The sequence below is a fragment of the Asaia sp. HumB genome (genome assembly GCF_030263835.1).
Taxonomy (GTDB): Bacteria; Pseudomonadota; Alphaproteobacteria; order Acetobacterales; family Acetobacteraceae; genus Asaia; species Asaia bogorensis.
Genome location: NZ_JARPML010000002.1, coordinates 1,225,172 through 1,282,842 on the forward strand (window position 1 = coordinate 1,225,172; position 57,671 = coordinate 1,282,842).

General features: G+C 57.8%; 47 protein-coding genes (1 of these 47 cut by a window edge). 28 read left to right on the forward strand and 19 right to left on the reverse strand.

Features of this window, described 5'->3' with window-relative positions; translation table 11 throughout:
- The first annotated feature begins 3 nt into the window (after nt 1–3).
- Both P5689_RS15615 and P5689_RS06605 read left to right on the forward strand, forming a co-directional pair.
- Nucleotides 4–306, forward strand: coding sequence for a plasmid mobilization protein (locus tag P5689_RS15615; RefSeq protein ID WP_336718316.1), 303 nt, complete (start codon nt 4–6; stop codon nt 304–306).
- Nucleotides 303–2,195, forward strand: a complete 1,893-nt coding sequence (locus P5689_RS06605; RefSeq protein WP_285532564.1) for a relaxase/mobilization nuclease domain-containing protein — start codon at nt 303–305, stop codon at nt 2,193–2,195. The genes P5689_RS15615 and P5689_RS06605 overlap by 4 nt, the downstream gene beginning before the upstream one ends.
- Nucleotides 2,196–2,239: 44 nt before the next feature.
- Here P5689_RS06605 and P5689_RS06610 read toward each other — a convergent pair whose 3' ends face one another.
- From P5689_RS06610 to P5689_RS06620, 3 genes are all read right to left on the reverse strand, one after another.
- Entirely contained in the window at nt 2,240–3,100 is an 861-nt protein-coding gene (locus tag P5689_RS06610; RefSeq protein ID WP_285532565.1) for a hypothetical protein, read from the reverse strand.
- The gene (locus tag P5689_RS06615) at nt 3,097–3,489 is read right to left on the reverse strand and encodes a hypothetical protein (protein WP_285532566.1); all 393 of its coding nucleotides are present in this window, start codon (nt 3,487–3,489) and stop codon (nt 3,097–3,099) included. The genes P5689_RS06610 and P5689_RS06615 overlap by 4 nt, the downstream gene beginning before the upstream one ends.
- Nucleotides 3,490–3,598: 109 nt before the next feature.
- Nucleotides 3,599–4,231, reverse strand: coding sequence for a hypothetical protein (locus tag P5689_RS06620; RefSeq protein WP_285532568.1), 633 nt, complete (start codon nt 4,229–4,231; stop codon nt 3,599–3,601).
- 199 nt (nt 4,232–4,430) lie between these two features.
- Between P5689_RS06620 and P5689_RS06625 the strand changes: the two genes are divergently transcribed.
- From P5689_RS06625 to P5689_RS06645, 5 genes are all read left to right on the forward strand, one after another.
- On the forward strand, nt 4,431–4,991 hold the full coding sequence (locus P5689_RS06625) for a recombinase family protein (RefSeq protein WP_285532569.1): 561 nt from the start codon (nt 4,431–4,433) through the stop codon (nt 4,989–4,991).
- A gap of 143 nt (nt 4,992–5,134) precedes the next feature.
- The gene (locus P5689_RS06630; RefSeq protein ID WP_285532570.1) at nt 5,135–6,085 is read left to right on the forward strand and encodes a hypothetical protein; all 951 of its coding nucleotides are present in this window, start codon (nt 5,135–5,137) and stop codon (nt 6,083–6,085) included.
- A gap of 102 nt (nt 6,086–6,187) precedes the next feature.
- Nucleotides 6,188–11,089 carry a type ISP restriction/modification enzyme gene (locus P5689_RS06635; protein WP_285532571.1) on the forward strand — a complete coding sequence of 1,634 codons (4,902 nt, stop codon included), beginning with the start codon at nt 6,188–6,190 and terminating at the stop codon, nt 11,087–11,089.
- Between the two features lie 132 nt (nt 11,090–11,221).
- Entirely contained in the window at nt 11,222–11,773 is a 552-nt protein-coding gene (locus P5689_RS06640; protein WP_285532572.1) for a recombinase family protein, read from the forward strand.
- A 54-nt stretch (nt 11,774–11,827) separates the two neighbouring features.
- The gene (locus tag P5689_RS06645) at nt 11,828–12,211 is read left to right on the forward strand and encodes a DUF488 domain-containing protein (protein ID WP_285532573.1); all 384 of its coding nucleotides are present in this window, start codon (nt 11,828–11,830) and stop codon (nt 12,209–12,211) included.
- 408 nt (nt 12,212–12,619) lie between these two features.
- On the opposite strand, the gene P5689_RS06650 is transcribed toward P5689_RS06645, so the two are convergent.
- The 4 genes from P5689_RS06650 to P5689_RS06665 form a co-directional block, all read right to left on the reverse strand.
- Complete coding sequence (locus P5689_RS06650) at nt 12,620–15,013, reverse strand: hypothetical protein (RefSeq protein ID WP_023979860.1); 2,394 nt, start codon at nt 15,011–15,013, stop codon at nt 12,620–12,622.
- A 709-nt stretch (nt 15,014–15,722) separates the two neighbouring features.
- Entirely contained in the window at nt 15,723–16,244 is a 522-nt protein-coding gene (gene infC, locus P5689_RS06655) for a translation initiation factor IF-3 (protein ID WP_023979861.1), read from the reverse strand.
- A 195-nt stretch (nt 16,245–16,439) separates the two neighbouring features.
- Nucleotides 16,440–18,374, reverse strand: a complete 1,935-nt coding sequence (gene thrS, locus P5689_RS06660) for a threonine--tRNA ligase (RefSeq protein ID WP_023979862.1) — start codon at nt 18,372–18,374, stop codon at nt 16,440–16,442.
- A 39-nt stretch (nt 18,375–18,413) separates the two neighbouring features.
- The gene (locus P5689_RS06665) at nt 18,414–19,325 is read right to left on the reverse strand and encodes a glycosyltransferase family 9 protein (protein WP_285532576.1); all 912 of its coding nucleotides are present in this window, start codon (nt 19,323–19,325) and stop codon (nt 18,414–18,416) included.
- Between the two features lie 123 nt (nt 19,326–19,448).
- Here P5689_RS06665 and rbsK point away from each other — a divergent pair, with 123 nt between their 5' ends.
- The gene (gene rbsK / locus P5689_RS06670) at nt 19,449–20,405 is read left to right on the forward strand and encodes a ribokinase (RefSeq protein ID WP_023979864.1); all 957 of its coding nucleotides are present in this window, start codon (nt 19,449–19,451) and stop codon (nt 20,403–20,405) included.
- A gap of 36 nt (nt 20,406–20,441) precedes the next feature.
- On the opposite strand, the gene P5689_RS06675 is transcribed toward rbsK, so the two are convergent.
- Nucleotides 20,442–21,350 (reverse strand): tetratricopeptide repeat protein, encoded by a 909-nt coding sequence (locus P5689_RS06675; protein WP_023979865.1) that lies wholly within the window; start codon nt 21,348–21,350, stop codon nt 20,442–20,444.
- Between the two features lie 55 nt (nt 21,351–21,405).
- Between P5689_RS06675 and P5689_RS06680 the strand changes: the two genes are divergently transcribed.
- Nucleotides 21,406–22,254 carry an SDR family oxidoreductase gene (locus P5689_RS06680; RefSeq protein ID WP_023979866.1) on the forward strand — a complete coding sequence of 283 codons (849 nt, stop codon included), beginning with the start codon at nt 21,406–21,408 and terminating at the stop codon, nt 22,252–22,254.
- A gap of 174 nt (nt 22,255–22,428) precedes the next feature.
- On the forward strand, nt 22,429–23,565 hold the full coding sequence (locus tag P5689_RS06685) for a hypothetical protein (RefSeq protein WP_235075543.1): 1,137 nt from the start codon (nt 22,429–22,431) through the stop codon (nt 23,563–23,565).
- Nucleotides 23,566–23,609: 44 nt separating this feature from the next.
- On the opposite strand, the gene P5689_RS06690 is transcribed toward P5689_RS06685, so the two are convergent.
- Genes P5689_RS06690 through P5689_RS06700 form a run of 3 tightly spaced genes read right to left on the reverse strand, consistent with a single transcriptional unit; the run spans nt 23,610 to nt 27,809 of the window.
- Nucleotides 23,610–25,109, reverse strand: coding sequence for an efflux transporter outer membrane subunit (locus P5689_RS06690; protein WP_023979868.1), 1,500 nt, complete (start codon nt 25,107–25,109; stop codon nt 23,610–23,612).
- A gap of 5 nt (nt 25,110–25,114) precedes the next feature.
- Entirely contained in the window at nt 25,115–26,191 is a 1,077-nt protein-coding gene (locus P5689_RS06695; protein WP_023979869.1) for an HlyD family secretion protein, read from the reverse strand.
- 13 nt (nt 26,192–26,204) lie between these two features.
- Nucleotides 26,205–27,809 carry an MFS transporter gene (locus P5689_RS06700; RefSeq protein WP_023979870.1) on the reverse strand — a complete coding sequence of 535 codons (1,605 nt, stop codon included), beginning with the start codon at nt 27,807–27,809 and terminating at the stop codon, nt 26,205–26,207.
- A gap of 141 nt (nt 27,810–27,950) precedes the next feature.
- Between P5689_RS06700 and P5689_RS06705 the strand changes: the two genes are divergently transcribed.
- From P5689_RS06705 to P5689_RS06745, 9 genes are all read left to right on the forward strand, one after another.
- Entirely contained in the window at nt 27,951–28,934 is a 984-nt protein-coding gene (locus P5689_RS06705) for a LysR family transcriptional regulator (RefSeq protein WP_023979871.1), read from the forward strand.
- Between the two features lie 160 nt (nt 28,935–29,094).
- Entirely contained in the window at nt 29,095–29,478 is a 384-nt protein-coding gene (locus P5689_RS06710) for a glycerol dehydrogenase (RefSeq protein ID WP_285532578.1), read from the forward strand.
- Complete coding sequence (locus P5689_RS06715; protein WP_285532580.1) at nt 29,478–31,679, forward strand: pyrroloquinoline quinone-dependent dehydrogenase; 2,202 nt, start codon at nt 29,478–29,480, stop codon at nt 31,677–31,679. Before P5689_RS06710 ends, P5689_RS06715 begins: the two co-directional genes overlap by 1 nt.
- A 233-nt stretch (nt 31,680–31,912) precedes the next feature.
- The gene (locus P5689_RS06720; RefSeq protein WP_285532582.1) at nt 31,913–33,094 is read left to right on the forward strand and encodes a glycosyltransferase family 4 protein; all 1,182 of its coding nucleotides are present in this window, start codon (nt 31,913–31,915) and stop codon (nt 33,092–33,094) included.
- Entirely contained in the window at nt 33,091–33,279 is a 189-nt protein-coding gene (locus P5689_RS06725) for a hypothetical protein (RefSeq protein ID WP_285532584.1), read from the forward strand. Before P5689_RS06720 ends, P5689_RS06725 begins: the two co-directional genes overlap by 4 nt.
- A 12-nt stretch (nt 33,280–33,291) precedes the next feature.
- Nucleotides 33,292–33,585, forward strand: a complete 294-nt coding sequence (locus P5689_RS06730) for a putative quinol monooxygenase (RefSeq protein WP_062165463.1) — start codon at nt 33,292–33,294, stop codon at nt 33,583–33,585.
- A 105-nt stretch (nt 33,586–33,690) separates the two neighbouring features.
- Entirely contained in the window at nt 33,691–34,242 is a 552-nt protein-coding gene (gene dcd, locus P5689_RS06735; protein WP_023979878.1) for a dCTP deaminase, read from the forward strand.
- Nucleotides 34,243–34,532: 290 nt separating this feature from the next.
- Nucleotides 34,533–35,174 (forward strand): gluconate 2-dehydrogenase subunit 3 family protein, encoded by a 642-nt coding sequence (locus P5689_RS06740; RefSeq protein ID WP_285532586.1) that lies wholly within the window; start codon nt 34,533–34,535, stop codon nt 35,172–35,174.
- Nucleotides 35,171–36,694: a GMC family oxidoreductase gene (locus P5689_RS06745; protein ID WP_285532588.1), complete on the forward strand. Its 1,524-nt coding sequence runs from the start codon at nt 35,171–35,173 to the stop codon at nt 36,692–36,694. Before P5689_RS06740 ends, P5689_RS06745 begins: the two co-directional genes overlap by 4 nt.
- A 118-nt stretch (nt 36,695–36,812) precedes the next feature.
- Here the strand turns inward: P5689_RS06745 and murA are convergent, their stop codons facing one another.
- Together murA and P5689_RS06755 are read right to left on the reverse strand one after the other, a co-directional pair.
- Nucleotides 36,813–38,075, reverse strand: coding sequence for a UDP-N-acetylglucosamine 1-carboxyvinyltransferase (gene murA / locus P5689_RS06750; RefSeq protein WP_285532589.1), 1,263 nt, complete (start codon nt 38,073–38,075; stop codon nt 36,813–36,815).
- Nucleotides 38,076–38,190: 115 nt separating this feature from the next.
- Nucleotides 38,191–38,802, reverse strand: a complete 612-nt coding sequence (locus P5689_RS06755; RefSeq protein WP_285532590.1) for a helix-turn-helix domain-containing protein — start codon at nt 38,800–38,802, stop codon at nt 38,191–38,193.
- 291 nt (nt 38,803–39,093) lie between these two features.
- On the opposite strand from P5689_RS06755, the gene P5689_RS06760 reads away from it, so the two are divergent.
- Nucleotides 39,094–39,897, forward strand: coding sequence for an OmpW family outer membrane protein (locus tag P5689_RS06760; RefSeq protein WP_285532591.1), 804 nt, complete (start codon nt 39,094–39,096; stop codon nt 39,895–39,897).
- 64 nt (nt 39,898–39,961) lie between these two features.
- Here the strand turns inward: P5689_RS06760 and P5689_RS06765 are convergent, their stop codons facing one another.
- Nucleotides 39,962–41,164, reverse strand: a complete 1,203-nt coding sequence (locus tag P5689_RS06765) for an MFS transporter (protein ID WP_285532592.1) — start codon at nt 41,162–41,164, stop codon at nt 39,962–39,964.
- A gap of 71 nt (nt 41,165–41,235) precedes the next feature.
- Entirely contained in the window at nt 41,236–42,288 is a 1,053-nt protein-coding gene (locus tag P5689_RS06770) for an alkene reductase (RefSeq protein ID WP_285532593.1), read from the reverse strand.
- Nucleotides 42,289–42,383: 95 nt separating this feature from the next.
- Here P5689_RS06770 and P5689_RS06775 point away from each other — a divergent pair, with 95 nt between their 5' ends.
- From P5689_RS06775 to P5689_RS06805, 7 genes are all read left to right on the forward strand, one after another.
- On the forward strand, nt 42,384–43,313 hold the full coding sequence (locus P5689_RS06775) for a LysR family transcriptional regulator (RefSeq protein WP_023979886.1): 930 nt from the start codon (nt 42,384–42,386) through the stop codon (nt 43,311–43,313).
- Nucleotides 43,314–43,456: 143 nt separating this feature from the next.
- The gene (locus P5689_RS06780) at nt 43,457–45,874 is read left to right on the forward strand and encodes a TonB-dependent receptor (RefSeq protein WP_023979887.1); all 2,418 of its coding nucleotides are present in this window, start codon (nt 43,457–43,459) and stop codon (nt 45,872–45,874) included.
- A 113-nt stretch (nt 45,875–45,987) separates the two neighbouring features.
- The gene (locus tag P5689_RS06785; protein ID WP_023979888.1) at nt 45,988–47,100 is read left to right on the forward strand and encodes a glycerophosphodiester phosphodiesterase family protein; all 1,113 of its coding nucleotides are present in this window, start codon (nt 45,988–45,990) and stop codon (nt 47,098–47,100) included.
- Between the two features lie 94 nt (nt 47,101–47,194).
- Entirely contained in the window at nt 47,195–47,872 is a 678-nt protein-coding gene (locus P5689_RS06790) for an HAD family hydrolase (RefSeq protein ID WP_035440870.1), read from the forward strand.
- 18 nt (nt 47,873–47,890) lie between these two features.
- A complete protein-coding gene (locus P5689_RS06795) occupies nt 47,891–48,289 on the forward strand; it encodes an NUDIX domain-containing protein (protein ID WP_031241644.1) in 399 nt (132 codons plus the stop codon).
- Nucleotides 48,290–48,365: 76 nt separating this feature from the next.
- Complete coding sequence (htpG, locus tag P5689_RS06800; RefSeq protein ID WP_285532594.1) at nt 48,366–50,234, forward strand: molecular chaperone HtpG; 1,869 nt, start codon at nt 48,366–48,368, stop codon at nt 50,232–50,234.
- Between the two features lie 290 nt (nt 50,235–50,524).
- Nucleotides 50,525–50,848: a hypothetical protein gene (locus tag P5689_RS06805; protein WP_023979893.1), complete on the forward strand. Its 324-nt coding sequence runs from the start codon at nt 50,525–50,527 to the stop codon at nt 50,846–50,848.
- 42 nt (nt 50,849–50,890) lie between these two features.
- On the opposite strand, the gene P5689_RS06810 is transcribed toward P5689_RS06805, so the two are convergent.
- From P5689_RS06810 to P5689_RS06825, 4 genes are read right to left on the reverse strand one after another with little or no spacing between them, the layout of a single operon-like run.
- Nucleotides 50,891–52,468 carry a PepSY domain-containing protein gene (locus P5689_RS06810; protein WP_023979894.1) on the reverse strand — a complete coding sequence of 526 codons (1,578 nt, stop codon included), beginning with the start codon at nt 52,466–52,468 and terminating at the stop codon, nt 50,891–50,893.
- A complete protein-coding gene (locus P5689_RS06815; protein WP_023979895.1) occupies nt 52,465–52,773 on the reverse strand; it encodes a hypothetical protein in 309 nt (102 codons plus the stop codon). Before P5689_RS06815 ends, P5689_RS06810 begins: the two co-directional genes overlap by 4 nt.
- A complete protein-coding gene (locus P5689_RS06820; protein ID WP_285532596.1) occupies nt 52,770–53,084 on the reverse strand; it encodes a hypothetical protein in 315 nt (104 codons plus the stop codon). The genes P5689_RS06815 and P5689_RS06820 overlap by 4 nt, the downstream gene beginning before the upstream one ends.
- Nucleotides 53,081–55,333, reverse strand: coding sequence for a TonB-dependent siderophore receptor (locus P5689_RS06825; protein ID WP_285532597.1), 2,253 nt, complete (start codon nt 55,331–55,333; stop codon nt 53,081–53,083). Before P5689_RS06825 ends, P5689_RS06820 begins: the two co-directional genes overlap by 4 nt.
- Nucleotides 55,334–56,597: 1,264 nt before the next feature.
- Between P5689_RS06825 and P5689_RS06830 the strand changes: the two genes are divergently transcribed.
- A protein-coding gene (locus tag P5689_RS06830) for a UDP-glucose/GDP-mannose dehydrogenase family protein (protein ID WP_023979898.1) crosses the window boundary here: on the forward strand, nt 56,598–57,671 show its 5' portion. 261 nt of this gene lie beyond the right edge of the window; only the first 1,074 of its 1,335 coding nucleotides appear in the window; its start codon is at nt 56,598–56,600; its stop codon lies off the right edge, out of view.

The window sequence follows — 57,671 nt, forward strand, 5'->3', positions numbered from 1 at the left end:
ATCATGAAGACGGAGACATTACACATCCGGGTCAGACCCGACGAAAAGGCAAGGATAAAACGCAAGGCAGGCACCCGCAGGGTTTCAGACTGGTGTCGCCGGGTTCTGCTTAATGAAATGGCAGGCGGAAGCCTTATTGCTGAAGAGCTTCTGGCTTTGCGTCAGGAGCTGTCAGCGATAGGTAACAATTTGAACCAGATTGCCCGCAGGCTGAACAATGGCGAACAGGTTCCTGTCTCCTCCCTGCCCGAGGACATCGATGACCTCAAGGTCCGCATCAATCGCGTGCTGGGGAGGGTCAGATGATACTCAAGAGCAACCCCATCCAAACGTCATCCGGTTCTGGCGCCATTTGGCATCATCTCGTCGAGAAGACCTGCGATAATGAACGCATCCATGCATGGAAAGGCAGACGTCAGGATATCGACGACTGCATTGCGGATGCCACGGCTTTCGGTCGCGTCAATGCTGTCCAGCACTTTCAGATATCATCACGCGAGAAATTGACGACCGAACAGTTTGCCGACTGCATCACGATGCTGGCGCAGGAGTTCGGATTCAAAGCGTCCGATGTCGCCCTTGCGGTCATTCACACCAAGACACGCCATGATAACGAGGCCGATAACCGCCACTGTCATATTCTGGTCCGCACAACCAATGCAGAGACAGGCAAGGTTCTAGATGTGTCACACCGCTACGAAAGACAGGAAAAAGTAGCCCGTCTGTTCGAACTGAAGCACGGACTGGAGCTGACCAAGGGACGCCACAATTTGGCTGTGTATCACGCCGTTCCAGAGGAGTACCGCGAGAGATTACAGGTGCTCTGTGAAGGCTCTCTCCCAAACTCAATCCTCTCGGACCCGCAATCCAGACGCAGTCAGAGACAGGGAGGGAAGCCGTTCGACATCAAATATCGAGTGCGTGACCTCTATGCCGGGAGCACAGACTGGCAGGCCTTCCAGAGTGCGATTTCCTCGCAAGGCTGGTCCCTGATGGCAGGAGACAGGAAACCTGGTGTGGTGCTTCTCAAAGACGAACACGGCGTCATCGTGGGCTCACTGTCCCGCCTGCTTGGTGTTCGCAAATCAGAGTTCAGCGCCTTCGTTCTTGGCCATGAAACATCTGAGCAGAGCGCGATACGTCAGGGACATAAGGAAGACATAGCCAGCCCTGGCCCGCGTGACACATCACGAGACCCAACTGGCAAGGGGGAAACCCCCGTTGACCCCTCTGATGATGAGCATGGAACACCTTCACCGGACCCATACAAACCCTCCGAGGATTCCGTCAGCACAGCCCCTGAACCAGCAAGTGGGAGAAAAATATCACAGCCTGTTTTGAGAACCGGCGCCACCGCTGGGAGTGTTGCTGGAACTGGAGCCGTACCAAACTCATCTGCGAAAACACGCGCCAGTATCACCAGGGGCATGACACAATCGGAAGCTCAGGCCGTCATCGACTTCAACGAAGCGCAGGCAGAAAAGGAACAGCAACTCCGAGACCATCTCCATGACCAGAAACGCTTTGCTGGCCTACTGACCGAGCTAGTCGAGAGCTTCCAGTCCCGCTGGTCTCATCTTCCTGCCGAACCTCATCCCGACCCAAAATCGCGTGATACAGCGTATATCAGGGCTGGCCATGAGAAGCGTCTAGCTGGATTGAGACAGGACTGGCTGGATGCAGAGGCCCGTGTCACCCTATGGACGCCATGGCACAAAGCAGAGGCCCGCAAGGCCAGAGCCGTCTTCGATGAGGCATTGAACTCGTTAGGCTATCACCGACACGATATCGGCAAGCTGGATATGAGCGACGACAGCAATTTCTTATATGCCATGAAATGGATGGCGGACTGGATTGTCCGCAGTCGCGAACACAAACACCGTGACTGGATGAACCTACCCGAGGTGAAGGACTATCTGAAGGAGAAACAGGCCCTGAAAGAGGTTCTGGCCTATCTCGGAGACACGCAGGATAACGAGGTCATGCAGATTGCCCGCATCAACCTTCTCTCTGCCAAGGCCCGTGTCACCACATTGCGTCAAAGAGCAGACAGAGGGGCGATGGAGACACGTGATGTGCAATCAGGCACAGGCGGAGGCAACAGACCACGCAACGCCTCCCATACGCCTTCTCCAACCCGTCCCACATCAGCCAGTCCCCGCCCTTCTCTGTCTGGCATCATGGGCATTGTATGAGGGGACAAGTTAGCCGAGGGGATAATTCCCCCCGGATGACAGCGTCAAAGCTCCGGCTTCAGCGATGACGCCTTGCCAAGTTTTGCATCGACGGATGCATTGAGTTGTTTCAGCAATTCGGTTGCCACCATGCGTTCGGCCCGCATGTCGTGCAGGTCGAAGCTGATATGGCCTATATTGGCCGGATTGCCTGACACGCTCTGGAGACGCACCTGCAACAGCCCTGTCTCTCCCGGCACGTCATAGGTCGAAATGTTTTCGCTTCGGGGCGAGACAGCGTGAATCACACCCTCGATTTCCTGCCCCGCCATATTGGCATAGAGCTGGCGACTGGCTTCCCCATAGGGTCCGGGAGCTGGCAGGTGCAGACCATATTTCCCGACGACTTCCTCCTGCAATGTTGCAAAGGTCGGAGCGCTGTCGGGAGCAAAGGAGACATTCCGCTCTATCTGCGTGACCACAGACCCCATCACAGGGGCAGAGAGCGTTATCTCGATGGTGTCATCGCCTTTGGAGCATTGCATCTGCCTCGGGAAGAACTGCGTCTCGACACTCGCGCCCTTGTAGGTGGTGGAGATGGCCGTGTTCACGATGTTCGGGTCACGCAGGCACCAGCTCCTGAGAATCTGCGTGGCCTTGTCCTGCGTCATACCCAGAGACAGGCCGAGGATACTGGCATTCCCCAGACGATTGCCCAGAGGCATGTAGGAGAGCGTCTGCTTCAGATGCACCCCGCCATTATCCTCGGGAGGCTGGGCTGACCTGTCTGACAGGCCGAGCAGTTTGCCACAGGCAGGGCTTATCATGCCCTGATTACGCGCCAGCATGCATTCGGTCATGGTCTGGGCCTGAGCCGTGACAGGCATCGTCAGGACGAGGAGGGCAAGAGCGTGCTTCATGGTCATTGCCTCACCCCGCTACCACCGCTGATATGCTTTATGGCAAAGCGATGGGACTGAACGATGTTGTTCCTCAGCGTGACGTCGAGGGATTTGCTCTCATTATTGGTCCGTGTGCCGATGAAACCGAGACCCACAGCCTCCTGAGCCAGGGAGAGGTTATCCTCACGGCCAGACGTATAGGCGTAGCTCCAGATGGTCGCCCCGTTCTCCTGAGAGATTTCCGAGGGCGCACCGAAACGACGCTGGACCTCATCACCAGTCGTGACACCATCATGGATGGCGCTCTCGACCTCAGAGGCGGTGAGGTTTTTCATCGACGCATCACCAGCAGACGCACAGGCGGTGAGACCTGCAAGCATGAGCAAGGAGAGCAGAGAACCGAAGGGTCTCATGAGATGTCATTCCTTATGATGTGGAGGAGCAAAAGACGGGACGTGCAGGCAGAACCCAGAAGGCAGACGACTCACGAGGCGCCGGAACTGCCGAGCCAGCCCCTGTGCGTCAGGCCGAAAGCGACTGTTGAAGCTTGGGGTTATTCGCCACGGCTTTCTGAATGACGGCGAGCGCTTCGCTCTGATTATCCCGTATCATCCGCATGCGATGCATGGCGCCGATAGCGACCAGAACCAGACACGCAAACAGACCTTTGAAAAAGGCGCCAGTACCAGCGTCGCTATATGTGAGGGGGAAGTACAAGGAGACGCCGAACACCACAGCCAGCACGGCGAGATATTTCAGGGTCAGGCGCTTGATGCCATGGAAGGTCAGCGCACGAGGTAAATCCACCGGATTGGTCCAGAACTTTTGGAGCGTCCGGTTATGCATCACGACATGACCCGTTGTGGTTTGACCATCGAGCCCCGCCCAGAGAACACGCACTTCCTGCCCCTCTCGCAAGGGATAGTTACCCCTGCCCTGCCACTCACGCCCAGAAGGCGCGATGACCCAGAAGCTCTGGTGATGGGTGGTATGGACATTGACCCGTGGTGCATCCACCTGAAGACCGCCAGGTCCGCAATCCCTGACCTGTCCTCCCGAGGTTGTGGTGTGGGTCTCGGTCCATGACCGCAAACCGCTGACCCGTCCCTGGATTCCGTGAATCCAGACCTTGCGACCGAAAATCTCGACATCCATGCCGGGTGCATCCCCTCCGATAAACAGGGGAAAAACAGACGCTCATTCAGGGAAGAACGAGGCCGTCACACACCCTGTGCAGTGCTGAACCTGCCCCCAGGATATCCCGTAAATACCTGATTCTGTTACGATAATGGGAGGATGGCGAAACCGGGTGCAGACGTACCGAAAAGCTGTCCCGCAATGACAGGACGGGAATATGGGAAAATATGGCTATGCGAGGGTAAGTACATCGCGACAACAGACAGACAATCAGGTCACGGACTTACTCCGTGAAGGCGTGAACGAGGACAGCATCGTGACCGAGACCATCTCGGGGGCGACCTCATGGAAGACGCGACCGGCGCTCAAGCGACTGGTGCGCAAGCTTCATGCAGGAGACACGCTGATTGTCGCCAAGCTGGACAGGCTGGGACGTAACGCACTGGACGTGCTGACTCTCATCGATGTGCTGAAAAAGCGAGGTGTGGCGGTGCGTATCCTCAACCTCGGCATTGATACGTCAGGCGCCGGAGGCAAGCTGTTCCTGTTGCTCCTTGCAGGCTTTGCGGAGTTCGAGCGCAACATCATCCGAGAGCGTGTGCTGTCAGGGCTGGAGACGGCGAAGGCCAGAGGAACACGTCTGGGAAGGCGTCCCTCCTTGCCCGAGGAAGACCTCGCTCAGGCCAGACGTCTCAAGGCTCAGGGGCTGTCAGCACGAGAGGTGGCGAAGCTCCTGCACGTCTCCAAGATGACAGCATGGCGCGCCATGAACTCCTGAAAACCGTATCACAAACCCTGTCCCATAATTGCATGACCGGACTCACAGCCATGCAAAAATGGACTATTCCCAAAACAGGTGTTTTTGGGACGAAATATTTCCCAAATAGTCACGAAGCAAGTTAACCAACCGAAAGAACGGCCATGATAAACTACTCCGAAAGAAGAGCGAGGAGTGCGGCTATATTCGCACAAGTCAATAATTTGACAGCCAACACATCGGGCGCAATAAAACATATAACTACTATAGTATTATTTAATTCCATCATTTACAGCGGGATATTTGTACTGGTATATGGAATAAGATTCAATATACTCAACTATATAATTCCATCTATATCAATCATACAGATGGTTTTCATATTTTCGGCGTTTTCCATATTTTCGTATACTGTAGAGTTGGTAAGTGCTTTTTCCTTAATGCCAATATTTTATTATACAATAATGTCTTGCACTATGATTCCATCTGCGAGAAGCCTCGCAATAAAAAGAGCTCTTATACGCAATAACGACAAAGCATTTATCAGTTTTTGTCTTATTTTCACGGCGGGATTTCTTCTTCTAGCCTACTTTGTCTACCCCAACGCACATGATGAACAAAAGGCAATAATGTTGTGGGGGCTTTTGCTCGGCCTTCTCGCAAATATAATATATTTTACAGTACAAACGAGACATTTTGAAAGTTATTATTTGTATTTGGGATTATTGTTAATTCCCGCCTTGGGGATGATTATATATATTCCGTCCATATCCGCATTAACTTCCATAACGATAGCTATGGTCTCTTATTCATCCAATAGTGATGACATCATTCTTACCAACAGAGAAGGATTGGAATCGATAAAAGTACTATACCCAAACGATATTGATACGGCACAATTGTGCCATTATAAAAGCGATGACGGTTTCGACTACGCTTTGGGTGATATCAAAGTCTCTTGGAATGATGGCGGTGAAAACATATTTCTCTATAGAGAGAAAAAATCAACGATTATTTCAATAAAGCTCGCGTCAAAAAACTTCCGCTTAATAAGAAATGGGAAGTTTTTACTCAACGATATCAAGTATGGCGATGACCCCCTAACCCCCTGCTGAGAAAAGAAATATCAGAAGGAAGCGCACCGATGCTACCCTGGTAGTTTTCGTTCTCTTCCTTACAGGATATGACAGCTAATCGTTCTCTGTAAGGTTTTGGCCATGTCTGCTCTCGCGAAACTACTGGATACCCTCCGCCATGCATCGGTGTCGGAGAGCGAGAAAGGCACTTATTTCGAAGAGCTGATTGTCTGCTACCTTCGAACCGAACCCAGTTATGCAGACCTTTATGATACGGTGTGGCCTTACAAGAAATGGGCCAAGGAGCAAGGGTATCCCGTAAAGGATACAGGCATTGACCTCGTGGCCAGAGAGCGTGGAACAGGGAAGCTCCATGCCATCCAGTGCAAGTTCTATGCGCCGGACCATAGGATAACCAAGAAGGACATCGATACCTTCTTCTCGGCTTCTGGCAAAAGCTGGTTCTCTCATCGCGTTATCGTAGCCACAACCAATCTTTGGAACAGCAACGCTGAAGCCACGCTTGCAGACCAACACCCACCTGTCAGCAAAATTGACCTGCTCGACCTCGAAACCAGCGTCATCGACTGGGCGCAATACGAACCTAAACAGCCCGTTGTCATTCGCAAGAAAAAGACGCCTCGCGAACATCAGGAAACTGCGGTCAAAAAGGCACTCGCCGGTTTTACCGTGCATGACCGTGGCCGTCTCATCATGGCCTGCGGAACAGGCAAGACCTTCACCAGTTTGAAGCTGGCAGAGGAACAGGTCGGTGCTGGCGGTCGCGTTCTATTCCTTGTCCCCAGCCTCTCTCTGCTTTCCCAGTCGCTGACAGAGTGGACACAGGAAAGTCAGGTGCCTCTGCATAGTTTTGCCGTTTGCTCAGACAGCGATATAGGCAAGAAAAAGGCGTCCGAGGACGACGAGATCAAGGTCAAGATCCACGAACTGCGTTATCCGGCGACGACCGACCCCGAACGTCTGGCCAGCGAATATCAAAAGCGCCACGATGCCACACACATGACAGTGGTGTTCTCAACCTATCATTCGATTGATGTCATCAGTCAGGCCCAGAAAGAGTTCGGCTTTCCTGCGTTTGACCTGATTGTCTGCGATGAGGCTCATCGCACGACTGGCGTAACCTTCGGAGGCGAAGAAAATGACAGCGCCTTCGTAAGGGTTCATAATCAAGCCTATCTCCAAGGCCAAAAACGTCTCTACATGACCGCCACCCCGCGCATTTATGGCGATGTGGCACAGGAAAAGGCGGAGAGCGACGGCGCCATCGTCTATGGCATGAACAATCCCAAAATCTTCGGTCCTGAGTTCCACGTCATCACCTTCTCCGAGGCCGTGAGACGCAGACTTCTGGTCGATTACAAGGTCGTCGTGCTGGCTGTGGATGAGGGCATCGTCAGCGAAAGACTTCAGAAACTACTGGACGACGGAGAAAACGGCCTCAAAGTCGATGATGCCGCCAAAATTGTCGGGTGCTGGAAGGCACTGGCTAAAGTCGACATGTCACAGGACGGGATCGACGACCCGGAACCCATGAAACGGGCTGTGGCCTTCTGTCAGGTTATCTCCGCCGACTATAAAGGACGTAGTCACAAGGTCAGCTCCGTTCAGATTGCCAATATGTTTCAGGAGGTAGTCGAAGAATATCAACTTCAGGACGGCATCGAGCCTGAAGCCCGCCTGACCTGCGAAGCAGAACACGTTGATGGCGGGATGAATGCCAGTGAGAAGGAAGCCAAGCTCTCTTGGCTGAAGGAGGAGACGCCAGACAAGACCTGCCGGGTGCTCTCGAATGTCCGATGCCTCTCTGAAGGAGTGGACGTTCCTGCACTTGATGCCGTCCTGTTCCTTACCCCCCGTAATTCTCAGGTGGATGTGGTGCAGTCAGTCGGTCGCGTGATGCGGACAGCGCCGGGAAAGACGCGAGGCTATGTTGTTCTTCCAGTCGTCATTCCTTCAGGAATGCCCCCCGAGCAGGCGCTTGATAATAACCAGCCTTACAAGGTCGTATGGCAGGTACTGCAAGCACTTCGCTCACATGATGACCGCTTTGACAGCATGGTCAACAAGATGGACCTGCAAGCGAAACCCGATACGTCTCGTATGGAAGTCATCGCCGTCACAAAGAAGATTGCCAATAAGACGGCGCCACTGACAACCGGGACAGCTCAGAAAGCACATTCCTCCTATAATCTTGGCAAGAACGCCCATCGTCCGAGCGATGAGCAATTCAAGATGGAGTTCCAGGTCGGGGAAATCGAACGCGCCATCTACGCTAAAATCGTCAAGAAGGTAGGTAACCGTCACCACTGGGAGGACTGGGCTGGCAATATTGCAAAGATTGCCCAGACCCACATCACCCGTATCACCACCATCCTCGACAACCCTGAGAATGTTCTGGCGCGTGATGCATTCGACCAGTTCGTGTCTGACCTCCGTTCTGAACTGAATGACAGCATCAGCCGGGAAGACATCGTTGAGATGCTGGCCCAGCACCTCATTACTCGTCCTGTCTTTGAGGCCCTGTTTTCAGGCCATAGCTTTGTCTCTGACAACCCTATGTCGAAGGCCATGCAATCTGTGCTGGATGCACTGGACAAGCACAATCTGCACAAGGAAACGGACACGCTGGAAGACTTCTATGCCAATGTGCGTGAACGCGCCTCTGGCATTGATACTGCCTATGGTCGGCAGAAGGTCATCAAAGAGTTGTATGATGGCTTTTTCCAGCAGGCTTTCCCACGACTGAAAGAACGCCTCGGAATTGTCTACACCCCGCTGGAAGTCGTGGACTTCATCATCCGCTCCATCAATGACGTGCTCGAAAGCGAGTTTGGCCAGACTCTGGGGAGCAAGGGCGTCCACATCATGGACCCTTTCACAGGCACAGGGACATTCATTACCCGCCTGCTTCAGAGTGGTCTAATTACGAAGGAGCAGATGCTCCACAAGTTCAGGCATGAACTTCACGCCAACGAAATCGTCCTGCTGGCTTATTACATTGCGTCTATCAACATCGAGGCGACCTTCTCTGACCTGATGGACGGTACGTATGAGCCTTTCGAGGGTATCTGCCTGACAGACACCTTCCGACTGAATGAAGAACATGACCTGATTGGCTCCACGCTGGAAGACAACAACAAGCGCATCAAGAAACAAAAGCAACTCGATATCCGCGTTATCATGGGAAACCCGCCTTACTCGGTGGGACAAAAAAGCGAAAACGACAATAACGATAATGTCGAATACCCAGCTCTGGATGAACGCATTAGAGAGACTTACGCCAAGCAGTCAAAGGCGGTGCTCTCCAAGGGCCTATATGACAGCTATGTCCGCGCCATCCGTTGGGCTTCCGACCGCATAGGAAGCTGTGGTGTTCTGGGCTTCGTAACCAACGCAGGTTTCCTCGAATCCAATACAGCAGATGGTCTTCGGAAGTCCTTGGCTGAAGAGTTCTCAAGCATCCATGTGTTCCATCTTCGGGGAAATCAAAGGACGTCAGGCGAAACATCTCGCAAGGAAGGTGGAAAAATCTTCGATGCAGGAAGCCGTGCTCCGATTGCCATTTCCATTCTGGTGAAAAACCCGGAAGCAAAGGAACAGAGGCGCATTCTGTTCCATGACATCGGAGACTATTTGACCCGCGAACAGAAACTGAAGAAGATTGAAGAGCTGGTCAGCATCAAGGGCCTAAGCGATGCGGACCTATGGCAGAACATCACGCCAGATGAGCATGGTGACTGGCTTCGTCAGAGAGACGACAGCTTCGGGAATTTTATGCCTATCGGAGTGAAGAAGGGAAATGAAACACCATTATTCTCAAAATTCTCTCTTGGCGTTGTAACAGCAAGGGATTCTTGGTGCTGGAATTTTTCCAATACAGAACTCCAAGAAAACTTAATTTCTATGGTCGGGGTATATATGTCTGAATTGGTACGCTTTGACCAAGCATATCGCAGTGCGGACAAAAAGATTAAAGATGCAGCGGTCAGTGACTTTGTTACCTCGGACGCCACAAAAATCAGCTGGAGCCGCGCTCTAAAACAAGATTTATCTAGAAATAAAGAACTGATTTATTCAGATAGCTGTCGCACTCAAGGCATGTATCGACCATTCACGCGTCAATGGCTCTATTTCAATAGACGGTTGAACGAGATGGTCTATCAAATGCCTCGCCTGTTTCCTGATGCAAAGGCAGATAATCTGGTCATTTGCGTGAAAGTGCGCGTGCCTGACGATGGCTTCTTCGCAACCATGACAAACGCCATCTCTGACCTCCAGCCTGATGGTGGAAGCCAGTGCTTCCCACTGTTCGTTTATGAGGATGCAAAACTACACAAAGACAACAACGGTGTTGACCTCTTTAATGGCGAAGCCTCGAACGGCTTAACCCGCAAAGATGCCATCACGGACGAAGGGCTGAAGCATTTCCAGGACGCCTATCCTGGGCAAAGCATCAGCAAGGAAGACCTGTTCTATTACGTCTATGGGCTTTTGCACTCTCCAGACTATCGAGAATGCTATGCTGATACCCTACGGAAAGAACTGCCCCGCATTCCCCGCGTGAAGACATTTGAAGCTTTCAAGGCGTTCTCGGATGCTGGTCGGCGCTTGGGAGAAATGCATGTCCATTTCGATACCCAGCCCATCTACGAAGGGGTAAAAATCGACACAGGAAACACACGCCCTGCACCTGAAGACTACCGCGTCACCCAGATGAAGTATGGCAAAGGCAAGGACAAAACCGTCCTGCACTACAATGACCGCATCACAGTCACAGGCATCCCACTGGAAGCCTACGACTATGTGGTCAACGGAAAACCTGCGCTTGATTGGGTGGTGGAGCGTCAGTGCGTCAAAACCGACAAGGCCAGCGGTATCGTCAACGACGCCAATGACTGGGCCATCGAGACCATGAACAACCCGCGCTATCCTCTGGAACTCTTCCTGCGTGTCATAACTGTGAGCCTTGAGACAATGAAAATCGCAAAGACTCTGCCTGCTCTGGATATCCTCGACACCTGACGAGCAAAAAAAGTTCACGCAACCTGCTATAATACCGCCATAGATTGGAAAATATGGCGGTATTATAAAACCGCAGAAAACAGCCGAAAATGAACCGCCATATTTCCCCGCCAAAACTATAAGGGGAATTGTATGAAATATGGCTATTGCAGAGTATCGACTTTAGGACAGGATTTACAGGAACAGGAAGACGCCTTGATGGCCTTGGGAGTCCCAAGGACCAACATCTTCAAAGAGAAGATTTCCGGCGCCGTGAAATCTGATGACAGACCACAATTCGTGAAATTGCTGAAGAAACTCCAGACAGGTGACGAGCTGGTTGTCATGAAGCTCGACAGGCTCGGAAGGTCTACACTCGACATCCTGACCGTACTTCAGAATATCAGACAGCAGGGTATCGCCATAACCATCCAGGGGGTTGGCACCATCAGGGATGACATGATGGGAAGCCTGACGATGAACCTCCTTGCCTCCTTTGCCGAGTTCGAACGTGCGCTCATCATCGACCGCACCCAATCTGGCAGGAAGAGAGCCATGGAGAGTGGCATCAAAATGGGCAGGAAACCCAAGCTCAGCAGACAAGCCCAGGAAGCTATCCGCAGGCGCTACGGAGAAGAGACCGGGACGGCTTTAGCCAAGGAGTATGGGGTCGGACTGAGAACCATTCAGAGGATAATGGCGTGAGAAGCCTTACGCCGTTTACTGTTATTCGATAGGTTTGAGGAAAAGGGTAGACCGATGCAACAATCATTGCCTCAAATCTCTATCAAACGTGCCTACGAAGCACCCGACATTAGTGATGGTACTAGAGTTTTGATCGACCGCCTCTGGCCAAGAGGGGTGAGAAAGGCTGATTTAGAAATTGCCGTATGGCTCAAAAATGTGGCGCCAAGTAGCGCCTTGCGGAAATGGTTCGACCATGACCCTGCCAAATGGACTGTATTCCAAGAAAAATATCTGACTGAGCTTCATCGTGGCAATGATGAAATATCTTCCTTATTGAATCTCGCCCGCTCAGAAAAAATCACGCTCATTTATGGAGCTCATGACAAGATTCATAATCATGCTCAGGTTTTGCGCCAGTTCCTGAATCAAACCTTGAGTGCTCTGGAACAGGAATAAGTTTACAGAAAGCATTTATAGAGCATGCTTGACTTCTCCAGAACCTTTCTCCAAAGTCCCACTCCATACCCACTTGAAGGGTTTTGAGAAAACCGCAGTTTTCAGCCGTTTTTCAAGTTTGTGACTTGGAGAAAAAACGAATCGGAACCGATTCGAATCCCACTCTCTCCGCCACCCCCACCAAAAAACCGACTCTCTGGACACATGACATCATGGCCCCATACAGATGGGTCGTGTCCTGTATTCTGCGCTTGCACAGAACTGGCCCTCTCGGACACTTGTTCAGTTGCCCGGCATGAATACGGCCACACAGGAGAACCAGGCGATCCCCTCGTGTGGCCGGTTAAAGCGCTGCCTGCCCTTATCCCGTAGTGTCGGGAAGAAGGCGGACAATGCGGGAATGGGTCATCAGCTGATGGTAAAGTCGCTTGTCTTGAGGTCAGTGACGCCAATGAACGTGATCTTGGCATTCCCGTCGATCATGACGGAAGTATTGCCGCCCGACACCGTTGCGGTGCTTAGGATGGTTTGAGCTGCGGCATCCGAGGAGGACGGCTTGTAGTTATAAAGGAAGAACTTGTTATCGGCTGCCCGGAAATCGGTAATCGTAAAGCTGCCTGCGGTGTGGTTGCTCAGCATACCGAACAGATTGCCTGCGCCGGAGCCGCCCGTCACCGTTGCCGATGCCGCGCTGTCAGACGTACCAGTGAAAGCCGTGCCAAAGTAGAACTGGTCGGAGGCCGTGCCGCCAATAACCGTCTGCTGGCCAGCACCGGTCCAGGCCGACAGGCCGCCAGCAACGTTGCGGCCGTCAATGGTCTGTGCCCCTGTGGTGTAGGGCTGGTTGGCCGTAAACAGAAGGCGCGAGGAGGAACTCAGCGTCGCAGTCAGTCCGTCAGCACCGAAGATCGTACCGCTTCCGGCAGAGATGGCCGTATTGCCGGTGCCGGAGATGAAATTCAGCGCACCGCTCACACTGATCGACTGATTGCTGCCGTGCACGACCTGAAGATTTCCCGTTGCCGAAATCGTATCACCCTGGGTGCCGGTCACTGTGGCCGAGCCCGAACTTACATTGACCACCGAGGACGTGCCTCCGTACACCGTGCTGTTGTCCCCGACGGTGATCGTGTTGTTGCTGGAGAAATCCATTACGGCCGCATTGGTCTTGAGCGAGGCCGTTGTATTGCCCCCCTGCAATGACACAGTATCGATGGCTCCAGCAGCACCATAAATCGTGTCCTGCCCGACCGAATTCACGAAGTTGTTCGACCCCCCGAGATAGATAAGGTTGTTCCCCGTGCCACCGGTGATGGTGTTCGTACCCTGGGCACCATAAATGGTGTCGTTGCCTGCGCCCGTTGCAATATTCCATTTGCCCGTCGAGCCGGCGGCGTTGAACACGTTATTGCCCTGGGTGGCAGCGAAACTGCCGGAATTATTTCCAACCTTGACCGTCGAGCCATACTGGTTGCTCGAGACGATATTCAGGTAATTGGCAGTATTCTGTGTGGTATCAAGCGTGGTGGCGCCATTGAGCGTGCTGGTATCGGTCGAGGCAACGACGATATTGGTGTAATTACCCGACACGCCATACGTGCCAGCGGTATCCACAATGGCCTGGGATGCCTTCTGGGAAGACACGAAGGTGTTCGAGCCAGTCGAGAGAATGCTGTTATCGAGTGTTCCTGCCGCCAGCAGCGTCTGAATGCTCGAAGCATAGGACTTCGCCATCATGCCGGCCGTATCGCCGGAGGTGTACGCCACATTGACGGTGTTGTTGACACCCTTGACGATAAGATTGGGCATGGAAACCTCGCTGGTTGTCGTTGTTGTTACGCTGTTTTCAGGTGTCATGGACACGACCTTGGCCGTGGTCGAACGGTCGGCATAACTCAGGGTCTTGCTGGTGTCGTAGGTAATGGTCGGGTCTTCGACATTGTAATTACCGGTCACGTCGGTCGCCTGACCCGTACCGATCGTCTCGACACCGATATAGCAACCGCTCAGATACCAGTTGCTTAGATTCTCGACCTCGCTGGCGAGGTTGGGGTAAAGCCCGACAATGGCCTTGATCGCGGCCATTAGCCCCTGATTCACATCAACCGTGGTCTGATACATGACCCCGTTATTCGAAGCGACTTTGGGGTTGATGTAATCCGCCTGAATACCGGTGAAGTTATAAATGGATCCACCGAGAGATTTAGGTATTGAGATATAGGTCTCTGGTACGCCCTTGTAGTCGACGGTCTCAAACTGCAGGAACAGACCGAAACTCATGGTCGAGCTGTGGAAATTGATCGTGAAATTAATGCCGGCCTGATAGACGCCGGTCGTTCCGGAATAATTGCTGATTCCCTGATTGAACGACGCTGTGATCTGATGATTGAATGAATATTGCCCGTCTACTGCCTTGACGGCGGCAAGCTGTACGTCGAGCAGGTTCCCGCCCTGTGCGGCCATCTGGTAGATGTAATGGCCGTTATCCGGGTCCTTAAAGACATTATAGCTTGTCTTCCCCGCTGCCGATGTTGCGGAGCCCTGCGTCCAGTGCCCGACGGAATAGCCGAAATTGGGGTCCCATACGCGGGTATCGTCGCCAGTGGTCGGATCGAACGCTGTCTCCTGATTCCACTGGATGATGGCCCAGTCAGGTGACTGACCACCATCAAGCTGGGACGACGACGCATTATAGACGATCTGCCCGTTCACAACCTGCTGGGTATTCATGGGCAGGTTGGGCCCACTCACACTAGGGTCGGTGTAGATATTGGTCAATGAGCCAGTACTGTTCGTATTCATCGTTAATCCGACCCTCTTTCGTCGTTAAAATAGACTTTATGCTCTGTATGTTGACTAGTCTGCACCCTGAGCATTTAAATTGTCTTAATTTCCAAACAAAATTCTCACTCAAACGTGATCTTAAAATACATCACGAACATAGAATGATACCGCTCTGTTCTTGGGATTTACTTTGTAGAAAATTATAATCATCGATATAGTTCGATAGAACCAGCCTAAAAAATATGAAGATCGCCATAATCGCTGACATAAAGCCGTAACAGATGTCAAACTTCGTTAAGAGCCGTCTCTACAGACGTTATCGGCGATCAATACACTCAATATATGAGCATCCGTCGGAGCATCCCTTCCGACCGTAATGTTACACTCACCGAGTTCTGTACTGATTTGAGTGACTGAAACGGCCCATTTTGGATTATGACCAGCGATCCTCTGATGGTCCCCGGATCGTTTAGCACCGTCAAATGGCAAGGAAGGCCTTGCGAGGGCGCTCAGGGTGCGCCGCCGCAAGGCTCATGGCAGGGCCTGCCCAACTGCACACGACGCCTGCCCACAGGAATACCGCGCGCCCTCCTCTGCATTCAGAGAGTCTCCCGTCAGCCATGACCTGTAATGGCAGAACCAGTCATGGCGACTCCGTATGCGAGACAAAAAAAAGCCCCGGTGAGAACCGGGGCTTTTCCATAGGCGATGACTGACAGGGCGAGTATCAGCGTGGTGCGAGCACCATGATCATCTGACGGTTCTCAAGCTTGGGCATCTGCTCAACCTTGGCCTTATCTTCCATTTCGGTGCGGATACGCTCAAGCATCTTGATGCCGAGCTCCTGATGGGCCATTTCGCGACCCTTGAAGCGCAGCGAAACCTTGACCTTGTCGCCTTCAGCCAGGAAGGAATTCATGGCGCGCAGCTTCACCTGGTAGTCATTTTCATTGGTGCTGGGGCGCACCTTGACTTCCTTGATCTCGATAACCTTCTGCTTTTTGCGCGCTTCGTTCTTCTTCTTCTGCTGTTCGTATTTGAACTTGCCGTAGTCGAGAATCTTGACGACCGGCGGCTCAGCCGTCGGGCTGATTTCCAGAAGGTCGAGTCCGACCGAATAGGCGCGTGCAAGAGCATCGCGCGTTGTCATGACGCCAGCCATTTCGCCGTCGGCGTCAATCAAGCGCACCTGAGGAACACGGATTTCCTCGTTAACTCGGGGCCCTTCACGGGTGGGTGCGGCCTGCATCGGTGGTCTAGCTATGGTCGTCTCCTGTCGACGTTTTCAGATCTTGTGCTTGTCGGCACTTCAATACGCGCAATACGGCCAAAAATTTCATCACCTTAGCGTGACGAAATTAACGGCTTGTTCGCGGGAAGGCCGGTGCCCGACATAGTCACGAAGCACCGGGATTGCAAGGTTTTCGCGCCTGTCTGCTGCGTTTCAGCCCTGCAAGCGTTGCATATCGGGTGCCTTGGCTTCCTCGCCCAGAAGTGTGACCACTTCCTCAAGGCCCAGAATTTCCTGCGCTGCGCCGCCCAGACGACGCATGGCCACCTTGCCTTCTTCCGCCTCGCGGCGTCCCACGACGAGAATGACAGGAACACGGGCAAGCGAATGCTCGCGGATCTTCGCGTTGATCTTTTCGTTACGCCCGTCCACCTCAACCTGAAGCCCGGCGCGGCGCAGCTTTGCAGCCACTTCCTGCGCGTAAGGCTCAGCATCTGTCACGATGCTTGCCACCACAACCTGCGTCGGGGCCAGCCAGAGCGGGAACTTGCCGGCAAACTGCTCGATCAGGATGCCGATGAAGCGCTCGAAGCTACCGAGAATGGCGCGATGCAGCATCACCGGGCGGTGGCGCGCGCTGTCCTCACCGATATAGGAAGCATCCAGACGCTCGGGCAGGATGAAATCGACCTGCAACGTGCCGCACTGCCAGTCGCGACCGATCGCATCCGTCAACACGAATTCGAGTTTCGGGCCATAGAAGGCGCCCTCGCCCGGATTGGTCTCGAATGTCACACCCGCCAACGCGCAGGCTTCCTTGAGCGCCTTCTCCGACTTGTCCCAGGTCGCATCGTCACCCGCACGCGCGTCAGGACGGTCGGAGAACTTCACGCGGAAATTCTCGAAGCCCAGATCCCGATAGACCTCATCGAGCATGGCAACAAACGTCGCCGTCTCGGCTGCAATCTGTTCCTCGGTGCAGAAGATATGCGCATCGTCCTGCGTGAAGCCACGGACACGCATGATGCCATGCAGCGCCCCTGAGGGCTCGTAACGATGACACGCGCCGAACTCCGCCATACGCAACGGCAGCTCGCGATAGGAGCGCAGCCCATGGCGGAAGATCTGCACATGGCAGGGGCAGTTCATGGGCTTGAGGGCGAGGGTCTTTTCCTCATCCTCAACCGTCGCGATGAACATGTGCTCGCGATATTTGTCCCAATGGCCCGAGGCTTCCCACAGGGCACGGTCCACCAGTTGCGGCGTACGCACTTCCTCATAGCCATAGCGCGTCTGGATACGGCGCATATAGTCCTGAAGCACGGTGTACAGACGCCAGCCCTTGGCGTGCCAGAAAATCTGGCCTACCGCCTCTTCCTGGATATGGAACAGATCCATCTCGCGGCCGATACGGCGATGGTCGCGCTTCTCTGCCTCTTCCAGCTGGTGCAGATAGGCGTCGAGTTCCTTCTGATCGCGCCAGGCCGTGCCATAGATACGCGTCAGCATGGGGTTACGATGGTCGCCACGCCAATACGCGCCTGCCACCTTCATGAGCTTGAACGCCGTGCCGATATCGCCGGTGCCGCGCATATGCGGCCCACGGCACAGATCAAGCCATGCCCCCTGACGATAGATCGAGATGGTCTCGCTCTCGGGCAGATCACGGATCAGTTCCGCCTTGAAGCGCTCACCCTTCTCCTCGAAGAAGGCAATGGCCGCGTCACGATCCCATTCCTCACGCTCGAACGGCGCATTGGCCGCGATGATCTCACGCATCTTGGCCTCGATCGCCTCGAAATCCTCGGGCGTGAAAGGCTGATTGCGGAAGAAATCGTAATAGAACCCGTCCTTGATAGAGGGGCCAATCGTCACCTGCGTGCCGGGCCAGAGCGCCTGCACGGCTTCGGCCAGCACATGGGCGGTATCATGGCGGATCATCTCCAGAACGATATCATCCTTGCGCGTGATGAAGCGCAGCCCTGAATCCTCGGCAATGGCCGTCGAGAGATCGACCAGCTTGCCATTCAGGCTCATCGCAACGGCAGCACGCGCCAGACCGGGACCGATCGAAGCCGCGACTGCCGTGCCAGTCGTGGCACCGTCGAACGTGCGAACGGAACCATCGGGCAGGGTAATGGCAGGCATGGAGATGCGCTCCTGGCGTAAGAGATAAGTTGAGCTGTTCTAATGGCCCCAGTTAAGGCAGGCCGCAACCCTGGAAACGTCAAGCCTGCGCAGATCATCAACGGCCAGAATACGCACCTGACCTGGCGCGCGCCCGACCGGCGCCGTCAGACGCGGGTTACTTTCACCAGAAAACAGAACAAGAGACCGGCAACCCATCGCAGCCGCCAGATGCATCGGGCCTGTATCATTACCAACCGCCAGAGCGGCGCGCGCCAGGATCCCCCCCAGCGCCAGCAGATCCGTCTGTCCTGTCAGGTCGAGCATGGCGGGCACCTGAGCCTTGATCGTTTTAGCCAAACCGGATTCGCTGGCTGCGCCGATCATGACGACATGCAGGCCCGATGCGAGCAGCTCATGCGCCAGAGCCGCATAATGGCGGGCCGGCCAGCGTTTGGCGGGCCGATGAGGGGCCGCCCCCGGCACGATGACCGCATAGGGGGCAGGCAGATCGGGGCCACCACGCCCCAGCCACTCCAGATCCGTGCAGGGCAATTCAGACACACCCAGCCGCGCCAGCTGATCACGCTGTCGCGCCACGCTGTGCATGACATCACGATAGGGGTTGTCGTGAAAGAATGTCCCATCCGGCGCAATCCCGCACCAGCGTTTCTGCCCGGCCAGACGCTGATACCGGGTACTGCGCCCTGATGTCTGCAGATCAATCACCAGATCATGCCCGCGCAGGGTGCGACGCAGGGCCATCACGCCACGCAGGTCCGACCAGCGCGGTCGCGCATCGACGGTTACGTGATCGAACCACGGGCTGGCCTTGGCCAGCGGTGCAAACGGCGTGGTGGTCAGCAGGGTGATCTCTGCCTCGGGCCAGCGCGCCCTGATGGCGGCAAAGGGGGCGAAGGCCTGCACGAAATCACCCAGCGCGCCGAGCTTGATCACGAGTATACGAAACATCCGGCCATCCTAGCCGAGGGCGCGCTGCGATGATACGCCATCTGTCTGCTCTCCCGGCGTCAGGCCATGCCCGGACCCGTGTCGCCCCGCAAGCAGGACCAGAATCCGGTGCAGGAACCCCCCATGTCCGACAATCCTTCCCACATCCTTTCCTTCGGCAGCGTCAATATCGACATCACCGCCCGCGCCGAGCGCATCCCCCATCCGGGCGAAACGGTTCATGCCGCAAGCTACGCCATTGGGCTTGGTGGCAAGGGAGCCAATCAGGCCGCTGCCGCAGCGCGTCTCGGACAGGGCTGCGGGCTGAACGTTTTCATGGCGGGCCGCACCGGCACCGATAATTTCGGTGCCATGGCGCGCAAGCTTCTCATCCCTTTTGGCGTCGATCTCACAGCCCTGCGAGAGGACCCCGCTCACCCGACAGGCGTTGCGCTGATCACGGTTGATGAAAAGGCCGAGAACATCATTACCGTTGCAGGCGGTGCCAATATGGCGCTCGACAGCAGTGATGTCGCCGCCCATCGATCCCTGATCGAACAGGCATCGGTGCTGCTTCTTCAGCTCGAAATTCCTCTCGCCCTCACAATCGAAATCGCCGAGACCGCAAGGCGCGCAGGAACGCTTGTGATTGTCGACCCGGCCCCCGCCCCAGCCGATGGCCTGCCTGAGGCCCTGTGGCGCGCTCTCGATATCGTCACCCCCAACGAAACCGAAACGCGCCTTCTGACTGGCATCTACCCTGAGACGCAGGAAGACGCTGCGCGGGCTGCGCGCAAATTGCAGTCCCTCGGTGCCACCCATGCACTGGTCAAGATGGGGGCAAGAGGGGTGTATTATCTCAGCGGTGGTCGGGAAGGCTTTGTCCCCCCTTATCCGGTCAAGGCTATCGACACTGTCGCAGCAGGCGATTGTTTCAACGCCGGTCTCGCCGCGGCCCTTACCCTGGGCAAGCCGTTCGACGAATCTGTGCATTTTGCTGCAGCTTGCGGTGCGCTCGCGACCACGCAGCTTGGCGCTGCCGAATCAGCACCCCACTGGCACGATGTCACGACGATGGTCGAAAGCAGACTGGCTTCCTGACCGGGACAAAATCCGACCACCGAGGCTGACGCCAGGTCAGTCCTGATCGGGGTCAGCGTCGAGAACGGCCTCGTCCTGTCTTGCCAGATAGGCTTCGTGGCCGTCCGGGGCGAGGGTAATCACACGGTCCCAGTCCTGGCGCGCCTGCCCGTATTGCCGCAGGCGCACATTCAGGATCCCGCGCTCCAGCAGGGCCTCGACATCATCGGGCGACAGGGCTAGCGCCCGATTGGCATCTGCCATCGCTTTCAAGCTCTGCCCTAGATACCGATAGGCGGTGGCGCGGACCACGAAAGCACCGACCAGATAGGGGTCTGGCAGAGCCTCCGGTTTTGCCACCGCCGCTGCCGTTGGTGGCACAGCCAGACCGTCACCCGGCAGAGCGCCGAGAGCGGTGATCGTTTCTGCAAAATGCCCCTGCATCGACAGGCTGCGGGCCAGAAGCACCCTGCGCCCAAGCGGCCCGGAATCATGCGACAATGCCTGCCGCGCCGCACGTTCCGCTGCTTTTCCGTCCCCTGCCAGCAACCAGGCTGCGGCCGCCTGCTCGGCAAAAACGGCACGCTCACCGGTGTCCCCACCATGCCCGTCCTGCGCGGTAGCGGCATGCGAGGGCAAGGCAGGCCCTTCCGGCACCGACGCGCCATGCCCTTGCTGGCCTTTTCCACCCTGAATGGCGGGGGGGGCCTCCGGCGCTGCGAGACCCTCGAACTCCGTCGCAGCATCCCGATAGGCGCCAAGTGCCAGATCAGCCTGCGCCAGACACTCATGCGCGCTGCGCGCCCCGCCATGATGCAGCCAGTCCTGCGCCGTTTCCTGCACCAGATCGGGGGTATCGGGTAACGGTGCCAGGCAATGCGCAAGGGTTTGCGGCGGGGAATAGGCCAGCGCCCCCCCTGCCCAAAGGCCACTCCCTATCGCCAAGGCACCAAAAGCATGTTTCATACCTTGTGAATTGGCGCGGCATCGCGCCAGCGGTCAAGCGCGAATGGGAGCTTTCATGCCACCTCACCTCGTTATTCTGGGTCAGGGCTATTCTGCCAGTGCCGTTGTCGCACCCGCCAAGGCCCAGGGCTGGCACGTGACCGGTACGAAACGCGCGCCCGAGCCGGACTCGACTCTGCTCGCTTTCGATGCCGCCGGAGAGGCTTTGCATAAGGCGACCCATGTGCTGATCAGCGCGCCGCCTTCCGAGGCAGGCGACCCGGCACTGCTTCGCTATGAAGACGTGCTGCGCGAGGCGCCCCATCTGCGCTGGATCGGCTATTACTCGACCACCGGCGTCTATGGCGACCGTCAGGGTGGCAGCGTTGATGAAACCGCACCCGTCGCTCCCGGTCAGTCGCGCAGCCGTGCCCGTGTGCAGGCCGAGCAGGACTGGCAGGCGCTTGCACGCGACCGCCAGATCGCCTGTGATATCATGCGGCTTGGCGGCATATATGGCCCCGGGCGCTCGGCGTTCGACACGCTGCGCTCAGGCAAGGCCAAGCTGGTCGATGCACCCGGTCACCTGTTCAGCCGTATCCACCGCGACGATATCGCCGGTGCCACACTTGCAGCGATGGCCACCGCCTCTCCTGCCTCTTCCCGCATCCTGAATTTTGTCGATGACTGTCCCAGCCCTCAGGCCGATGTGTTCGAGGAAGCCGCACGCCTAAGCCATCATCCCCTTCCCCCCAGAGTAAGCTTTGAGGCCGCCTGGGCAGAGCTGAGCCCGATGGCCCGCAGTTTCTGGTCAGAAAGGCGTGTTGTTCAAAGCAGACTGACGCAGCAACATCTCAGGCGGTCCTGGCTTTACCCCAGCTATCGCGAAGGACTGGCTGCCATTTACGCCTCTGAAACACCCTGAATGGCAAAAGGCTCTGCACATGGTATGTCCCTTATACCCTGTGACACACACCACCCCCGGAGATGAGATGCTGAAGGCGTCGATGAGACATCCGCTTTGAAAATTCTATTTCCGGCAAAAAAGTCATTCCGGACTGGCAACCCTGTTCACGGATACGCTAAGCCGGAAGCGCCCATGACCATGCTCCGTTTTCTCCTCCCGCTTCTGCCTGCGCTTCGCGCTATCATGCTGCCTTGCCTGCTGACGGGCTGCATCACCATCGGGCCGACACGCCTGTCACATGATCAGCTCGATTATTCGCGTGCTCTGGGTGAGGCCGAGAAGCATGCGATGCTGCTGAACATCATACGCATACGCTATGCCGACCCGCCGACCTTTCTCGATACCACGCAAGTCATCGCAGGCTATCAGTTCAATCGTTCGGTCAATGGCGGGTTCAACGCCTTCCCCTCTGGCGTAGGAAGCTATCTGTTCGGCAGCGGCACTGCCACGCTGCAGGAAAGCCCGACCTTTACCTACCAGCCCGAGACCGGGCAGCAATATGCCGAAAACGTCATCCGGCCCATCTCGCCTGTGGTCATCATGCCGCTCAGTCTTGGCGGCCTGCCCATCGACACGCTTTTGCGTCTGACGGCGCAGTCGATCGATGGATTGTCCAATGTCCGCGCTCTTGGCGCTGGCCCTACGGGCGGTGGTTCCGTACGATTCTACCTGCTGCTGCATGATCTGCGCCAGTTGCAGATCCAGGGCGCCATGACCATACGCATCTCGACCGATGCCCCCAAACCTTCAGGTGACCAGCCCCCCTCGGGCTCCGCCAACAAACCAGCGGGGACACAGCCCGAACACGCCTATCTGGTTCTGACCGCCACCTCGGATCCGGCCCTGACCACCATCCAGGCCGAGGTGCGCCGTCTGCTGCATCTCGACCCCCATGCTGAAGAGGCCGAAATCGTTTACGGCCCCTATCCCAAGGTGCCGGGACAGATCGCCATCCTCACGCGCTCCATGTTCGCCATGCTGTCGCAGATCGCCTATGAGATGGATGTGCCCGAGGAGGATGTGAGAGCCAGACGCACGCTGCCCACCATCAGCCCGGTCGGTATCGAGACACGCCCCGATGTGGTGATCCATTCCGGCAAATCCGCACCCGAGCATAATTACGACGAGGTGCACTACCGGGACCGCTGGTACTGGATCAGCGATGACGATTTCCGCAGCAAGCTGAGCTTCACCATGATGCAGATCCTTGCTGCCCTTGCCGCCACCAGTCATTCGCCCGGCGCCGTCATTACAATTCCCGCAGGCTAGGCTGGGTGTACGGGGGGCATCTGAAAAAACGTCACGCCGTTCAGCTATGATCGGGCCCACCCACCGCCCAAAGCCCGGTAGAGCCGCGCCATCGACGCCGAGACATCGGCCCGCGCATCCGAAAGGGCACTCCGGCTCTCAAGCAGCCCGTTCTGCGTCGTCAGAATGTTGAGAAAGTCACCGGCGCCCTGGGCATACTGCAACTGCGCCACCCGTACAGCGGTCTCACTTTCAGTGACCGCCTCAGCCAGTCGATCGTGGCGCTCCTGGGCTGTGCCCAGATCGGCCATGGCATCATCGACCTCCTCCCATGCGTGAAGAACCGTTCTTTGGAGCGCGATGGCCGCTTCTTTCTGCTGAAGCCTGCGCAAGGCAAGTTGCCCCGCAAGCTTCCCGCCCTCGAACAGCGGAATGGTCATGGTCGGACCAAAACCATACTGACGCGATGCCCATGACCCGAGGCCGCTGAACTGGAGCGCCTGGACATCCAGACTGCCGGACAACGTGATACGAGGAAAGAAATCAGCCACAGCAACCCCGATCGTGGCCGTCGCTGCATGCAGACGCGCCTGGGCTGCCCGTATATCCGGGCGTCTCTCGGCAAGCTGCGAGGGCAATCCAACCGGAATGGTTTCAGGGAGCGGTGGAATATTGCCCGTACCTGCAAGACGCCGTGACAGGGTTCCCGGTTCGCGTGCCATCAGAAACGCCAAAGCATTGAGAAGATGCACTTCTTCACGATGCAGTTGCGGCAAACGGGCCTCGAAACCATGCAGCTGACCACGCGCATAGGCCAGGTCGAGTTTTGTCGCCGTACCCTGGGTCACACGCAAGACGGTCAGATCGACACTGTGGCGAGCGATATCCAGACTCTGTCGGGTAATCTCGGTCTGAGCCTGCACATTGCGCAGAGCAATATAGTTCTGGGCCGTCTCCGCCATGAGCGAAACCAGCGTATCGCGCTGCATCTCGCGCATTGCCTGCATGGAGGCTGTCGCGGCCTCGACCTGACGGCGCACATGCCCCCACAAATCGACCTCCCATGACGCACCAAGGCCATATTGGGGCAGGTTGAAGGAAGGATTACCCTTTGGCCCGGCTGCAGCGGCGGGCCCAAACCCCTGTGTTCCATCCGCGATCTGTGCCGGGTCGCGGTTCCCTTCCGTGCCGAGCAGGCCCAGGATGCCATTCGTACTGGCGCGTTCGCGCGCATAAGAGCCGGCGCCCTGCACCTGGGGCAGACGCGCCGCGGCTGCGATCCTGCGCTCGGCGCGACTCTGTTCGAAATGAAGGGCCGCTTCCCTGAGGTCGAGATTGGCATCGAGCACATCCTGCTCAAGCGCCGTCAGCACAGGGTCCTTGTAGAGCTTCCACCATTGCGCCTCGATCGGCGCGGTTTCATCCGGATGGCTTCTCCGGGGTGTCACACTTTCATGCCAGTGAGACGCTGCCACCGGGTCGCGTTTATGGAAATTAGGACCGACCGAACAGCCCCCGAGGATCAGGAAAAGGCTCAGCGCTGCCGTGCGGGACAAATGTCTCATCTCCCTCACTCCCACACGAAACGCGCATCGGTGCCATGAGCGCCGTCTCGCGGCGAGGCCGTATCGATCATGGCCTCGACGGACATACCGACACGAACACGCCGTGCCAGAGGCTGCCCGTCATCAAAAACCAGCTTCACCGGGACACGCTGCACCACCTTTGTGAAGTTCCCGGTCGCGTTGTCCGGCTGGATCACGGCGAAGGCGACATTCGTCGCCGGTGCCACGCTATCGACATGGGCATGGAGCACCGCATCGGGAAAGCTGTCGACCCGAATCTCGGCTTTCTGCCCCGTCTGCATACGGGCCATCTGCGTTTCCTGAAAATTGGCAATCACATAGGCCTGACGCACCGGTACGACGGCCAGAAGCCCGGTACCGGGATGGACATACATACCGACACGCACGTCGCGCGCCCCGACTACCCCATCGACCGGGGCCGTGATGGTGCAATAGGACAGATCGAGTTCAGCCTGCCGCACAAGGCTTCGCGTCTGGATCAGGACACCCTGCGCACGCTCGCTTTCTGCAGCGAGTACGGCGAGCCCGGCGCGATCGGCATTCACAGCCGCCTTGTCACGGGCCAGCCGCGCAACAGCCTCGCGCTGACGGTCCTCGGCCCCCTGCTGCTGCTCGATCGTGCTCGCTCCCCCTGCTGAAAGCGCGCGGTAACGGGCCGCATTCTGCCGCGCGAAAAGCAGGGCGGCCTCATCGGCCTCGATCGTGGAAAGCGCCGCGTCGATCAGGGCCGACTGACGCCGCTGCGCTGCTGCAAGATTGGCGATATCGGCCTGCGCGGCACGGTGCTTGCCCCGAGCCGTATCGAGGGCCGTACGATAATCATCGTCTTCGATGTGCGCCAGAACGTCTCCCGCCCGCACCTTCTGATTGTCCGCAACAGGCACGCTGTCTATCCGCCCGGCGACCTTGGGCGCCACCCGCGTGAAATCGGCGGTGATATACGCATCATTGGTCGATTGATGACGCCCATCCCCGACGAAAAAGCGATCTGCGCTCCAGGCGAGACCGGTCAGGACAAGCGCAGTGCATCCCGCAAACAGGAGCGGTTTCTTGTAAGCCATGAGGAGATTTCCGTTACTGTGCTGCGAGAGGTGAGTTCACGAGCTGCCGCGCGGCGGCGTCTGGCTGCGTGGGCTTGCAATCGGCTGGCGCCTTCCCTGGGGGATAGACGCGACCGGGCAGAATGGCTGTCAGCACCACGAAAACGGCGCAGATCACGACCACCACGAGCAGGATATCGACCAGGGAGAGCACCAGCGCCTGCGCTGAAAGCATTTCATGCAAGCTGTGCAGCGCATCGGCCCCGTCGAAGCCCTGCGTCATGTGGGGATGATCCAGCAGCATGGTCGAATGATAGTGCTCGCGGCGGCGCAGCAGGATCGAGAACAGGGCGAATGCGAGAGCATTGGCCATGCCCTTGAGCATGTTGACCATGCCCGAAATAAACGGGCCGTCGCTCGGGCCGAGCGCGAGAGTGGCCAGCATCAGAACCGGAATGACCACCATAGGCTGACCAAAAATTTGAAGCGCCTGAATAAGATAGAAATTGTCGCGCACCCATTCGGATGTCAGGTCTAGTCCAAGCCAGGCAGAAAGCCCGAGGAGCGCCATGCCGATCCCGAGCACCCACCGGCAATCCACCCGACGCATGTTGCACAGCGCCGCAACCAGCGGCAGCACGACAAGCTGGGGCAGGGCCACGGTCAGGGAAACTGGAGCGGCCTGAATGGGGCGATATCCCTTGATCTCCTCAAGAAATGTCGTCGTGACTTCATTCATCAAAGCACACACGATCAGTACCGCCACGAGTGACAGCAGGGACATCGTGATATTGCGGCTCTTCCAGTATTGCAGACGAAAGAACGGGCTATGATGATGCCATTCATGGATCAGAAACCCGATGAAGAACGCCCCACCCCAGAATGTCAGATGGGTGATGAGAGGTGAGCGGAACCAGTCGAGCCGGTCCCCCTGATAGAGCACAGTCACGACGCACAGGATGGAGGGCGCGCCAATCAGAAATCCGCGCCAGTTGAAGCTGCGAAAACGCGAAAGCTGGACGGGGTCCTGCGGCAATCCCCAGGCGATCATGGCGAGCGCGACCGCACCGAGCGGTAACACCTCCCAGTAAAGCCAGTGCCAGCCGAACCGTTCGAAGAGCAGGGCTTCGAAAGGAATGCCCAGATTAGGGCCAAAGGTCGCACTCATGGCGTAACCGCCAATGCCAAAAACCTTGAGCGGCGGCGGAAGATATTTGAGCATGACGGTCATGAGGATGGGCGGAAGACACCCGGCGCTCAGCCCCTGCATGGCACGAAGAATACCGATCGGGACCATATCGGTCATGAAAGGCAACGGCAGGGACAACAGGGCCAGCGCTGCCGTCATGAACAGCGCAAAGCGGTAGATCGAGAATGTGATATAGAACCACGGCGTGAAGGCCATCGCCGCAATATTGAAGGCCTCGTAGATCGAGATGAACCACGTCCCCTCGTCGTGACCCAGATGCATGGCGCCGCGAAGATCGGACAGGCCAAGTTCTGTCACATGTTCATTGAACCCCGCGACATGCACGGCCAACAACATGCCCAGACACCCGATGATTGTTCTGAACCCGAAGAGGGGCGTAACAGCAGGAGATGGCAGAACCATCGCGGTCTGCCTAATGGGTGCAATCATGGGGCGACATCCTCTCCGCCCGGTCTCTAGCCTCGCCCCTCAGCCTGAATAACCCTTAATCCGTGAAAAGAATTCTTCCAGTTAGCGTAAGGGTCAGGCAGATCCTTTTCATTCCATGCAATCCCTGGAGGGCCGGCCCCCATGACCAGAAACCTGCCAGCCAAACGCGGTTATTCGCTCGATCATCTCCGCTGGCTTCAGGTTCTGCTGGAAGAGGAAAGCGTTACGCGCGCCGCCAGAAGGCTCAGGGTGAGCGAAGCCGCCGCAAGCCGCCACCTCGCCTCACTGCGCACCCTTTTCGGAGATCCCCTGCTGGTACTCTCTGGCAGACAACTGGTTCCGACACCCTTCGCCGCCGATCTACTAGGCAGAGTGCAGACGGTTCTGGCCGAGGCAGAGGCGCTTGTCAGCGCACGCGCTCAGCTGGATCTGTCGCAGATCGCGCCACATTTCACGATCCGTGCACGTGACCTTTTTATTGGGGCTTTCGGTAGCGCCATCGCCGAGAAACTCAGGGAGTCCTGCCCGCGCTGCCAGCTCGTTTTCTCACCCGAGACAGAGGATTCCATCGGAGACGCGCTCAGGCGTGGCACGATAGACCTCTATATCGGTGCCACCGAGGATCTCCTGCCGGAAATCAAGAAGCAGACCCTGTTCCAGACCCGGTTCGAGGCCGTAGTCCGCGCGGGACACCCGATCCTCGATCAGGAAATCACACCACAGACGCTGGTCGCCTACGATCACATCAGCACCTCCCGCAAGGGACGTGCTCACGGTCCGATTGATGCGGTCCTTGCGGAGAAATTCGGTCTGGAGAGACGCATCGCTCTGGTGGTTCCCAGCGATTACGCCATGATCGAGACCATGCGTGAAACAGACATGATCCTGCCTTTGCCGGAAATCATCATCCGGCGCCTGCCGCTTGAAGCTATCGGGGCCCGAGCTTTCGCTTTTCCGTTTCCACTTCCCGATCTTGTCAGTTTTCAGGCGTGGCATCCGCGGCTGGACAACGACCCGGTTCACAGGTGGCTTCGCGAGACCATTCTCACAACAGTACAATCCGTGGTCAAAGCCCTGCGGAACAAGACGGAGTCCTTACAGGACAATCCGAATACGCCCTGCTGACAGGTGCGGTTCAGACACACCTAGCCAAGATCCGGCAAGAGATGTTCTCGGGTCAGAAAACTTGCCATCCCATCGAACGTATCATGATTTTCACCGATATGTGTTGCCCTGTTCTGTTTGCCTTCAGGATAGTCTCCGCAGTTCGTCTCAAGGAGGTTTCATGACGTTTCGTACCAGACCCAGACGCATCAGCGACTGGGGGACATTGGCGCTCGCCATATTCATTGTCCTGTTCGGACTGATCTTTGTCGGCGGTGGCGGCTATCTGCTCAGCCTCGGTGGCTCAGCCTATTATCTGATCTGCGGCATCGTGCTGCTGGCCTCAGGCCTTTTCATGGCCATGGGCCGCCTTCTGGGTGGCTATCTGTTCCTTCTCGCCTGGGCTGGTACGCTGGTCTGGACCATTGCCGAATGTGGCTTTGACTGGTGGGGCTGGCTGCCGCGCCTGTTCGGCCCGACGCTGATTGCCATTCTCGTCGTGCTCAGCCTGCCTGTCCTGCGTCGTCAGGATACGGTTCGTCCAGTTTCCCGCGGAGCTGTCTGATGCGTAAACCAGCCCTCATGACCGCCACCATCCTTGGTGGCCTCATTTCCGCAACCGTGGCTTTCGCACAGATCCCGCCGTCGAACTCGACACCCGGTGAAGATCACACGGCGCCTGAAGAAGCCCGCAAGCAGGGTCCCGGCCGCTTTGGTGGTCCCGCTCCCTCCGCGCCGCAGGCTCCTGGCGTAAACGCCGCCAATCTGCCCGATATTTCCGAGATCGGCATTGCCGATGTCCCGGCTGCTGTACCGCAGATCGACAGCACCCCTGCGCGTGAGGACTGGCCCGCTTATGGCCGTGACTCCAACCAGTCGCGCTTTTCGCCGCTGGATCAGCTGACGCCGGAAAATGTCGGCAAGCTCAAGCGCGCCTTCGTCTATCACACCGGCAGCAAGCCCGGTCCGGGGCAAGCCAATAAATGGGCCGCCGAAACCACCCCCATCAAGGTTGGCAACTCGCTCTACATGTGTTCAGCCATGAACGACATGATGCGTATCGATGCCGCCACCGGCAAGGAAATCTGGCGCCATGATGCCGGGGTGAAGTACCAGTCCATTCCCTACACCGCTGCGTGCAAGGGCGTGACCTACTACACCTCCTCGACCATCCCTGAGGGCCAGCCCTGCCATAACCGCATCATGGAAGCCACGCTCGACATGCGCCTGATTCAGGTCGATGCCGAGACGGGAAAGCTGTGCGAGGGCTTCGGCTTTGGCGGTCAGGTCAACCTGATGCAGGGCATGGGTGAATCGGTGCCCGGTTTTGTGTCCATGACCACCCCGCCCCCGGTCATCAACGGGATCGCTGTCGTGAACCACGAGGTTCTCGATGGTCAGCGCCGCTGGGCGCCTTCGGGCGTGATCCGTGGCTACGACGCTGAAAGCGGCAAGTTCGTCTGGGCCTGGGACGTCAACAACCCCGACAACCATCACCAGCCCGAGCCCGGCAAGTTCTACAGCCGCGGCACGCCCAATTCATGGGCTGCCATGACCGGTGATAACGAGCTTGGCCTGGTCTATGTCCCGACCGGCAACTCGGCCGCCGATTATTACAGCGCCATGCGTACCGACAAGGAGAACGCTGTCTCGTCCTCCATCGTCGCACTCGACGTCAAGACAGGCGAGCCGCGCTGGGTCTTCCAGACGGCGCACAAGGATGTTTGGGACTACGACATCGGCTCACAGGCGACCAAGTTCGACTATCATCATGCCGATGGCTCGGTCACGCCCGCCCTGCTGGTACCCACCAAGCGTGGCCAGACTTTCGTGCTCGACCGTGCGACAGGCAAGCCGTTGCCGGAATTCCCGGTGGTTGAAAAGCCTGCGCCCGCCAGCACCATGTCGGATGATCCGCGCAGCCCGACGCAGCCCTGGTCGACCGCCTTCCCGCGCCTTGCTTTCCCTGACCTGAAGGAAAGCGACATGTGGGGCATGTCGCCCATCGATCAGCTTTATTGCCGCATCATGTTCCGCAAGGCACGTTATGTTGGTGAGTTCACCCCGCCTGCACTCGACAAGCCGAATATCGAATATCCCGGCTATAACGGTGGCAGCGACTGGGGCAGCATGGCCTATGACCCGCAATCGGGCATCGTCATTGCCAACTGGAACTCCACCCCGATGTACGATCAGCTCATCACCCGCAAGAAGGCTGATGCGCTGGGCCTGAAGCCGATCGACAACCCCACCTACAACCCGGCTGGTGGTGGTGCCGAAGGTAATGGCGCCCAAGCCGACACGCCTTACGGCATTGTCGTGACCCCGTTCTGGAACCACTACACGGGCATGATGTGCAACAAGCCGCCTTACGGCATGATCGAGGCCATCGACATCAAGACCAAGAAGGTCCTGTGGTCGCGCCCCCTCGGCACGGCTCGCGCCAATGGTCCGTGGAACATGCCGACCGGCCTGCCGCTGAATATCGGCACGCCGAATAACGGTGGCTCGGTCATCACCAAGGGCGGTCTCGTCTTTGTGGCGGCGGCAACCGACAACCAGATCCGCGCCATCGACATCAAGACCGGCAAGGATGTGTGGTCCGACGTACTCCCCGGCGGCGGTCAGGCCAACCCGATGACCTATGAAGTCAACGGCAAGCAATATGTCGCCATCATGGCCGGTGGTCATCACTTCATGATGACACCTGTCACTGACCAACTCGTTGTCTATGCCCTGCCTGATGAGGCTGAGGCCAAGCACTGAGTTCTGTTTTTAAAACAAAGCTCAGGCGCGTCATCGCCTGGGCCCTGACAGACTGAGGGAAAGGCCGGAGGTATTCTCCGGCCTTTTTCTTTTGCCCGCGCCTCGCGCAGCGCACGACAACCCGCAGCGCCTGATTGCCTGATCTGTGGCACAACGCCCGCAACGTAGGGTTTTTTGGCTGGTGCCATGTCTTTCCCCTCCCTGCGACGCACGCTTCATGCTACCGGCAACCCATGTCACGCCTTCGTCCCCATATCCTTCAGGTTCTCCCGGCCCTCGGCACGGGGGGGATCGAGCAGGGGACTGTGGAAATGGCAGAGGCCATTATTGCCGCTGGTGGTCGTGCCGTTGTGGCGAGTGCGCGCGGAGCCCTCGTGCCACGCCTTCTCTCGATCGGCGCCCGCCATATCGAGCTGCCGCTTGGTCAGAAATCCCCTCTCGCCATTTTGCGTAATGCCCGCACCCTGTCGCAGCTGATCCGTGATGAGGGGATCGATCTGGTCCATGCGCGTTCCAGAGCACCCGCCTGGGCGGCGTGGCGCGCCACGCGTCGCACCCGTACGCCCTTCGTCACGACGTGGCATGGTGTGCACAAGGCCAGTTTCCCGGGCAAGAAACGCTATAATGCGGTGCTGGCGCGCGGGGCGCGCGTCATTGCCATCAGCACCTATATCGCCACCCGCCTGCGTGATGACTATCAGGTAGGCGAGGACCGGCTGCGCCTGATCCCACGCGGGGCCGACATGGCCCGCTTTGATCCCGACCTCGTCAATGGTGCCCGTATCCAGGCCCTCGCCGAAAGATGGCAGGTTCCTCCCGGTACGCCCGTCATCATGTTGCCGGGCCGTCTCACGCGCTGGAAGGGACAGTTGTTTCTCCTACGCGCGATGGCGCGACTGCAACATCTGCTACCCGGTCCCTGGCTTGCCGTGCTTGTCGGCCCTGCCGATCCGAAAGACAGTTATGTCAGGGAGATCGAGGCAACCGCCACGCAGCTCGGTCTGCGCGAGCGCCTGCGTTTCGCGGGGCTCTGTCAGGACATGCCCGCAGCCTATGCCCTAGCCGATGTCGTGACCGTTCCTTCTCTTCGCCCCGAGCCTTTTGGCCGCGTGGTTATCGAGGCACAGGCTATGGGACGGCCCGTGGTCGTGACCGCGCAGGGTGGTGCCATGGAAACCGTCCTGCCCTATCAGACCGGGCTGCTCATCCCGCCCGACGATGCCCAGGCACTGGCCGACGCGCTGTTTCAGATCCTCACCCTGTCCGAGGGCGCCCGCTCTCTGCTATCGGAAACGGCACGTCATCACATTGCGGAAAACTACACCACGCGGCAGATGCAATCGGCCACGCTCGCCGTCTATGATGAGCTGCTCGGTAGCTGCCTGTCGGACAATTTTCGGGAATACTGCCCATGACAACACCATCCCGCCCGAGCCTATCCGAAAAAGCGCAGGCTGATCTCGACAAGCGTCTGGCGCGTGAGGCCGCAGCCCTGCGCGCCAACCTGCTGCGCCGCAAGGCCCAGGTGCGCAACCGCGTAGTCAAGGCGCCTGAGGATCAGGACATGCCGGCACCCTCTACCGAGACTTCTTCTTCCTGAAAGGAACCATTCATGTCCAAGGCTCTCTACGCCACCATGCGCGCCCTGCCCGGCAAGCGCGAGGAAGTCGCCCGTCTGCTCACGGCCCTGGCCGATGACGTGCGCGGCGAACCCGGCAATGAACGCTTCGTGGTCTATACCCTCGAATCCGACCCCGATTTCTTCCATGTCGAAGAGACCTATCGTGACGACGATGCCTTCAAGGCCCATATGGGCATGGAACATGGCAAGGTGTTCAACAACGCCATCAAGACCCTCGTCGAGGGTGGTGCGTCGCAGGTCGTATTCCTGACCCATATCGCCTGATTTCGGGCGTCCGGGTTCCTCGCCCGTCCTCCCCGGTTTGCAGGACCAACGCTGCGCGGCTAGACCTGCAAACCCGTTCATTCCCCACAGATCGAGAGATTCACGATGCCCATCATGCCAGATAGCTGGATCCGCCAGATGGCCCAGGAAAAGGGCATGATCGAGCCCTTCGTCGAAGCCCAGAAGCGCGAGGGCGTCATTTCGTATGGCCTCTCCTCCTATGGGTATGACGCCCGCGTTGGCGAGGATTTCAAGATCTTCACCGATGTCGACAACGCTGTAGTGGACCCCAAGAAATTTGCGGCAAACAGCTTCGTCACGCGCACGGGCGATATCACCATCCCGCCGAACAGCTTCGCCCTCGCCCACACGGTCGAATATTTCCGCATCCCACGCGATGTGCTTGTGGTCTGCCTTGGCAAATCCACCTATGCCCGCTGCGGCATCATCGTGAACGTGACCCCGCTCGAGCCTGAATGGGAAGGTCAGGTCACTATCGAGATCAGCAACACGACCAAGCTGCCCGCACGCATCTATGCCAATGAGGGTATCTGCCAGTTCCTGTTCTTTCAGGGCGCCTCGCCCTGCGAAACGAGCTATGCCGATCGCGCTGGCAAGTACATGAAACAACTTGGCGTCACGACCCCACGCCTCTGATAGCCTGACCCTCATAAGGGACCCTGCCTCAGGCCTTGCCCGCACCGGACCGCTCCCGCGTGTCCTGTCCGGCCAAGGCATGAAGAGAGAACGCGTCCCTTCTGCGGGGTGCCAGACATCGCCCCCCAATATGCCTGCTGATCACCCGTGATTCCGCTCAACTGCGACTCGGGCTAGAGCCATAAAATCCTTTTTGAGAAGCGTTCTCAATAACTTGGCATAGCCATTGCTTGGCAACTTTCGACACTGCGGGCATGTTAGAGGCGTCATCACGGTTTTGGGAACGCACCATGAGCCAGACATCTCTCCCCCCCGCTATCGACCCGGATTATCTGGCTCTGCTTGATTCCGATCGCATCTCGGGCCGTACGCGTCAGATCATGGAGGAGCGGGCCCAGACCAGCGATGCCAATTACGTACCGCGTCATTTGTCGGCCAGTGCGTATGAGACGCTCGTTGCAGTAACGGCCCGCGTACTTCCCCAGCAATGCGTCCTGAGTGATGCCAGCATCAATCTGGCGGCCCGGATCGACGCACGCCTTGGAACACCGGGCGATGGCTGGCGCTTTGCGACCTTGCCGCCCGATCAGGAGGCCTATGAACAGGCCCTGAGCGGGCTGGACGTCCATGCACGCTCCAGCAAGGGCAAGGCCTTTGCAGCACTCGGTGCAGCCGAGCAGGATCAGATCATTCACGCCGTGGCCGAGGGCGCGCTCGAAACCGCGCAACTGGATGCCACGCAGATGCGCGCCTGGTTTGCAGATCTGCGCGCCGATTGCGTGCAGATTTTCATCTCCCACCCGGCGGTCCAGGCTCAGCTTGGCATCGACGCGATCTTCAACGGCGGCGACGGTTTCTTCCAGGGTTTCTCGGAAATGGGAGAAGGTGTGGAAGAAGCGTGGGAGCCAGCTCAGAAAGGCGCAGGATCATGAAGTCACGCCGTTTCGCAGATAATGACATCGTCGATGTGGTGGTCGTCGGCACGGGGGCCGGTGGCGCCCCGCTGCTGGCCGAGCTGGCGCGCGCAGGCATGAAGGTGGTGGCGCTCGAAGCCGGACCGCGCTTCGACCCCAAGCAACATACGCCAGACGAGGCAACGGCTTCCGAGATCTACTGGCTCGAAGAGCGTCTTTCGGGTGGTGCCAACCCGATGGCGTTTGGCGGTAACAACAGCGGCACGGGCGTAGGCGGCTCGATGCTGCATTTCGGCGCCTTCATGCCGCGCATCGATCCGCGCGACATGAAGCTGCATAGCGAAACCGGCAAGGGCGTCGACTGGCCGTTCGATTTCGGGACCATGCTGCCCTATATCGAGCGGGTCGAACGCGAGATCGGCGTTTCAGGGCCAGAGAATTACCCCTGGGAGCCGAGTCGGCGTTATGCCTACCCGCCGCCGCAGCGCAATGGGGCCGCACAGGCCATGGCGCGTGGATGCGATGCTCTGGGCATACGCAACGCCGATGGCCCTACGGCGCTGATCACGCGCGACTGGGGTGACAGAAAAGCCTGTACCGGATGTGGCGCCTGCCATCAGGGATGCCGTAACGGCGCCAAATCAGGCACCGATGTCACATACCTTCCTCTTGCCGTTTCGGCAGGCGCCGAAATCAGGCCGAACTGCTTCGTGCACGGCATCGAGCGCGATACGACAGGGCGTGTCACTGGCGTCGTGTATCGCGAAGAGGGCAAGGACCGGGTACAGAAATGCGCCACTCTCGTCCTCGCGGCAGGGGCCGTGGAGACCGCCAGATTGCTGCTCCATACCGGACTTGCCAATCGCAGTGGTCAGGTCGGGCGCAACTATATGGCTCACATATCTACGCAGGTCTGGGGCACGTTCGATGAGATCATACGTCCCAACAAGGGCTATCCGTCTCTCACCATCACTGAAGACATGATGCGCCCCAAGGACGCCGATTTCGCCGGGGGGTACCTGATCCAGTCGCTCGGCATGATGCCCCTTACCTGGGCGACAGGCGTGGCCCGTGGGCGCGGCCTGTGGGGCGATGACCTTACGCGTTATCTGCGCGGCTATAACCACATGGCCGGGCTGGGCGCGCATGGCGACTGCCTGCCCAGCGACGATAACCATGTGACCTTGTCCGATGAGACCGGGCGGGCCGGTGTGCCCAAGCCGAAGATCACCTTCAGCTACGGCCCGAACGAGCAGGCCATGCATGAGCACATGGCGCGCACCATGACGTCGATCTGGGAAGCCGCGGGGGCCAGAGATATCTGGTCGATGGACCGCGCTGCGCACATGATAGGCACATGTCGTATGGGGACTGACCCTGACGATTCCGTCGTGGATCCGTTCGGTCGCAGCCATGACATCGACAATCTCTGGATCAGCGATCACTCGATTTTCCCGAGCGCCACGGCCGCCAATCCGGCTCTTGCCATCATGGCTCTGAGCCTGCGGACTGCGGCAGCGATCAAGGAAGGGCGCTGAGAAGCGCTCTGAAGGAAAGATTACCCCCGCCAGAAGGGTGAAACCATCTGGCGGGGTACGGGGCAACGTCCCCCGGTCGCGCGTTCGTCCCCCTGAAAGACAGGGGGCGTAGCTTCATTTATTCACGGATACGCTCAATATCGGCACCAACCGCAGAAAGCTTGCGATCGACTGCCTCGTACCCGCGATCCAGATGATAGATGCGGCTGAGTGAGGTCTCACCACGTGCGCCCAGACCCGCAAGAATCAGGGAGAACGAAGCACGCAGGTCGGTCGCCATAACGGGCGCGCCCGAAAGTTGATCGACTCCGCGGATGATCGCAGAAGAGCCGTGAACGTTGATACGAGCGCCCATGCGGTTGAGCTCGGGCACGTGCATGAAACGGTTCTCGAAGATCGTTTCCGTCACCATTGAGGCGCCTTCGGCGACCGCCAGCATGGCCATGAACTGGGCCTGCATATCGGTCGGGAAACCCGGATAGGGCTCGGTCATGATGTCGACGCCCTTGAGCGCCCCTGTACGACGCACACGGATGGCGTTCTCCTCTTCCAGCACCTCAACGCCCGCCTCTTCCAGCGTACGCACGACCGCCCCGAGATCGCGAACGCGACCCCCGATCAGACGCAGATCACCCCCGGTAATGCCAGCCGCGCAGGCATAGGTGCCACATTCGATACGATCGGCCATGATCGCGTGCTCAGCCCCGGTCAGCGCCTCGACACCGTCGATGACGAGCGTGCCGGTGCCGGCCCCGCTGATCCGCGCGCCCATGCGGTTGAGGCACTCGACCAGATCGCTGATTTCCGGCTCGCGCGCCGCATTGACGATCTCGGTGCGGCCCTTGGCAAGGGTCGCCGCCATCAGCAGGTTTTCGGTCGCACCCACAGAAGCGAAAGGCAGCAGGATGCGATCGCCCACCAGACCGCCGGGTGCACTGGCGTTGATATAGCCGTTTTCAAGGCGGATGGTCGCGCCGAGCGTTTCCAGGCCCTTGAGATGCAGATCGACAGGGCGCGTCCCAATGGCGCAACCACCCGGCAACGAGACACGGGCCTCATGAGCTCGGGCCAGCAATGGCCCCAGCACCAGAATGGAGGCGCGCATTTTGGAGACGATATCGTACGGTGCCTCGACGGATGTGATCGGGCCACCAATCGACAGTGTACGCCCCTCAGCATCGACCGGCTCGACGGCAATGCCATGCTGGCGCAGCAACACCTGCATGGTCTCGATATCGGCGATCTTCGGTACGTTGGAGAGGATGAGTCGCTCAGACGTCAGAAGTCCCGCGACCATGAGCTTGAGACCGGCATTCTTGGCGCCGCCGATCACGATCTCGCCTTCAAGACGTCTGCCGCCACGTATGATGAAACGGTCCATGATCTGTCGCTCCTGAAGGATGAGGCTCACGTGGGAAAACGTTCTCTCTCCCGCGTCATCATGGCTTCGTCAAGGCATCAATTGGGCAATCTGAAGCCTTCGCGAAATGGATAAGCTATCCCCCCCTAGCAAGCACTTCCAGCGCAGGAAGATTGAGCAGGGTGATCTGCGTTACCTGGGTGATCGTGATCAGGGCTTCGCGTTGAAGGGCATTGAGGGTGCGGCTGACTGTCTCGATGGTAAGACCAAGATAATCGGCAATCCCGGTACGACTCATGGGCAGGTGAATGACGATCTCTTTCGTAGGGGAGAGATGATGCTGCTCCAGAAGAAAGCTGGCCAGACGCTCGCGCGCCGTCTTGCGTCCCAGCAGCAGCATACGGCGCTGCGCCTGAACCAGCTCGCGCGAGGCCTCTTCCATCAGGCGCAGTTCAAGATCAGGGAATTCCCGGCGCAGTATCCCGAGCCCGGTACGGGAAAATCGACAGAGCGATAGCGTACCAAGAGCCTCGGCACTGAAGGCATAGGTCTCACCGCTAGCCAAACCGAGGAAATCACCCGCCTGCCCAAACCCGGTGATCTGGCGCCTGCCATCAGGCATGAGCGCGAAAAGCTTCACATACCCGGATGTTACAATGAAGAAATCGGTTGCGGCATCTCCTTCCTGGATGAACGTCTTGCCTGAGGCGACGGACAGCCGATGAGAATACTGCGCAAGTCGCGACATATGATCCGGATCGATAACGGAACAAATGCTTCGCGCGCGGGCCTCGCAGTGAAGGCATTGCCCGCAACTGCCGCAGGGTCCAAGCGCGCTGATACTGTCCTTCATCTGCGCATCCATGCGTGAACGGCCCTCATGTTTTTATTTTTATTCTTGTTCTATTAACATTACGTCATATACTGTTGCCAATTCCCCACGGTCGTTAACAACGTTGTTGCATCTTTGACATGGATCAAGGCGCTGCATCATAGCGCATGGTGAGAAAACGTCACTGTTTAATCACGGATGACGTCGATGAAGACCTCTTTCAAAGTTTCTACCGCGCTTCTGACCGGTCTCGTTGCAGCTGTTGCAGCGCCTGCCGTTCAGGCCCAGACGACTCCGGTCGTCAATACGCCGGTTTCAACGAACATGGTGCTCGCGCCGCAGGCCCAGGCCATGGCGGCACCGCGCTCGTCCTCAAGCGATGAATGCGGCCTGTTCAAGACCTGCTCCAGCACCAAGATCGGCCTTGGCAAGGGTGACTTCATCATCCGTCTGTCTGCCCTCGGCGTCATCCCCCAGGATCGCGACAGCAAACTCTGGCTGAATGGCGCCGCCATTCCCGGACGCGTCAAGACAACCAACCAGGTCATGCCGGAACTGACGTTCGAGTATTTCTTCACGGATAACATCTCGATCGACCTGATTGCCGCCAGCACCCGTCATGAGGTCGCTGCCAAGGACACCCCACTGGGTGGTATCGATGTCGGTAGCGCCTGGGCCCTTCCGCCCACCATCACGCTGGCCTGGCATTTCCGCCCCCACAAGCGCTTCAACCCCTATGTGGGCATTGGTGCAACACTGGCATGGTTCCACAATGTATCCCCCGCCGGCGGCCTCGTGCAGAAGCTCAATGTCGGCGTGACGGGTGGCCCGTCGGTCAATGTCGGCTTTGACTATCAGCTGGTCGGCAACTGGTTCTTCAACGTCGATGCCAAGCAGATGTTCATGCGTATGCATGCCTGGGCCAATGACCGTGGGTCGGGCGCCTTCATCAAGGCTCATGACTCGCTTGATCCGACAGTTGTCGGCGCCGGTATCGAATACCGCTTCTGATATTCCCCTCCCCGGGAACATCGGAACCGAAAGGCTGCCCGTTATCGGGCAGCCTTTCGTCTTTTCAGCTCTGTGAAGATCCCGCCTGTCTCGTCTGCACAAGAAGGCTGATGAGGAAGAAGACCCCTCCGCCCAGCGTCAAGACCAGCCCGACCCACCCGACAGATGTCCAGCCCGCACCCGCTGAAATCGCGAGTCCCCCAAGATAGGGGCCAATCGCATTGGCGGTATTGAACGCGCTCTGGTTGAACGCTGCCACAAGCCCTTCGGCACCATCGGCCACTTCCAGGAGACGTGACTGAACAACGGTAGACAATCCACCGCTTGCCCCGATCATGAATACAACAATGGCCAGAGGTAAAAAGGCATGGGCAGCCATCGGGAAAAAGGCCATGGCTACAGCACCGACAATGAGAACGCCTCCCATGGTAGGCATCATCCAGCGATCGGCCAGCCAGCCGCAAACCAGTGTTCCGGCTGTCATTCCCAGACCAAAAAGCGCAAACATCGGCGGGACATAACCCGCTGGGACATGCGTAACATGATCCATGATCGAGGCAAGATAGGTGTAGACGCAGAAAATACCACCGAAGCCGATTACCCCCACACCCAGTGTCAACCAGACCTGTACCATCCGCAGGGCGCGCAGTTCGTTGCCTATCGATGCCCCCATGCGTGGCCTGTCTCGGGGCGCAAACCAACCGACAAGGCCCGCCGTGATCAATGAGAGCAAGGCAATCACTGCGAATGTCCATCGCCATCCAAGAGTCTGGCCGATGATGTCCGCTGCAGGTACGCCTGCAATCGTTGCAATCGTCAGGCCGAGAATCACCCGACTGACAGCACGTGATCTTCTTTCTGGTGGAACGAGGCAGGAGGCGACCAGACCTGCAACACCAAAATAGGCGCCGTGAGGCAAGCCTGTGACGAAGCGGCAGACCAACAGCCAATCCGCCCCGGAACACAGTGCACTCAGCGCATTGCCTAGCGCATAGAAAAGCATCATGCCAACAAGCAGATGTTTACGGCTGAATCGGGCACCGAACAGAGCGAAAAGCGGTGCCCCTACACTTACACCTGCGGCATAAGCCACAATGATATGACCCGCCTGAGGCTCGGAGATGCCGAAACCTCGCGCTATCATAGGGACCAGACTCATCGCGGCAAACTCGGCCGTTCCAAGGGTAAAGGTACCCAGTGCCAACACGAAAAATATCGTGCTGACCGTTGAAAGAGAGGCGTTTCCCCCCATTCCCTGTCCTGTCATGATTGACTCTCGTGGATGTCACGCCAGGCAGACTGCCCCATACCTGGCTGTTCCTCTTTGATGGAAAAATTTCAGGACCAGACCGGATAGTCTGTGTAGCCTTCAGCGCCGCCCACATAGAATGTCTGAGGGTCAGGCGTGTTGAGCGGCAAATCTTCGCGCAGACGACGCACAAGATCGGGATTGGCAATAAAAAGACGCCCAAACCCCGCCGCATCAGCTTTTCCCTGCGCAACGTATTGTGCGGCATCTGCCGGTGTGAACGAGTCATTTGCGATGACAGGGCCATCAAACAGAGTTCTGAGCCGCGAGAGCTGACTGTCTGCGCCCTGACTTTCACGAATGAACAAATAGCCTGCCTCGCGCGCCCTGAGCTGAGACACGACATATTCGAAAAGCGTCACGGGGTCGCTATCGCCCATATCATGCTCCTCGCCGCGCGGGCGAAGATGGATGCCAACGCTGTTTGGCCCCCAGACAGACGTCACCGCATCAACGACTTGCAGAAGGAATCTGGCCCGGTTCTCAATGGAACCACCATATTGATCGCTCCGGTGATTCGTACTGTCCTGCAGGAACTGGTCAACCAGATAACCATTCGCTGCGTGGATATGCACACCATCGAATCCGGCCTTTATCGCATTGTCAGCCGCCCGGCGATAATCATGGACGATCGAGGCGATCTCATCCTGATGCAACGCGCGCGGCGTCGGATAGGGCCTCTTGGGCCGGAGCAGGCGCACATGCCCCTGAGCCGCCAGAGCACTCGGTGCGACCGGCAAGGCACCATCCAGATATTCGGGGTCCGAGATACGGCCAACATGCCAAAGCTGAGCCATAATACGCCCACCAGCATCATGAACCGCGTCCGTTACTGTTCTCCATCCGGCAATCTGATCCTCATCCCACAAACCTGGCGTCCGCGGATAACCGACACCTTGGGAAGAGATACTTGTCGCCTCACTTATGATCAGGCCAGCTGTGGCGCGTTGCGCATAATATTCAGCCATCAACGCCGTGGGTACGCGCTGCTCATCAGCGCGACACCGCGTCAGGGGGGCCATGATAATACGGTTTGGCAATGAGAGCGTGCCGAGCTGTAATGGCGAGAAAAGACTGGTCATGAGTTCCTCCAACATGGTCAAGACATGTATGGGTGGAACTTAAGTGTCCGGCTCCAGACGGTAAGTCTCGTATTATTCGACAGGGTGTAGAGAATTTGTCCCCGAAACCTTCAGGTGATCCCTTCTCGGGCATACGCATTTTCATTGCGACCGTTCAGGAGGGAAGTTTTGCCAAAGCAGCGACACGCCTTGGCCTGACCAAATCTGCCATAGGCAAAAGCCTTCAGAGACTTGAGACGCGTCTCAACACCGAGCTGTTTTACCGCTCCTCAAGAGGCGTTTCACTCACCGGGGATGGCGAGATTTTCTATAATCGCTGCAAGGTCGCTCATGACGAACTCGAACAGGGCGAGATGGAACTCCTGATCAAGACCTGTGGCCCGACAGGCACGGTACGCATCGACATGCCGGCTTCCTATGGGCGGAATGTGGTCATGCCGATACTGATCGACCAGATGAACACGCATCCCGGTCTACGAATTATCGCGACTTTCAATGACAGGATCATTGATCCCCTGCAGGGGAGCAGTCATCTGACCCTGCGGTTCGGTCTTATCCGGGATACGCATGACCTGGTAGCGAGACGCATGACCACACAGGCACTGATCTTGTGCGCGAGCCCGTCCTATCTCGCAAATTACGGTATGCCTGCCACAATTGCCGATCTGGACAGGCATCGTTGTCTTGTAGGATTTTCGGACCACGCTTCGCCACGCTGGGCCGTCAGGACGGAAAACGGAACGAGGGGCTATTACAGTCCCCTTGCCAATCATCAGATCGGCGACGGCGACGCAATCCTTCAGGCAGCACTGGCGGGATGTGGCCTGTGCCAGCTTCCTGAATTCATGGTAAATCAGGCGATCGCCGCCGGGACCCTGGTTCCTCTTCTTCCCGCCCTGAGCCTGACCATTCCGGTCAACCTGATCTGGCCCGCAACCTGCCGTCTGCCCTCACGTGTGCGTCATGTCATCGACGTTCTGAAAGCAACGCTGCCAGAGCGCAAGACATCACAGATATGCAGCTAATTCATCTTCGAACCATGATCAGAAGCAGCCAGTGCTGCCTTCATAATTCTGTAATGGCCAAATCACCGAAGCTTCACACACCGTAACGAACTCTCCGAATAGGGTGCGCCGCGTTCAAGCCCGCCTTAAAGGAAAGTTTACTGATGAAGCTTCGCAAGCAGCGCCATGCCCTTACGCTGTCTCTCTTCTGCTCTCCCCTCGCCCTGCTGAGCGCCACCGCTCACGCCGCAGATGCGAAGCTTCCCGTTCATCACAATACGGCACCCGTTTCGCAGCTGCATGCCCAGAACGCTTCGCGCAAGGCAAAGGCCCTGACCTCCACCGCGCCGGCGGAAGAAGTCATTGCAACCGCGCGTCGCACGCGTTCTGAGCAGAGTGTGGGCCATACGCAGCTGCAACGCATCCTGCCCGGCCTGAGCCCGCTCAAGGCGTTGCAGATCCTGCCGGGCGTGGTGTTCAACAATGCCGACCCCTGGGGCAATAACGAACAGAATTCTTCGCTGTTCATTCACGGCTTCAACCAGAACCAGCTTGGCTATACGCTCGATGGCATTCCGCTGGGTGATCAGGCCTATGGCAACTATAACGGCCTGTCGCCACAGCGCGCCGTGATCAGCGAGAACGTGGGCAACGCCACGGTCGCGACCGGTTCCGGCGCCCTTGGCACGGCCTCGACCTCCAATCTGGGCGGGACGCTGCTGTTCTCCTCGCTCGACCCCAAGCAGAAAATGGGTGGTCAGCTCGATCAGACATTCGGCAGCTTCTCGACCTTCCGCACTTTTGCCCGGTTCGATACTGGCAATTTCGGCAATGGCAATTCGGCCTATATCTCATGGGCGCGGCAGGATGCCCGCGCCTGGGACTTTGCCGGCCATCAGGGCGGCAATCAGGTCAATGCGAAGTTCGTGCACAAGGGCAGCAAGGACAAGATCACCTATTTCTTCGACTGGTCTGACAAGGTCGAACCCAATGAAGACGGCATCGTGCTGCCCAACGGCTATGGCACCTATGTGCGCCCCTTCACCTATCCGGATTTCAACTACGCCAAATCCTATCTGAACTCTGCGGCCTACAAGAATGCCGGGCTGAACTACCGCAACTATTATTCCGCCGCCCAGCGCGAGGATTTTCTGACCTATCTGGGCTGGCAGCACGACTTCAACGCCAACCTGCATTGGGACAACAAGCTCTATTACCATCACAATCTGGGTGAGGGCGTTGTGGCAGGGCCGATCACGGCGGCAGGTCTGCCCACACTGTTCAGCGCCTATTTCCCGAACCAGAGCGCCAGCCAGCTCAGCAACGTGTTCGGCGGCTCGGGCTACGCCACGCGCACGACCGAATACTGGGATAATCGCGGCGGCCTGATCACCACGCTGCGCTACAAGCTGGGCCATCACGACCTTGAGGTCGGGGGCTGGTACGAGCGCAACAACAACACGCAGGCCCGTCGCTGGTATCCGCTGGACGCAAACAACCCGACCACACCTTATGACCGCCAGCAGGATGCCCTGATCAAGCAGTACACCAACTATTTTTATACCAACACCTTCACCACCCACCTGCAGGACAGCTGGAAGGTGACGAAAAACTTTACCCTCTCGGCAGGCTTCAAATCCGAGCTGGTCTACACAAACGGCACCCTGCCCGTAGCTGGCAAGCCAGGATCGCTCTCACCGGCAACAGCCGTGACCGTACCGGGCGGCACGATCGCCGCGGTCAAGCCGTTCCTGCCGTCTTTCGGTGCGCTGTGGAACATCACGCCCAACGAGCAGTGGTTCGCCAATATTCAGGAAAATATGCGCTCCTATCAGAGCGCCGGTTACGGCAATGCCACCCCCTGGGGTGCCACAAGCCAGGCCGCTTTCGAGGATTTCAAGAAGAACGGCAAGGTCGAGACCTCATGGACCTATGAGACCGGCCTGCGTACCCATCACCATGTCAATCTCGGCCCGCTGACCGATATCTCGGCACAGGCTGAATATTATCATGTGCATTTCTCGAACCGTCTGGTCGCCATTGCCACCACGCAATCGCTGTCCTCCATCATCGGTTCGGCCACCACGCTCGCCAATGTGGGCTCGGTCACAACGGATGGCATGGATTTCTCCTTCACCGCGCAGTTCGGCCCACATTTCTCGATCTATAACGGGCTGAGCTATAACAAGTCGGTCTATAACGACAATTACAACTCCGGCACGTCCACCATCCGCATTGCCGGGCGCAATGTGGCGGGTCAGCCGGACTGGACCGAGAAATTCGTTGCCACCACGAACTGGGGCAATTTCTACGGCCAGTTCATCGGTGACGTCATGGGTAAGCGCTACACCACCTATACCAATGACCTCTGGGCCTCGCCGACCGCACAGTTCAGCATGAATGCGGGCTACACCATTCACGGTATCCCCCATATTCCTGCCTTGCGCGTTCAGGGAAACATCACCAACCTGACCAATACGCGTGGCTGGTCCACGGTCAGCACAACGCAGACTTCAGGTCAGTTCACGGCCTATCCCATCGCACCGCGGATGTATTTCCTGACGCTGAGCGCCAACTGGTAACATAGCCCGACACAGGAACGACGCTGCCCGATCAAGAGGGCCGCGTCGTCCTTCTTTCACAATGCCTCCTCCCGCGCCTGTCTTTTGCGGGAGCGGGCCTGAGGAGGTTCGATTTGCTGTCACGTCGTCACGCTCTCACTCTTGGTGCTGCGGGATTCTGCGCGCCGGCCTTTGCCTCGCGCTCCTTCGCGGCCCCGTCTCTGGCGCCAAAACCACTCGTCTTTTCTCATCGCGGGGCTTCTGCCTTGCGGCCCGAGCACACGCTGGCCTCTTACGCCAAGGCAATGGAAGACGATGCAGATTATATCGAACCCGATCTGGTCATGACGAAAGACGGCGTGCTGATCGTGCGCCATGAGAGCAATATTGCCGATACCACCGATGTTGGCTCGCGCCCCGAATTTGCTGCCCGCAAGCGCAGCCTGACCATTGACGGGCAGAAAGAGACCGGTTGGTTCACCACCGATTTCACCCTCGCCGAACTCAAGACCCTGCGGGCAAAAGAGCGCCTGCCGCAGCTTCGCCCGCATAACACGCGCTATGACGGGCATTTCGATGTGCCGACCTTTGAAGAAGTGATCGATTTCGTGGCCGGTGAATCCGCCGCGCGTGGCAAGGTGTTCGGACTCATCCCCGAAATCAAGAACTCCACCCATTTCCACAGCCTCGGTCTGGACCCGGAAACCACATTCCTGCGCACCCTCGCAGCGCATGAATATACCCGCCAGGCCCCTCTGGAACTCCAGTCTTTCGAGACCACCAATCTGCGAGCGATCAGTGACAAGACGCGCGCCATCAACCCCCAGGCGCGGGTCATGTTCCTGATGGGTGGCCCTGACCAGACACCGCCCGATCTGCTGGGCAAAAGCGATGCAAAAAGCTTTGGCGATTTCATGAAGCCGGAAGGCCTGCGCGAGATACGCCACTTTGCCGATGTGATCGGCCCGTCCAATACCGATCTGATCCCGCGCAAACCGGACGGCTCGTGGGGTACGCCCACATCGTTGATCACCGACGCTCATGAAGCCGGGCTGCTGGTTCATTCCTACACGGCGCGCCCTGAGAACTATTTCCTGCCGAAGGAACTGCGCGATGGGGGCGCGCTGAACGCCCGCAACCCGCAAGGCATGATTGCAGAGGTGAAGCGCTATCTCGATATGGGACTGGACGGCTTCTTCACGGATGACCCGGCCCTTGGCCGACTGGCAGTCGATACGGCGGGATGAGCCGATAAGTTGATCCGGCGCAAACTTGCCTGCGTTGGACAGGTCATGCAGGGTTTGCGCCCTGTATATCCTGCCCTCATGATGGAGAACTCCCTTGGCCGCGCACGATCTGTTTCCCGGTAAAGCCTTCGACGCCTTCCTGTTCGACATGGATGGCACAATTCTGACCTCCATCATCGCAGCAGAGCGCGTATGGACCCTCTGGGCCCAGAAGCACGGTCTGGATGTCGAGAAATTTCTTCCCACGATTCATGGCGTTCAGACCGTCGAAACCATACGCCGTCAGAAACTGCCGGGCGTCGATCCGGTCGCCGAAGCGCACTGGATTACCAGCCGCGAACTGGAAGACACGCATGGCATCGACCCCATTCCGGGTGCCACGGCATTTCTGAACAGCCTGCCCGCCGATCGCTGGGCCATCGTCACCTCAGCCTCGCGTGAGCTTGCGCTCAAACGCATCGAGATTGCCGGACTGCCCTTGCCGAAAATCCTGATCACGGCGGAAGACGCCCCCAATGGCAAACCGGCCCCTGACTGCTTCCTGCTCGGCGCGCAACGTCTGGGCTTCGATGCCAAAGACTGCGCTGTATTCGAGGATGCCCCTGCCGGGATCAAGGCAGGCGAGGCCGCAGGCGCCAGTGTGGTGGTAATCACAGCCACCCATACCCATGAAGTGGATGTGCCCCATCCCACTGTGCCGGGTTACGAGGCCCTCAAGGCCCATCGTCTGCCCGATGGCCGCCTGTCCATTCTGGGCGACAACGCCGGCTGAGGCAGTCGGGAAACAACCATGTCTGTCATCACCATCGCCGCCGCCCTGTTGCATGACGGGGCGGGCCGTCTTCTGCTGGTACGTAAACGGGGTACGCAGGCCTTCATGCAGCCAGGCGGCAAGATCGAGCCAGGTGAGACCCCGTTGGCGGCGCTTTTACGCGAAATCGACGAGGAGCTGGGCATCCAGCCAGAGGCGCGTTCGTGCCACTTCATCAGGCAGATCGAAGCCCCGGCGGCCAACGAGCCAGGCCATGTCGTACGCGCCAATCTGTTCGCCCTGCCCTGGTCCGGCCCCATCATCATCGCCGCCGAGATCGAGGAGGCGTGCTGGGTCACCCCCGAAGAAGCACAAGGCCTGATTCTGGCGCCTCTCACGCGTGAATACGTCCTGCCTCTCCATGCCAGCCTCTCTTGAAAAAAGACGGCAGCATTTCTACTTCTCCCTGCAAATCGGTGCCCTTGCGGCACCATCACAGTCTTGAGGGATCTCCATGACCGAAAACACCGAAAAAGATCAGGTCCAGGGCGCCGAAAAGCATGAATTCAGCGCAGAAGTCGGGCGTCTGCTCGATCTCGTGGTTCATGCCCTTTACTCCGAGCGCGAGATCTTTTTGCGTGAGCTGGTGGCCAACGCCGCCGATGCTTCCGACAAGCGTCGTTTCGAGGCGCTGACCGATGCCGCCAAGGCTCTTCCGGCCGACGCTGCCATTCGCATCCACCCCGACAAGGATGCCCGCCTGCTGACCATCAGCGATAATGGCGCAGGCATGAGCCGCGAGGATCTGGCGAGCAATCTCGGCACGATCGCACGCTCCGGCACACGCGCTTTTGGCGAGAAGCTGAACAGCGCAAAGCCGGAGGACCGCCCCAGCCTGATTGGCCAGTTCGGCGTCGGCTTCTATGCCGCCTTCATGGTGGCCGACAAGGTGGACGTGATTTCGCGCCAGCCAGGCTCCGAGCAGGCGTGGCAGTGGTCGTCTGATGGCAAGGGTGCCTACACCATTGCGCCTGCTACGCGCGAGCAGCCCGGCACGGACATCATCCTGCACGTCAAAACCGATGCCGACGAATTCCTCGACGCCTGGCGCCTGCGCTCGATCATCCGCAAATGGGCCGACCATATTTCATGGCCGATCACGCTGCGCGAGGGTGAGGAAGACAAATCGGCCAATGAAGGCACGGCCCTGTGGCGCAAGTCGAAATCCGACATCACGCCCGAGCAGTACACCGAGTTCTATCGCCACGTTGCCCATCAGTTCGACGAGCCCTATGCAACCCTGCACTGGAGCGCGGAAGGCACGACCGAATTTACGGCGCTGCTGTTCATTCCCGGTGCGCGCCCGTTCGACTTCATGGAGCAGTCGCGTGAGAGCAAGGTGCATCTCCATGTGCGCCGCATGTTCATCACCGACGAGGCCGAGCTTCTGCCGGCCTGGCTGCGCTTCGTGAAGGGCGTTGTCGATACCGAAGACCTGCCGCTGAACGTCTCTCGTGAAATGCTGCAATCGACCCCCGTGTTGCAGCGCATCCGCAAGGCCGTGACCAAGCGCGTGATGACCGAAATCAAGAACCGCGCCAAGGACACGGAAAATGCCGAATCCTTCGGCACGTTCTGGGAAAATTTCGGCCCGATCATCAAGGAAGGTATCTGGGAGGATTCCGAGCATCGTCAGGAGCTCGCTGCCCTGTCGCGCTTCCGTTCCACGGCGTCTGACGATCCGACCACGCTCGATGCCTATCTGACGCGCATGAAGCCGGGTCAGGAATCGATCTACTACCTGACGGGTGAAAACGCCGAGGCGCTGGCTGCCTCGCCACAGCTTGAAGGGTTCCGTGCCCGTGGCATCGAGGTGTTGCTGCTCTCCGATCAGGTGGATGGTTTCTGGCCCGATCGTCTATCTTCCTATGAAGACAAGACCCTGAAATCCATCAATCAGGCTCACGGCGATCTTGAGAAGTTCGAAGCCCCGACGCCGGAAGGCGAGGCTGCGGATCTTGAGAAACTGACCCCTGCGCTCAAGGAAGCCCTCGGCGAGGACGTGAAGGATGTGCGCGGCACGGTGCGTCTGGTTGGCAGCGCCGTGGTGATCACGAGCGAAGGCGGTCCCGATCTGATGATGCAGCGCCTGATGCGTCGCTCGGGTCAGGGCATGCCCCCCGCAGCGCCCATCATGGAGATCAACCCGCATCACCCGCTCATCCGTGATCTCGCAGCACGGGTGGAGAAAGGTGAGAGCGTGGCCGATTTCGCCCGCGTTCTGCTGGATGTCGCCCGTATTCAGGATGGCGAGACCTTGCCCGATGCCGCCGGTTTTGCGCAGCGCCTGACCGCCATGCTGACGAGCGCTGCCACAGCCTGAATTGTCACCGCCGATCACGAGGCGCCGAACCCTTGATACCGGCGGTCGGCGCCAGTCATCAGTGCAGGCATGACATCACGTTGAAAAAGGCCCGGACCCACAATCCGGGCCTTTTTTCGTAGTCGCTTGCGAAACATCCCCCCATCCAGCTCGGCAAAGGCGCCGAGGCTGAGCCTTGCACGCCCCGCATCGGGCTGGACCACGCAAAGGCGCAACTTCCTCCCCGCCGGACGAGTTCTCTCTTGCCAGCGGGCAGGCGTTTCGCCCGTCCGGCAGGAGGGATCTTGATCATGACGCAAAGCAGTTTTCACCCGACCAAGGAAATGGCCTCGGCGGCGCGCCACGGTCTCAAATTGCGCGAGAAATTCAATCGCGGCGGGACAGAAGCCGGTGTCAAACGCGCCGAGCAACTGGCCGAACAGAAGGATCTGGATGAGAGCGACCTCAAATCCATGCACAGTTTCTTCGCCCGCCATAAATCGGACCAGAAAACCAAGACCCATGAATGGGGATCGGATAGCGACCCCTCTGCCGGCTATATCGCGTGGCTTCTCTGGGGCGGGGATCCTGCGCGCGACTGGGTTGAACGCAAGATCGCCTCACTCGACAAATAAGCCCTGTAACAAGGCGCCGCGAGCCCAAGGGCGCTATCCCTGTTAGGCAGGGCGCACCGCGCTCCCCTGGCGGGCCAGCCGCATCAACACGATTGTCAGGCCGAGCGCTACAAGAGCAACGCCCCAGTTGACGGCATCGGTCTGTCCGCCCCTGAACAGAACGATGGCTACCAGCGCAGCATGAGCGAATGTAGCCAGCCAGAGCATGAGGGCCTCACCCCATGCGAAGGGCAACGCACCCAGCATCATCACCCAGAACACACCGTGATAAAGCCGGAATGCTCCGCCCTCACTCAAGGGGTGGGGAAGCACCAGCGAGACACAAAGCAGAAGGGCAATGGCTGTCATGCAGCCCGTGCAGCAACCGGTCGTCAGGCGGGACAGAAAGCGGGTTCCGCGCGTATCTGTCAGGCACCCCGTCGCCTTCTCCTTACGTCGGCGCACCGCAATCCAGAGCTTGCTGCCCGTATAGAACAGAAACGCGCCGGCGAAACCGAGAACGAGATAGGTCCAGCGTATCGGCGCCCCCCCGTAGCTGCCAAAATGCAGGGCAAAGAAACTGGTCAGCGCTGCAAACCCTGCCGACTGGTACCCCGGCAGATAAGCGCTCCACAGGATTTGGCCCGTATAGGGGTCGAATGTTGCAAACCCGCTGGTGGGACCCCGCATGACATGGGCGGGATCATGCCCTGAAACGCGCAAGACCGGGCCTGAACCGGGCGGCCCACCAGGGCGCGTGGAATAATCGAGCGTGTCAGGCACAAAACCCGGTGCGGTCTGGGCCAAATGCCGCAATATCTCTGCCGGAGCCAACAACACGGCCCCCTCTCCCGCGTGAAGCGGTGCAACCATGCCACCCATGCCCCGCCCACCGCCATGCCCCGCACCATGACGACCATGCGCGCTTGAACTCTGGGCATGGGAGAGAAACTCACCCTGCACCGTAAAAATCACGTCGTGGAAAGCAAAGACAACGGATGTCAGGGCCATGACGATGTGAAACGGCAAGGAGCAGAACCCGAGCAGATTATGCAGGTCCAGCCATTTGCGTCTGACGCTCCCCACCAGCCGCACGGCAAAAAGCGCCCGTGCCAGGGCCGGGATGAAAACGATGGTCCCTGACACCAGAGCCAGCGCATAGGCCAGCGCGATAAACCCCATCACGATCATGGCGGGCTCATGCGGCAAGGGTAGCCCCATGCGCTGATGAATCGTGTCAATCAGCTGGGCGACGGGCGAGGGTTTATGCGTTGTGGTTACAAGACCGCCCTGCGCATCGAGCGCCGCCAGCATCATGGCCGATGACCCGTGGCCATGATGCCCTTGGCCCAGTGGCCATACCAGACGCGCCGGATGGGTGGCATCGGGGCTGACAACAATGCTGTACTGGCGCCGAGCCTCAGGATAGACGGCAAAAGCCTTGTCGAGCAGATCCGGCACATGCTCGATGGAAACGGGGGCGGGCAGGTCGGGCCGGGGTGTCAGCCAGGATTCGAGCGCTGGCTCGAACATGCTGATGGCACCCGCGTAAAAGGCGATGAACAGGAAGAGCCCTGCCACCACACCGACCCAGCTATGAACCTCACGATAGACCGCCACGATATCAGCGCGCAGTTTCATGGCTGCTCACCCCCGAAAAACCCGGCAAGCAGCGTGTTGGCCAGCCATAGCAGACAGGCAATCCAGCCAAGGCCAAACCATGCCCCCAGGCCTGAGCGAAACAGGAAGCACAGGCTGAGACAGATCACCCAGAGCAGCGCCGCCCCCCACATGAGAAACTGCGATGAGAGCATCATCGGATTGCCTGTGGCACCACAGAGATGCCCGGCCAGAACCATTGCCCCCAGTGCCAGTGCAGCACCGGGAATCAAACCGGCCAGCGTCTTGGCGAGCCAGCGGCGATTATCGAGCTTCGCCCCCTTCATGGGCGCACGCCCTTTCGCGCATGAAGCGCAACCGCAAGGGGGAGCAGGCTGAGCACAAGCATCAGCAGCGCCACTGTCATGAAAACCCCGACAAGCCAGTCAGTCGCTGCCACAAACCCGACCAGCGAGAGTAACGAGAACAATGCGCCCGCCCCAAGGCAGGGCCGCGATGGGGGACGCACCCGACACCATTGCTGTTGCCCACTGGCGAGGTAGAAAGCAGCGCCAGCGGCCACGGCCAGACAAAACCCGGCCAGGACCAGACAGGCCGGGTAAAATCCCGCAAGGCCCGACAGGCTTTCCCCGCTCACCAGCGATATTCCAGACGCATGGTCAGGCTTCTGCCCTGACCATAATAGCAGGCAGAGACCGCCGTGCAGGTCGCCACGAAGCGCTTATTGGCGATATTGCGCATGTTGAGCGAGAAAGAGAGGCCATTATAGCGTGGCCGCGCCACGCCGAAATCATAGCGCAGGAACATGTCATAGAGCGTATAGCCGGGTATGGAGAGCGTATTGGCCGTATCGCCATAGGAATGGCCCGTATAGCGCACGCCACCGCCAAAACCGGCACCGCGCATCGGTCCATGCAGCAGGCGCTGATCGACAAAAAGCGAGGCCATCCATTTCGGGGCCTGAGGCATATAATTGCCAATCTGCGAAGCCGTGTTCGATTCCGTAATTTTGGCAGCGCTGCGCGTGCCGGTGAAAATAACCGCCATATCCCAGGGCAGGGTCGCACGGCCTTCAAGTTCAAGACCACGCACACGCATCTCACCCGTCTGCACAAGACATGTGGCCGTGCCGCAAAGCTGGCCGTTCGGCGCAGGGGTCGTCACATTCTGCTGCGTGATCTGATACCCGCCAAAGGTGACGTAGATGCTTTTTCCGTACTGGTAACGCAGCCCGGCCTCATACTGGTCGCCTGTCGTCGGCTTGAAAGGCTTGTTGTCGAGCGCTGTCGAAGGATCTGACACCTGCGGCTGGAAGGACGTGGCATAGCTGAAATAGGGCGCCAGACCGATTTTGGTGCGGTAAACAGCCCCTGCACGCCATGTAAAGCGGTCATTATCGTTCAGATAGCGCTTTTTAGTCAGAATATTGAGGGTATTGTCACGCGCCCAGTCCTGACGACCGCCGACCGTAATGTAGAGATTTTCGATCTTCATCTGGTCCTGAAAATACAGACCGTTCTGCTGCGATTCCGTGGCGCCATAGACCTGCGGCGCCAGACCGGCCGAGTAACCGGTCGTGCCACGCGCCACCGGGTCGAAGATATTCAGCAGGGGCAGCACAAGCGCCGAATTGACCAGATCGCGCGAGCTTTCCCAGTTTGTGTAGAAATAATCCGTGCCGAACAGCAGCGTATGACGCACCATGCCTGTTCTGGCCCTGACCTCGAGCTGGGTATCTGTCGCCACACCCTGAGAGCGCCCGCGTCCTTCGACAGCCCGTCGATTGACGGTCTGATAGGGCACGCATCCCTTGATGCTGATGGTACATTTCGTCAGCGTATCGCCCGAAAGCACGGTCGAGCGATAAAGGTTATCCAGATAGGTGTAGCGCGTGTTGTTGCGCAGCGTGACGATATTGTTGAAGCGATGCTCAAGGAATGACCCCGTCAGCACCTGTGTGCGATCGAAGGTGTTCCAGTCGGGCTCGCCTATGTTTTCGTCATTACGGATATAGCGCCCCTTGGACGGCACAAGCGTGCCGGTCATGGGCAGGAACTGGAAAGTCGAGCCACCGGTATCACGTTGATACTGCGAAAGCAGCGTCCAGCTCGACCCCGGCGCATAGGCCCAGGTCAGGCTGGGCGAGACATAATACCGCCCGCTATTCACATCATTGACCTGTGTGCCGCCATAACGGGCCACTGCAACGATCCGTCCTCGCACCGTACCGGATTTATTGAGTTTGCCGGAGACGTCACCCGAGGCCTGACCCTGCCAGTTGCCAAGCTTGGTATAGCCGATGGTCTGAAGGAAGAATTCGCCATGCGATTTCTCGGTCGGACGCTTGGTGGTAAGATTGACGATCCCGCCCGGCGCGGTCTGGCCATAAAGCGCGCCAGACGGCCCTTTCAGCACCTCGATCTGCTGAAGAGCGAACGGATCGAACGATGTACGTGTCCATTGCCCGCCGGAAGGCAGACGCAGCCCATCGACAAAATTATTGTTGGACGAAAAGCCGCCTGCCCCGAAGCCGCGCACGGAAACCTCATCCACGCGATTATCCACGCCCGAGGGCTCAGCCTGCACACCCGCCATATAGGACAGCGCATCGGCAATGGTGGGAGAAGCGCGCAGCTCGATTTCCTCACGCGTGACGATCGAGATGGTCTGCGGTGACTCGATAATGGGGGTGCGTGTCTTGGTGGTTGCCCCTGCCTGAGACAGGCCCGTGGCCGAGACGACAATGATCTCGTCAGGTTTTTTCTTTTGAGCGGGCGTCGGTTTTGTCCGCAGGATCGATTGCGGCTGTGTGTCTGCTGCCTGTGCGGTTGTAAGAGAGGTCGCGCCTGCCAGAGCCAGGGCGACAAGACCGGTGATCCTGCGCATTGTTTCAAATTCAACATCATAATGGTGGGCCAATAACTGGCGCTGAATTTGTGCGATTGCGAATCATTGTCAATTCATTAATGTCTTGTGAGTCAGGTTTCGCGGGTCAGGTGACACCGACAAGCCACACTGCTTACACGCAGAGGTGTCGCAGCCTGATCCGAGCAAGCCCGGATCTCCCAATATCCATTCCGGTCGGCTCGGGCACAGATCATGTCTCGAACAAAGCTCGATAAATGCCCCCTTGCCTCTCATTTCGAGCACTGAACAGCATGAATGACCACATGAATACGTTGGGTGAAGGACCAGTCCGTGCCCGACATGCAGACTGCACCGCGCTCAGATGAGACGATTCCTTCTTTCCATTTCGACATGTGTTACCTGAAGACGTGAAACGAATTGAATCGGATAAAAAATAATATCGCAGGCCGTTTGCTGTAACAGAGTTAGCTCTTATGAAATAAGATTTGCTTCAAATGATTTCACATAGACCACATCTTGGGTTTCACACATGTTTAATTATCAACGATGCTGAAATATCAACGATTCTAGCAGTTTTTTCTTAAATTATCCCCAAGAGGCAACTTTTTATCTTGTTGACACAAACAGGGAAAATGTTATCCGTTTCCAAACTTATTGGAATCGGTACGAGATGAAAAAAGTCAGACTGAACCTGGACAAATTTATTTGCCCGCACAAAGCGTCGTGCGATTCCGTCTATGAAGTCGTGAAACGTTTCTACATCGCAAAGAAATATAAGAAGTCTTTGCACCTATCACTCATGGCTTACAAATTATTTGGCAACGCCAAAGACGAGTACCAACATCCAAAATTTCTTAAAGAGGCCTACCGAGCTTCTTTGGAGATTGCGCCTAACTCCAGCCATCAAAAAATCAAACGTATGCTAGCCAGAAATCTACCAAAAGGAGATCAATGCGTTATTATCTTGGCAAATAGAGTAAGAGACAGAAAATATCCTAAGTAATAATTGTATTGCGCTTTCGAGATATATAATAATTGAAGACTGCGTATCCAGTGCACATTCATATATTGTATAAGTCATTGCATGTTTGATCATATGTATGATGCTAAGTATATATCAACTAAAGACTATTAGTATATTATACAAAAATAAATCTTTTCCTGTGTTTTAGAGTGCTACGCCAATAAATCGAGGCATGATGCGTCACTGTTGCGCAGTGCGACTGACAGCATGTTCATGCCAGCACCAGTAAGATCCTTCTCAGAAGAAAGGAAGGCTGCAATGCATATGGCAGTCATTGGCGGCGGATACGTCGGTTTGGTAACCGCTACCTGTTTCGCCGAATTCGGTATCGAAGTCCGCGTTGTTGAGACCCATCCGGAGCGCTTGGCCATGCTTCAGAGCGGTCAAATTCCGATTTACGAGCCTGGATTACAATCGATGGCGGCCGCAAACGTCGCAGCTGGAAGACTCTCTTTTGGCAACAGTGTGAATGATGCCGTAGCCGGTGCTGCGGCAGCGTTCATCGCTGTGGGCACCCCTCCGGATGAGGATACCGGGCGGGCTGACCTTACTAAAGTGATCGAAGCATGCTTGCAGATCGTTCATGCTGCCACCGACTATATCGTCATTACCACAAAATCGACCGTTCCTGTCGGAACGGGGAAAAAACTTGCCAAGCTGGCCCGCGAGGCGCGTCCTGACCTTGATTTCGATATTGCCTCAAATCCGGAGTTCCTGCGTGAGGGCTCAGCGATCGGCGATTTCATGCGCCCCGATCGCGTTGTGATCGGCCTTGAGGCCGGCAAACCAGGAGGCACGTCGCGCGCCGAAGAGATCATGCGACGCCTATATCGCCCACTTTACCTTATTGAGGCGCCAATCCTCTTCACCGATCTCGAATCGGCCGAGCTCATTAAATATGCAGCCAACGCCTTTCTCGCGATGAAAATCTCATTCATCAACGAGATGGCTGATCTGTGTGAAAAAACCGGCGCCAATGTGCACGCCATTGCCCGTGGCGTCGGACTGGACGGTCGAATCGGCACTAAATTTTTGCATGCCGGTCCTGGGTTTGGTGGATCGTGCTTCCCTAAAGACACCTTGGCGCTGAGCCATATAGCTCGCGATGCAGGTGTGCCGTCGCGGCTGGTCGATGCGACGATTCAGATTAACACGGAGCGCAAGAACTCGATGGCTGAGCGCATCCTGGAAGCCATCGGCCACACCAGGCAACAAGGTTGTACCATCGCCATTCTTGGCCTCGCGTTCAAACCAAACACCGATGATATGCGAGATGCGCCGTCGATCCCGATCCTCCATCGACTGCACGAGGAAGGCCTGACCATCAAGGCA

What these genes read in the sequence shown, in the direction of transcription:
- P5689_RS15615 (WP_336718316.1), top strand. Translation starts at nt 4, where the DNA reads ATGAAGACGGAGACATTACACATCCGGGTCAGACCCGACGAAAAGGCA.
- P5689_RS06815 (WP_023979895.1), bottom strand. Translation starts at nt 52,773, where the DNA reads ATGAAGGGGGCGAAGCTCGATAATCGCCGCTGGCTCGCCAAGACGCTG.
- infC (WP_023979861.1), bottom strand. Translation starts at nt 16,244, where the DNA reads ATGCAGGCCGCACCCACCCGTGAAGGGCCCCGAGTTAACGAGGAAATC.
- P5689_RS06795 (WP_031241644.1), top strand. Translation starts at nt 47,891, where the DNA reads ATGTCTGTCATCACCATCGCCGCCGCCCTGTTGCATGACGGGGCGGGC.
- P5689_RS06630 (WP_285532570.1), top strand. Translation starts at nt 5,135, where the DNA reads ATGATAAACTACTCCGAAAGAAGAGCGAGGAGTGCGGCTATATTCGCA.
- thrS (WP_023979862.1), bottom strand. Translation starts at nt 18,374, where the DNA reads ATGCCTGCCATTACCCTGCCCGATGGTTCCGTTCGCACGTTCGACGGT.
- P5689_RS06710 (WP_285532578.1), top strand. Translation starts at nt 29,095, where the DNA reads ATGACGTTTCGTACCAGACCCAGACGCATCAGCGACTGGGGGACATTG.
- P5689_RS06700 (WP_023979870.1), bottom strand. Translation starts at nt 27,809, where the DNA reads ATGATTGCACCCATTAGGCAGACCGCGATGGTTCTGCCATCTCCTGCT.
- P5689_RS06610 (WP_285532565.1), bottom strand. Translation starts at nt 3,100, where the DNA reads ATGACCATGAAGCACGCTCTTGCCCTCCTCGTCCTGACGATGCCTGTC.
- htpG (WP_285532594.1), top strand. Translation starts at nt 48,366, where the DNA reads ATGACCGAAAACACCGAAAAAGATCAGGTCCAGGGCGCCGAAAAGCAT.
- P5689_RS06740 (WP_285532586.1), top strand. Translation starts at nt 34,533, where the DNA reads ATGAGCCAGACATCTCTCCCCCCCGCTATCGACCCGGATTATCTGGCT.
- P5689_RS06805 (WP_023979893.1), top strand. Translation starts at nt 50,525, where the DNA reads ATGACGCAAAGCAGTTTTCACCCGACCAAGGAAATGGCCTCGGCGGCG.
- P5689_RS06665 (WP_285532576.1), bottom strand. Translation starts at nt 19,325, where the DNA reads ATGTTTCGTATACTCGTGATCAAGCTCGGCGCGCTGGGTGATTTCGTG.
- P5689_RS06755 (WP_285532590.1), bottom strand. Translation starts at nt 38,802, where the DNA reads ATGTCGCGACTTGCGCAGTATTCTCATCGGCTGTCCGTCGCCTCAGGC.
- P5689_RS06615 (WP_285532566.1), bottom strand. Translation starts at nt 3,489, where the DNA reads ATGAGACCCTTCGGTTCTCTGCTCTCCTTGCTCATGCTTGCAGGTCTC.
- rbsK (WP_023979864.1), top strand. Translation starts at nt 19,449, where the DNA reads ATGTCCGACAATCCTTCCCACATCCTTTCCTTCGGCAGCGTCAATATC.
- dcd (WP_023979878.1), top strand. Translation starts at nt 33,691, where the DNA reads ATGCCCATCATGCCAGATAGCTGGATCCGCCAGATGGCCCAGGAAAAG.
- P5689_RS06720 (WP_285532582.1), top strand. Translation starts at nt 31,913, where the DNA reads ATGTCACGCCTTCGTCCCCATATCCTTCAGGTTCTCCCGGCCCTCGGC.
- P5689_RS06715 (WP_285532580.1), top strand. Translation starts at nt 29,478, where the DNA reads ATGCGTAAACCAGCCCTCATGACCGCCACCATCCTTGGTGGCCTCATT.
- murA (WP_285532589.1), bottom strand. Translation starts at nt 38,075, where the DNA reads ATGGACCGTTTCATCATACGTGGCGGCAGACGTCTTGAAGGCGAGATC.
- P5689_RS06745 (WP_285532588.1), top strand. Translation starts at nt 35,171, where the DNA reads ATGAAGTCACGCCGTTTCGCAGATAATGACATCGTCGATGTGGTGGTC.
- P5689_RS06690 (WP_023979868.1), bottom strand. Translation starts at nt 25,109, where the DNA reads ATGAGACATTTGTCCCGCACGGCAGCGCTGAGCCTTTTCCTGATCCTC.
- P5689_RS06620 (WP_285532568.1), bottom strand. Translation starts at nt 4,231, where the DNA reads ATGGATGTCGAGATTTTCGGTCGCAAGGTCTGGATTCACGGAATCCAG.
- P5689_RS06780 (WP_023979887.1), top strand. Translation starts at nt 43,457, where the DNA reads ATGAAGCTTCGCAAGCAGCGCCATGCCCTTACGCTGTCTCTCTTCTGC.
- P5689_RS06685 (WP_235075543.1), top strand. Translation starts at nt 22,429, where the DNA reads ATGACCATGCTCCGTTTTCTCCTCCCGCTTCTGCCTGCGCTTCGCGCT.
- P5689_RS06640 (WP_285532572.1), top strand. Translation starts at nt 11,222, where the DNA reads ATGAAATATGGCTATTGCAGAGTATCGACTTTAGGACAGGATTTACAG.
- P5689_RS06760 (WP_285532591.1), top strand. Translation starts at nt 39,094, where the DNA reads ATGAAGACCTCTTTCAAAGTTTCTACCGCGCTTCTGACCGGTCTCGTT.
- P5689_RS06810 (WP_023979894.1), bottom strand. Translation starts at nt 52,468, where the DNA reads ATGAAACTGCGCGCTGATATCGTGGCGGTCTATCGTGAGGTTCATAGC.
- P5689_RS06695 (WP_023979869.1), bottom strand. Translation starts at nt 26,191, where the DNA reads ATGGCTTACAAGAAACCGCTCCTGTTTGCGGGATGCACTGCGCTTGTC.
- P5689_RS06645 (WP_285532573.1), top strand. Translation starts at nt 11,828, where the DNA reads ATGCAACAATCATTGCCTCAAATCTCTATCAAACGTGCCTACGAAGCA.
- P5689_RS06650 (WP_023979860.1), bottom strand. Translation starts at nt 15,013, where the DNA reads ATGAATACGAACAGTACTGGCTCATTGACCAATATCTACACCGACCCT.
- P5689_RS06725 (WP_285532584.1), top strand. Translation starts at nt 33,091, where the DNA reads ATGACAACACCATCCCGCCCGAGCCTATCCGAAAAAGCGCAGGCTGAT.
- P5689_RS06605 (WP_285532564.1), top strand. Translation starts at nt 303, where the DNA reads ATGATACTCAAGAGCAACCCCATCCAAACGTCATCCGGTTCTGGCGCC.
- P5689_RS06765 (WP_285532592.1), bottom strand. Translation starts at nt 41,164, where the DNA reads ATGACAGGACAGGGAATGGGGGGAAACGCCTCTCTTTCAACGGTCAGC.
- P5689_RS06675 (WP_023979865.1), bottom strand. Translation starts at nt 21,350, where the DNA reads ATGAAACATGCTTTTGGTGCCTTGGCGATAGGGAGTGGCCTTTGGGCA.
- P5689_RS06680 (WP_023979866.1), top strand. Translation starts at nt 21,406, where the DNA reads ATGCCACCTCACCTCGTTATTCTGGGTCAGGGCTATTCTGCCAGTGCC.
- P5689_RS06770 (WP_285532593.1), bottom strand. Translation starts at nt 42,288, where the DNA reads ATGACCAGTCTTTTCTCGCCATTACAGCTCGGCACGCTCTCATTGCCA.
- P5689_RS06705 (WP_023979871.1), top strand. Translation starts at nt 27,951, where the DNA reads ATGACCAGAAACCTGCCAGCCAAACGCGGTTATTCGCTCGATCATCTC.
- P5689_RS06825 (WP_285532597.1), bottom strand. Translation starts at nt 55,333, where the DNA reads ATGCGCAGGATCACCGGTCTTGTCGCCCTGGCTCTGGCAGGCGCGACC.
- P5689_RS06730 (WP_062165463.1), top strand. Translation starts at nt 33,292, where the DNA reads ATGTCCAAGGCTCTCTACGCCACCATGCGCGCCCTGCCCGGCAAGCGC.
- P5689_RS06635 (WP_285532571.1), top strand. Translation starts at nt 6,188, where the DNA reads ATGTCTGCTCTCGCGAAACTACTGGATACCCTCCGCCATGCATCGGTG.
- P5689_RS06625 (WP_285532569.1), top strand. Translation starts at nt 4,431, where the DNA reads ATGGGAAAATATGGCTATGCGAGGGTAAGTACATCGCGACAACAGACA.